This is a genomic window from Amycolatopsis saalfeldensis, assembly GCF_900110575.1.
GTDB lineage: Bacteria > Actinomycetota > Actinomycetes > Mycobacteriales > Pseudonocardiaceae > Amycolatopsis > Amycolatopsis saalfeldensis.
In genome coordinates, this window is the sequence record NZ_FOEF01000004.1 from 1 (window position 1) to 55,908 (window position 55,908).

Annotated in this window: 51 protein-coding genes and 1 pseudogene (1 of these 52 only partly in view); 36 read left to right on the plus strand and 16 right to left on the minus strand. The window is 71.3% G+C overall.

Features of this window, described 5'->3' with window-relative positions; all coding sequences use genetic code 11:
• From BMY97_RS10760 to BMY97_RS10770, 3 genes and pseudogenes are all read left to right on the plus strand, one after another.
• Positions 1 to 355, plus strand: a pseudogene (locus BMY97_RS10760) (SDR family NAD(P)-dependent oxidoreductase); the annotation flags it as partial.
• The gene (locus BMY97_RS10765; protein WP_218156760.1) at positions 352 to 990 is read left to right on the plus strand and encodes a hemerythrin domain-containing protein; all 639 of its coding nucleotides are present in this window, start codon (positions 352 to 354) and stop codon (positions 988 to 990) included. The pseudogene BMY97_RS10760 and the gene BMY97_RS10765, both read left to right, overlap by 4 nt.
• Positions 991 to 1,161: 171 nt before the next feature.
• Positions 1,162 to 1,986: a MarR family winged helix-turn-helix transcriptional regulator gene (locus BMY97_RS10770; protein ID WP_177231277.1), complete on the plus strand. Its 825-nt coding sequence runs from the start codon at positions 1,162 to 1,164 to the stop codon at positions 1,984 to 1,986.
• A gap of 656 nt (positions 1,987 to 2,642) precedes the next feature.
• Here the strand turns inward: BMY97_RS10770 and BMY97_RS49090 are convergent.
• A complete protein-coding gene (locus tag BMY97_RS49090) occupies positions 2,643 to 3,782 on the minus strand; it encodes a glycosyltransferase (protein WP_091616362.1) in 1,140 nt (379 codons plus the stop codon).
• A gap of 25 nt (positions 3,783 to 3,807) precedes the next feature.
• Positions 3,808 to 4,743: a LysR family transcriptional regulator gene (locus BMY97_RS10780; RefSeq protein ID WP_091616364.1), complete on the minus strand. Its 936-nt coding sequence runs from the start codon at positions 4,741 to 4,743 to the stop codon at positions 3,808 to 3,810.
• Between the two features lie 95 nt (positions 4,744 to 4,838).
• Here BMY97_RS10780 and BMY97_RS10785 point away from each other — a divergent pair, with 95 nt between their 5' ends.
• From BMY97_RS10785 to BMY97_RS10825, 9 genes are all read left to right on the plus strand, one after another.
• Positions 4,839 to 5,999, plus strand: coding sequence for an acyl-CoA dehydrogenase family protein (locus BMY97_RS10785; RefSeq protein WP_091616368.1), 1,161 nt, complete (start codon positions 4,839 to 4,841; stop codon positions 5,997 to 5,999).
• Complete coding sequence (locus tag BMY97_RS10790) at positions 5,999 to 7,135, plus strand: CaiB/BaiF CoA transferase family protein (RefSeq protein WP_091616371.1); 1,137 nt, start codon at positions 5,999 to 6,001, stop codon at positions 7,133 to 7,135. Before BMY97_RS10785 ends, BMY97_RS10790 begins: the two co-directional genes overlap by 1 nt.
• On the plus strand, positions 7,132 to 7,935 hold the full coding sequence (locus BMY97_RS10795) for an HTD2 family dehydratase (RefSeq protein WP_091616373.1): 804 nt from the start codon (positions 7,132 to 7,134) through the stop codon (positions 7,933 to 7,935). Before BMY97_RS10790 ends, BMY97_RS10795 begins: the two co-directional genes overlap by 4 nt.
• Positions 7,932 to 8,723 (plus strand): HpcH/HpaI aldolase/citrate lyase family protein, encoded by a 792-nt coding sequence (locus BMY97_RS10800; RefSeq protein ID WP_091616376.1) that lies wholly within the window; start codon positions 7,932 to 7,934, stop codon positions 8,721 to 8,723. The genes BMY97_RS10795 and BMY97_RS10800 overlap by 4 nt, the downstream gene beginning before the upstream one ends.
• A 215-nt stretch (positions 8,724 to 8,938) precedes the next feature.
• Complete coding sequence (locus BMY97_RS10805; RefSeq protein ID WP_245787262.1) at positions 8,939 to 10,051, plus strand: NAD(P)-dependent alcohol dehydrogenase; 1,113 nt, start codon at positions 8,939 to 8,941, stop codon at positions 10,049 to 10,051.
• Between the two features lie 36 nt (positions 10,052 to 10,087).
• Positions 10,088 to 11,158 carry an MBL fold metallo-hydrolase gene (locus BMY97_RS10810; RefSeq protein ID WP_091616378.1) on the plus strand — a complete coding sequence of 357 codons (1,071 nt, stop codon included), beginning with the start codon at positions 10,088 to 10,090 and terminating at the stop codon, positions 11,156 to 11,158.
• Between the two features lie 18 nt (positions 11,159 to 11,176).
• A complete protein-coding gene (locus BMY97_RS10815) occupies positions 11,177 to 11,788 on the plus strand; it encodes a nuclear transport factor 2 family protein (RefSeq protein ID WP_091616381.1) in 612 nt (203 codons plus the stop codon).
• Positions 11,779 to 12,777, plus strand: coding sequence for a quinone oxidoreductase family protein (locus BMY97_RS10820; RefSeq protein ID WP_091616384.1), 999 nt, complete (start codon positions 11,779 to 11,781; stop codon positions 12,775 to 12,777). The genes BMY97_RS10815 and BMY97_RS10820 overlap by 10 nt, the downstream gene beginning before the upstream one ends.
• A gap of 12 nt (positions 12,778 to 12,789) precedes the next feature.
• Entirely contained in the window at positions 12,790 to 14,265 is a 1,476-nt protein-coding gene (locus BMY97_RS10825) for an aldehyde dehydrogenase family protein (protein ID WP_091616387.1), read from the plus strand.
• A gap of 23 nt (positions 14,266 to 14,288) precedes the next feature.
• Here the strand turns inward: BMY97_RS10825 and BMY97_RS10830 are convergent, their stop codons facing one another.
• The 4 genes from BMY97_RS10830 to BMY97_RS10845 are packed head-to-tail and all read right to left on the minus strand — an operon-like array spanning position 14,289 to position 18,485.
• Positions 14,289 to 15,200, minus strand: coding sequence for a LysR family transcriptional regulator (locus BMY97_RS10830; protein ID WP_091616390.1), 912 nt, complete (start codon positions 15,198 to 15,200; stop codon positions 14,289 to 14,291).
• 22 nt (positions 15,201 to 15,222) lie between these two features.
• On the minus strand, positions 15,223 to 16,107 hold the full coding sequence (locus tag BMY97_RS10835; protein ID WP_091616392.1) for an NAD(P)-dependent oxidoreductase: 885 nt from the start codon (positions 16,105 to 16,107) through the stop codon (positions 15,223 to 15,225).
• 9 nt (positions 16,108 to 16,116) lie between these two features.
• Positions 16,117 to 17,442: a M24 family metallopeptidase gene (locus BMY97_RS10840; RefSeq protein ID WP_218156761.1), complete on the minus strand. Its 1,326-nt coding sequence runs from the start codon at positions 17,440 to 17,442 to the stop codon at positions 16,117 to 16,119.
• 11 nt (positions 17,443 to 17,453) lie between these two features.
• Positions 17,454 to 18,485: a transketolase family protein gene (locus BMY97_RS10845; protein ID WP_091616395.1), complete on the minus strand. Its 1,032-nt coding sequence runs from the start codon at positions 18,483 to 18,485 to the stop codon at positions 17,454 to 17,456.
• Between the two features lie 209 nt (positions 18,486 to 18,694).
• On the opposite strand from BMY97_RS10845, the gene BMY97_RS10850 reads away from it, so the two are divergent.
• From BMY97_RS10850 to BMY97_RS10875, 6 genes are read left to right on the plus strand one after another with little or no spacing between them, the layout of a single operon-like run.
• Positions 18,695 to 19,537, plus strand: a complete 843-nt coding sequence (locus tag BMY97_RS10850; RefSeq protein ID WP_091616398.1) for a 1-deoxy-D-xylulose-5-phosphate synthase N-terminal domain-containing protein — start codon at positions 18,695 to 18,697, stop codon at positions 19,535 to 19,537.
• A 12-nt stretch (positions 19,538 to 19,549) separates the two neighbouring features.
• Positions 19,550 to 20,980: an aldehyde dehydrogenase family protein gene (locus tag BMY97_RS10855; RefSeq protein ID WP_091616400.1), complete on the plus strand. Its 1,431-nt coding sequence runs from the start codon at positions 19,550 to 19,552 to the stop codon at positions 20,978 to 20,980.
• 7 nt (positions 20,981 to 20,987) lie between these two features.
• Positions 20,988 to 21,830 carry an LLM class flavin-dependent oxidoreductase gene (locus BMY97_RS10860; RefSeq protein WP_091616403.1) on the plus strand — a complete coding sequence of 281 codons (843 nt, stop codon included), beginning with the start codon at positions 20,988 to 20,990 and terminating at the stop codon, positions 21,828 to 21,830.
• Positions 21,831 to 21,886: 56 nt separating this feature from the next.
• On the plus strand, positions 21,887 to 22,870 hold the full coding sequence (locus BMY97_RS10865) for a cupin domain-containing protein (protein ID WP_091616406.1): 984 nt from the start codon (positions 21,887 to 21,889) through the stop codon (positions 22,868 to 22,870).
• Positions 22,863 to 23,153 carry a Dabb family protein gene (locus tag BMY97_RS10870; protein ID WP_091616408.1) on the plus strand — a complete coding sequence of 97 codons (291 nt, stop codon included), beginning with the start codon at positions 22,863 to 22,865 and terminating at the stop codon, positions 23,151 to 23,153. Before BMY97_RS10865 ends, BMY97_RS10870 begins: the two co-directional genes overlap by 8 nt.
• A gap of 29 nt (positions 23,154 to 23,182) precedes the next feature.
• Positions 23,183 to 23,755, plus strand: coding sequence for an NADPH-dependent FMN reductase (locus tag BMY97_RS10875; RefSeq protein WP_091616411.1), 573 nt, complete (start codon positions 23,183 to 23,185; stop codon positions 23,753 to 23,755).
• Positions 23,756 to 23,761: 6 nt separating this feature from the next.
• Here BMY97_RS10875 and BMY97_RS10880 read toward each other — a convergent pair whose 3' ends face one another.
• Complete coding sequence (locus tag BMY97_RS10880) at positions 23,762 to 25,117, minus strand: pyridoxal phosphate-dependent decarboxylase family protein (protein ID WP_091616414.1); 1,356 nt, start codon at positions 25,115 to 25,117, stop codon at positions 23,762 to 23,764.
• Between the two features lie 217 nt (positions 25,118 to 25,334).
• Between BMY97_RS10880 and BMY97_RS10885 the strand changes: the two genes are divergently transcribed.
• Positions 25,335 to 26,114, plus strand: coding sequence for a FadR/GntR family transcriptional regulator (locus BMY97_RS10885; protein WP_177231278.1), 780 nt, complete (start codon positions 25,335 to 25,337; stop codon positions 26,112 to 26,114).
• Between the two features lie 3 nt (positions 26,115 to 26,117).
• Here the strand turns inward: BMY97_RS10885 and BMY97_RS10890 are convergent, their stop codons facing one another.
• Both BMY97_RS10890 and BMY97_RS10895 read right to left on the minus strand, forming a co-directional pair.
• Complete coding sequence (locus tag BMY97_RS10890; protein WP_091616419.1) at positions 26,118 to 27,116, minus strand: NADP-dependent oxidoreductase; 999 nt, start codon at positions 27,114 to 27,116, stop codon at positions 26,118 to 26,120.
• Positions 27,117 to 27,152: 36 nt separating this feature from the next.
• On the minus strand, positions 27,153 to 28,625 hold the full coding sequence (locus tag BMY97_RS10895; protein ID WP_091616422.1) for a flavin-containing monooxygenase: 1,473 nt from the start codon (positions 28,623 to 28,625) through the stop codon (positions 27,153 to 27,155).
• A 94-nt stretch (positions 28,626 to 28,719) separates the two neighbouring features.
• Between BMY97_RS10895 and BMY97_RS10900 the strand changes: the two genes are divergently transcribed.
• The 7 genes from BMY97_RS10900 to BMY97_RS10930 all read left to right on the plus strand — a co-directional run bounded on the left by BMY97_RS10900 (position 28,720) and on the right by BMY97_RS10930 (position 34,237).
• On the plus strand, positions 28,720 to 29,307 hold the full coding sequence (locus BMY97_RS10900) for a TetR/AcrR family transcriptional regulator (protein WP_091616426.1): 588 nt from the start codon (positions 28,720 to 28,722) through the stop codon (positions 29,305 to 29,307).
• A 100-nt stretch (positions 29,308 to 29,407) separates the two neighbouring features.
• Positions 29,408 to 30,901: an FAD-dependent monooxygenase gene (locus BMY97_RS10905; RefSeq protein ID WP_091616429.1), complete on the plus strand. Its 1,494-nt coding sequence runs from the start codon at positions 29,408 to 29,410 to the stop codon at positions 30,899 to 30,901.
• A complete protein-coding gene (locus BMY97_RS10910; protein WP_091616433.1) occupies positions 30,901 to 32,070 on the plus strand; it encodes an MFS transporter in 1,170 nt (389 codons plus the stop codon). The genes BMY97_RS10905 and BMY97_RS10910 overlap by 1 nt, the downstream gene beginning before the upstream one ends.
• 9 nt (positions 32,071 to 32,079) lie before the next feature.
• Positions 32,080 to 32,592 carry a MarR family winged helix-turn-helix transcriptional regulator gene (locus BMY97_RS10915; RefSeq protein WP_091616436.1) on the plus strand — a complete coding sequence of 171 codons (513 nt, stop codon included), beginning with the start codon at positions 32,080 to 32,082 and terminating at the stop codon, positions 32,590 to 32,592.
• A gap of 91 nt (positions 32,593 to 32,683) precedes the next feature.
• Entirely contained in the window at positions 32,684 to 33,310 is a 627-nt protein-coding gene (locus BMY97_RS10920) for an SDR family NAD(P)-dependent oxidoreductase (RefSeq protein ID WP_091616439.1), read from the plus strand.
• Positions 33,307 to 33,729, plus strand: a complete 423-nt coding sequence (locus BMY97_RS10925) for a nitroreductase family deazaflavin-dependent oxidoreductase (RefSeq protein WP_091616441.1) — start codon at positions 33,307 to 33,309, stop codon at positions 33,727 to 33,729. The genes BMY97_RS10920 and BMY97_RS10925 overlap by 4 nt, the downstream gene beginning before the upstream one ends.
• A gap of 85 nt (positions 33,730 to 33,814) precedes the next feature.
• Positions 33,815 to 34,237: a MarR family winged helix-turn-helix transcriptional regulator gene (locus tag BMY97_RS10930; protein ID WP_091616444.1), complete on the plus strand. Its 423-nt coding sequence runs from the start codon at positions 33,815 to 33,817 to the stop codon at positions 34,235 to 34,237.
• A gap of 279 nt (positions 34,238 to 34,516) precedes the next feature.
• Here the strand turns inward: BMY97_RS10930 and BMY97_RS10935 are convergent, their stop codons facing one another.
• A complete protein-coding gene (locus BMY97_RS10935; RefSeq protein ID WP_091616447.1) occupies positions 34,517 to 35,257 on the minus strand; it encodes a thaumatin family protein in 741 nt (246 codons plus the stop codon).
• A 231-nt stretch (positions 35,258 to 35,488) separates the two neighbouring features.
• Here BMY97_RS10935 and BMY97_RS10940 point away from each other — a divergent pair, with 231 nt between their 5' ends.
• On the plus strand, positions 35,489 to 36,727 hold the full coding sequence (locus BMY97_RS10940; RefSeq protein ID WP_091616449.1) for a helix-turn-helix transcriptional regulator: 1,239 nt from the start codon (positions 35,489 to 35,491) through the stop codon (positions 36,725 to 36,727).
• Positions 36,728 to 37,082: 355 nt separating this feature from the next.
• Complete coding sequence (locus tag BMY97_RS10945) at positions 37,083 to 38,327, plus strand: helix-turn-helix transcriptional regulator (protein ID WP_143086179.1); 1,245 nt, start codon at positions 37,083 to 37,085, stop codon at positions 38,325 to 38,327.
• Between the two features lie 9 nt (positions 38,328 to 38,336).
• Here BMY97_RS10945 and BMY97_RS10950 read toward each other — a convergent pair whose 3' ends face one another.
• Positions 38,337 to 38,729 carry a cysteine/serine endopeptidase inhibitor gene (locus BMY97_RS10950; protein ID WP_091616455.1) on the minus strand — a complete coding sequence of 131 codons (393 nt, stop codon included), beginning with the start codon at positions 38,727 to 38,729 and terminating at the stop codon, positions 38,337 to 38,339.
• A 212-nt stretch (positions 38,730 to 38,941) separates the two neighbouring features.
• Between BMY97_RS10950 and BMY97_RS10955 the strand changes: the two genes are divergently transcribed.
• Positions 38,942 to 39,964, plus strand: a complete 1,023-nt coding sequence (locus BMY97_RS10955) for a methyltransferase (protein ID WP_091616457.1) — start codon at positions 38,942 to 38,944, stop codon at positions 39,962 to 39,964.
• A 40-nt stretch (positions 39,965 to 40,004) separates the two neighbouring features.
• A complete protein-coding gene (locus BMY97_RS10960) occupies positions 40,005 to 40,778 on the plus strand; it encodes a maleylpyruvate isomerase family mycothiol-dependent enzyme (protein WP_091616460.1) in 774 nt (257 codons plus the stop codon).
• A gap of 24 nt (positions 40,779 to 40,802) precedes the next feature.
• Here the strand turns inward: BMY97_RS10960 and BMY97_RS46965 are convergent, their stop codons facing one another.
• Positions 40,803 to 40,922 carry a helix-turn-helix domain-containing protein gene (locus BMY97_RS46965; protein WP_177231279.1) on the minus strand — a complete coding sequence of 40 codons (120 nt, stop codon included), beginning with the start codon at positions 40,920 to 40,922 and terminating at the stop codon, positions 40,803 to 40,805.
• A gap of 238 nt (positions 40,923 to 41,160) precedes the next feature.
• Here BMY97_RS46965 and BMY97_RS10970 point away from each other — a divergent pair, with 238 nt between their 5' ends.
• Positions 41,161 to 42,198 carry a glycosyltransferase gene (locus BMY97_RS10970; RefSeq protein WP_143086180.1) on the plus strand — a complete coding sequence of 346 codons (1,038 nt, stop codon included), beginning with the start codon at positions 41,161 to 41,163 and terminating at the stop codon, positions 42,196 to 42,198.
• A gap of 71 nt (positions 42,199 to 42,269) precedes the next feature.
• On the plus strand, positions 42,270 to 44,162 hold the full coding sequence (locus BMY97_RS10975; RefSeq protein ID WP_091616466.1) for a P-loop NTPase family protein: 1,893 nt from the start codon (positions 42,270 to 42,272) through the stop codon (positions 44,160 to 44,162).
• 4 nt (positions 44,163 to 44,166) lie between these two features.
• On the opposite strand, the gene BMY97_RS10980 is transcribed toward BMY97_RS10975, so the two are convergent.
• Positions 44,167 to 45,432 (minus strand): hypothetical protein, encoded by a 1,266-nt coding sequence (locus tag BMY97_RS10980; RefSeq protein WP_091616469.1) that lies wholly within the window; start codon positions 45,430 to 45,432, stop codon positions 44,167 to 44,169.
• Between the two features lie 561 nt (positions 45,433 to 45,993).
• Positions 45,994 to 47,370: a M4 family metallopeptidase gene (locus BMY97_RS10990; protein WP_091616473.1), complete on the minus strand. Its 1,377-nt coding sequence runs from the start codon at positions 47,368 to 47,370 to the stop codon at positions 45,994 to 45,996.
• A gap of 278 nt (positions 47,371 to 47,648) precedes the next feature.
• Here BMY97_RS10990 and BMY97_RS10995 point away from each other — a divergent pair, with 278 nt between their 5' ends.
• Entirely contained in the window at positions 47,649 to 50,393 is a 2,745-nt protein-coding gene (locus tag BMY97_RS10995) for an RICIN domain-containing protein (RefSeq protein WP_245787263.1), read from the plus strand.
• A gap of 62 nt (positions 50,394 to 50,455) precedes the next feature.
• Complete coding sequence (locus BMY97_RS11000; RefSeq protein WP_091616477.1) at positions 50,456 to 51,913, plus strand: sulfatase family protein; 1,458 nt, start codon at positions 50,456 to 50,458, stop codon at positions 51,911 to 51,913.
• Positions 51,914 to 51,929: 16 nt separating this feature from the next.
• On the opposite strand, the gene BMY97_RS11005 is transcribed toward BMY97_RS11000, so the two are convergent.
• On the minus strand, positions 51,930 to 52,970 hold the full coding sequence (locus tag BMY97_RS11005; protein WP_245787264.1) for an NADP-dependent oxidoreductase: 1,041 nt from the start codon (positions 52,968 to 52,970) through the stop codon (positions 51,930 to 51,932).
• Between the two features lie 110 nt (positions 52,971 to 53,080).
• On the opposite strand from BMY97_RS11005, the gene BMY97_RS11010 reads away from it, so the two are divergent.
• Together BMY97_RS11010 and BMY97_RS11015 are read left to right on the plus strand one after the other, a co-directional pair.
• The gene (locus BMY97_RS11010) at positions 53,081 to 53,635 is read left to right on the plus strand and encodes a TetR/AcrR family transcriptional regulator (RefSeq protein ID WP_091616481.1); all 555 of its coding nucleotides are present in this window, start codon (positions 53,081 to 53,083) and stop codon (positions 53,633 to 53,635) included.
• A 56-nt stretch (positions 53,636 to 53,691) separates the two neighbouring features.
• The gene (locus BMY97_RS11015; RefSeq protein ID WP_091616483.1) at positions 53,692 to 55,260 is read left to right on the plus strand and encodes an AMP-binding protein; all 1,569 of its coding nucleotides are present in this window, start codon (positions 53,692 to 53,694) and stop codon (positions 55,258 to 55,260) included.
• Positions 55,261 to 55,281: 21 nt separating this feature from the next.
• On the opposite strand, the gene BMY97_RS11020 is transcribed toward BMY97_RS11015, so the two are convergent.
• Positions 55,282 to 55,908, minus strand: the 3' portion of a protein-coding gene (locus BMY97_RS11020) for a GlxA family transcriptional regulator (RefSeq protein ID WP_091616485.1). It continues 330 nt past the right edge of the window; the window shows 627 of its 957 coding nt (coding positions 331-957); its start codon lies beyond the right edge, outside the window; its stop codon occupies positions 55,282 to 55,284.

The window sequence follows — 55,908 nt, forward strand, 5'->3', positions numbered from 1 at the left end:
CGGGGCCGGGCGGGCGGATCTGGCCGCGGCGGCGGTGGCGGTGCTGACGCAGGAGGGGCACCTGGGGGCGACCTATGAGCTCGGTGGGGCACCGTTCACGCTGACCGAGCTGGCGGCGACGTTCAGCGAGGTCCTGGGGACCCCGATCGTCTACCGGGATGTGTCGGTCGCCGAGTACACGGCGACGTTGACGGGTGCGGGGGTGCCGCCGGAGATGGCTGCGGCGGTGGCTGATGCCGATGCCGGGCTGGCCCGCGGGGAGTTGTTCACCGCCAGCGAGGACCTGGCGAAACTCCTCGGCCGGCCGGCGACCACAGCACACGACGCCATCCGGAACGCCGCGGAGCCCCGATGAACCACGTCGACACCCATGAAATGGTGCTGATCCACCGCGTCATCCGGCGTGAGTTCGGCCGGCTCCCGCGACTGTTCCGCGCCGCCGCCGGTGACCGGGCGCGAGCCAAGGTCGTCGGCGCGCACGCGCGGGAGATGCTGCAGTTCCTCCACACGCACCACACCGGCGAGGACGAGCTGCTCTTTCCGCTGCTGCGCGAGCGCGCCGAGCTCGACCCGGAGCTGATGAGCCGGATGGACGCGCAGCACGAGCAGATCAACGATGCCGTCACGGCGGTCGGCGCGGAGCTGCCGGCGTGGACCGCGAGCGCGGACGCCGCCGCCGGCGAGCGGATGGCGGCCCTCGTCGACGCGGCGATGCCGGTCCTGATCGAGCACCTGGCCGAGGAGGAGCAGGAGCTGCTCCCGATCGTCTCGGCCACGCTGACCCAGAAGGAATGGGACGCGCTCGGCAAGCACGGCATGAGCGCGATTCCCCTCACCCGGCGGCTGGTGATCCTCGGCCACATCACCGAGGAAGCCGACGACGCGGAACGGCAGCGGTTCCTGCAGGTCGTCCCGGCGCCGGCCCGGTTGGCCTACAAGCTGATCGGCCGTCGCCAGTTCGCCCGCGAAACCACCACGATCCGCGGTTGACCCCCGCCCGCCATCGCCCGGGCCGTTCTTCGGGCGATGGCCGGGCGCGGGTGGCACCCTGAAGCCGCCGGGCGAAAATCGGCCGGGGTTGTCGGATCCGGGCCGCGTCGTTCGTAGCCAAGGTGAGAGGCCGTCCACGAGGGCGCGGCCACGACCACAGGAGGCCGACCGATGTCGCACCCCCAGGCGAAGATCCACCGGATGTCCGAGTTCACCGAGTCGATCGGCACCATCACCTTCTCCGAGATCCCGAACGAGGGGTTCCTGGCCCTCGGCATGCGGAACTACTGGGACGGGTACTTCGCGGGCCGCGCCGCGCCGCTCGGGCTGGCCCCGGCCGAGGTGGTGCACGCGGTCTTCTACAACTTCGCCGACGGCGAGGTGGCGCGCCACATCCCGTGGGTCTGGGGAAAGATCACCCCGGCGGAGGCGATCGCCGTGCGCGAGCGGGGCAGCGCCGCCGCCCTGCGGCAGATGATCGGCGACCTCGCCGGCTCACCCGGCCTGGCCCGGGCCGCCGACCTCGCCACCCGGGCCGCGGTCAGCGCGCCGACCGAGGGCCGGGCGCTGTACGCCGGGCTCCGCACACTGGACGTGCCCGAAGAGCCGGTGGCCCGCCTCTGGCACGCGGCGACCCTGCTGCGCGAGCACCGCGGGGACGGTCACAACATCGCCCTGGCCGCCCACGGCATCGCCGGCACCGAGGCGCACGTCCTGCTCGCGCTCACCCTGGGCATGCGGCCGGAGGAGTTCGGCCGCATCCACCACCTGCCCCGGCCCCAGCTGGCCGCCGTCATCGACGGCCTGCGTGACCGCGGCCTCGTCACCACCGCCGGCGGCTTCACCGACACCGGCCGCAAGACCAGAACCCAAATCGAGTCCCTCACCGACGACCTGGCAGCACCCGCCTACGACGTGCTAACCCCAGCCGAACTCGACGAGCTGATCACAGCCCTCGAACCGATCTGCACCGCGGTGGACACCGCTGGCAACTAAGCGCCCACCTCGGAGCGACGGCCTCCGGTTCTGCCACGGGGCGCTCTTCGGTTTTGGTGAGCGGGGCGGGCGATATCCGGTTGGGCGACCGAGCGGACCACTTCCTGCTCGGCCACCGAGGCGGGCGGCCTCCTCCTCGGCGACAGCGGGTGGCCTCCTGTTTGGTGACCGGGTGCGCGGTCTCCGTTTCGGCGATAGCGGTGGACGGCCTCCTGCCCGGTCACCGGTGCGAGCGATCGCCGGTTCGGCGACCGGGGCGGGTGGCCTTCGGCGCGGTGACCGAGTGGACCACTTCCTGGTCGGTCGCCGAGGTGGGTGGCCTCCAACTCGGCGACCAGGGCGCGTGGTCTTAGGCTCGGTGACCGCGGCGGGTGGCCTTCGGGCCGGTGACCGAGCGGACCACTTCCTGCTCGGTCGCCGAGGTGGGTGGCCTCCAACTCGGTGACGCGGGTGGGAGGTCTCCGGTTCGGTGGCCGGGCGGGAGGTCTCCGGTGTGGTGATCGGGGTGGACGCCCTCCGGCTAGGTGATCGGGGGTGGGGGATCTACCAGCTCGGTGACCGGGCGGCGACTTCGGGCGCGGCGACCGAGCGGGCACCCTCCATCTCGGCCACCGAGGCCCGCGACCTCCAACTCGGCGACCGAGGTGAGCAGGTCGTCACGCAAGCCCACCGGCGCGGTGCAGTCCGGACCCAGCCCAGCCGGTTACCCGGCGCCGTAACTCCTTCCAGGCGGCGTCCGGCGAAGGCAGCTCGGCGATCCGGGCCGCGACTTCGCGTGCGGCGGAGCGGTAGGCCGGGTCGTCGAGCACGGCGCGGAGGGCCTTGCCGAGTTCGGCCGCGGCGTCCTCTGGCGGTACGACGAGCGCGGCACCGGTCGCGGCGGCGCATTCGGCGACCAGCGACTGGTCGTAGACCATGGGCAGGATGACCATCGGCAGGCCGCGGGCGAGCGTGCCGGCGACGGTGCCCGCGCCGCCCGCGGTGATGACCGCGTCGACTTCTTCGAGCAGGTCGGCCAGTGGGGTGAAGCCGACGAAACGGATGTGCGCGGGGGCCGGCACGGCGTCGGTCGTGACCAGGACTTCGGCGTCCACTTCGGACAGTCCGGCCAACAGGCGGTTCAGGTGGACGGCCGGGTCCGCCTCCGTGCCGAGGGTGAGCAGCACCCGGGTCCGGCCGCCGGAGCCGCGGGCGACCGGCTCGCCACCGGGTGGCCGGTAGGGCTGCGGGCGCACCGCGATTTCGTCCTCGGCCGCCACGCCGCTGCCCACCCGCAGCTCCGGTGGCAACGGTTCCAGGCAGGCCACCCGGGGAGCCGGCACCAGCCCCAGCGCCCCGGCCCGGGCGGCCAGTTCGTCCAGCCAGGCCCGGGTGAACTCCGGGGGCATCGACGTCGTGACGTTGTGCCCGGCCCATGGCACGCCCACCGCCACGGCGACCAGCGGGGCGACCACGTCGACGAAGTCCGCGACGATGAGGTCCGGCCGGAACTCCTTCGCCACGGCGAGCACCGCGTCGTAGGACAGGTCGACGCGCGTGCCGCCGAGCAATCCGACCAGCCAGCCGACGTCGGACAGCGAGCTCCGGCCCGGCTCTCCGGAGCGCCGCTCGTGCTCGGCGCGCAGCTGCGCACTGGTCGCCCCGGCCGGGAAGAAATCGAGGTCCCCGACGGCGGCCGCCATCGAATCCGCGGTAGTGACGGCTACTTCGTCGCCGGCGGCGCGGGCGGCCACCGCGAGTGGCAACATCGGCAGCAAGTGCCCGTAGACGGGTATTCCGGTGAAGAGAACACGCATGCCTCGACCCTAGGGGACTCCGGCGTCACTGTTCGTCTTGCAGCACAGCGGATGGCCACCGTCCATTCTGGACGGCCGCGCGGATATGGTCGACCAGCACCCGGCCGACGAGCTCGACCGCGGCCGGCACGCGGCCCGACCTCGGGGTGCCCAGCGCGATCGAACGCCGGACTTCCGGCGCGCACAACGGTGCCGCGCTGAGGGCCTGGCCGTCGAGATCCCCCGCGATGCCGACCGCGGGCAGGATGGTCCAGCCCTGGCCGCTGCGCACGAGCTGCTTCTGCAGGCTCATCGAGTTGGTCTGGATCGCGGTGTCGAGCTCGGCGCCGGCCCGCCGCGCGGCGCCGGTGATCAACGCGTGCAAGCCGTGCCCCGGCGACGGCATGATGATCGGGTGCGCGGCGACTTCGGCGAACCGCACCGGTTCCTTCGGATCGAGGCCGAAGGAGGCCGGGGCGACCGCCCAGAGTTGTTCGCGGACGAGTGGCGTCGCGTTCAGCGAAGGCGATCCCGTCAGGTTGTACAGCAAGCTCAGGTCGAGGTCGCCGTCGTCGAGCCACTGCTGCAGGTGGCCGGAGTAGGCCGTCTGGATCCGCAGCTCGATGCCGGAATGGTCGCGCAGCACCGTGCGGGCCAGTGGCTCCGCCAGCAGTTCCGCCGCGCTTTCGAGCAGCCCGACGGTGACGATCCCGGTGACCGCCCCGGCTGCCGGGGTCAGCTCGGCGCGGGCCCGGTCGAGTTCGGTCAGCGCCCGCCGGGCCCGGTCGGCCAGTGCCGCGCCGGCCTTCGTCGGCCGCATCCCCTGGTGCGTCCGGTCGAACAGCGGCACCCCGAGTTCGTGTTCGAGCGCGCGGATCTGCCGGGTCACCGCCGGCTGGACCAGGTGCAGCAGCTCGGCGGCCCGGGTCACGCTGCCGGTCTCGACGACCGTCACCAGTGCCTTGAGCTGCTTGAGGTCCATCGGTCCCATCCCGCCCGCGCATGGGGGAATCACGGATTGCTATTTCCCTCGCGAGGTCATTCCGGTTCATGATAGCTCGGGAAGGGAGCGTCGTAATGCACGGATTGACCCAGGAGGAGACCGAGATCGTCGCGCTGGTGGGCGAGTTCGTCGACAAGGAGGTCCGGCCGGTCGCGCAGGAGCTGGACCATGCGAACACCTACCCGGAGCAGCTGATCGACCGGATGAAGGCGATGGGCGTGTTCGGCCTGGCGATTCCGGAGCCGTGGGGCCAGGCCCAGGTTTCGGCGCAGTGTTACGCGGCGGTCACCGAGGAACTCGCGCGGGGCTGGATGAGCCTGGCCGGCGCGATGGGCGGCCACACGGTCGTGTCGAAGCTGCTGGTCGCCTTCGGCACGCGGGAACAGCAGGACGCCTACCTGCCGCGGATGGCGACCGGCGAGCTCCGCGCGACGATGGCATTGACCGAACCCGGCGGCGGTTCGGACCTGCAGGCACTGCGCACGACCGCCCGGCGCGACGGCGGCGAGTACGTGGTGAACGGGTCGAAGACCTGGATCACCAACGCCCGCCGTTCCGGGCTGATCGCCTTGCTGTGCAAGACGGACGCCGGTGCGCAGCCGGCCCATCGGGGCATCAGCATCCTGCTGGCCGAACCGGGCCCGGGCTTCCACGTGTCGCGGGACCTGCCGAAGCTCGGCTACAAGGGCGTCGAAAGCTGCGAGCTGGCGTTCGACGGCTTCCGAGTGCCGGCGTCCGCGCTGCTGGGCGGCGCGGAGGGCGAAGGCTTCGCGCAGATGATGCGCGGACTGGAGATCGGCCGGATCCAGGTGGCCGGCCGGGCACTCGGCGTCGGCCGGGCCGCGCTGGAGGATTCGCTGCGGTACGCGCAGGAACGCGAGACTTTCGGCAAGCCGATCTGGTTGCACCAGTCGATCGGCAACTACCTCGCCGACATGGCCACGAAACTGGAGGCCGCCCGGCAGCTCGTGCACTACGCCGCCCGCCGTTACGACTCGGGCGAGCGCGCGGACATGGAGGCCGGGATGGCGAAGCTGTTCGCGTCCGAGACCGCGATGGAGGTCGCGTTGAACGCCATGCGCATCCACGGCGGCTACGGCTACTCGACGGAATTCGACGTCGAGCGGTACTTCCGGGACGCGCCGCTGATGATCGTGGGCGAGGGCACCAACGAGATCCAGCGCACCGTGATCGCGCGGCAGCTGGTCAAGCGGCACAGCCTGCGAGCACGGTGATGCACCACCCGCTGGACGGCATCACGGTCGTCGCCCTCGAACAGGCCGTCGCCGCGCCCTTCGCGACCCGGCAGCTGGCCGACCTCGGCGCCAGGGTGATCAAGGTCGAACGCCCCGGCGCCGGCGACTTCGCCCGGGGCTACGACCGGACCGTGCACGGCCAGTCGAGCTACTTCGTGTGGCTCAACCGGGGCAAGGAGAGCGTCGAACTCGACATCAAGCACGACCGGGTCTTGCTCGACGCGCTGCTGGACCGCGCGGACGTGGTCGTCCAGAACCTCGCGCCCGGCGCCGTCGAACGGCTCGGATTGGACGCCGAGACCTTGCGGGCGGCGCGGCCGGAGCTGGTGCACTGCTCGATCTCGGGTTACGGCACGACCGGGCCGTACCGGTCGAAGAAGGCGTACGACCTGCTCGTGCAATGCGAGACCGGCCTGGTTTCGTCCACTGGCACGCCGGACGCCCCGGCGAAGGCGGGAGTGTCCATTGCGGACATCGCTGCGGGGATGTATGCCTACAGCGGGATTCTCACCGCGTTGTACGACCGCGAGCGCACCGGGCAGGGCGCGAGCCTGCACGTGGCGATGATCGACGCGCTGGGGGAGTGGATGAGCCAGCCGGCCTACTTCTCCCGTGACGGCGGCGAGGGGCCGCGGCGAACCGGCGCGCGGCATCCGTCGATCGCCCCGTACGGTCCACATCGGACACGAGACGGCTCGGTGTTCCTCGGCGTCCAGAACGATCGCGAATGGACGGTGTTGTGCCGGGATATCCTGGGGAAACCGGAATTGGCGGATCGGTTTCGCACCAATGACGATCGCGTCGAGCACGTCGAAGAACTCACGTCGATCATCGAGACGGAGTTCGAGAGGCTCGACACCGCGCACGTGGTCGAGCTGCTGGAACAGGGCGGGATCGCCAACGCCCGGCTGCGCACGCCCGCGGAGTTCACCCGGCATCCCCAGCTGGCGGCGCGGCAGCGGTGGCGCCGCGTCGACATCCCCGGAGGTGCCGTCGACGCCTTGCTCCCGCCGGTCGTCGGCTGGGAGCCGGTGATGGGAGCCGTCCCCGCGCTGGGCGCGCACACCGAGGCGGTCCGGGCGGAGTTCCTGGGGGCAAAGGGAGAACCGGCATGATCGAGCACACCGAACTGATCCAGCCGGAGCCCGCCCGCGCGCTGGGAGCACTGCTGGACGTGCCCGTCCCCGGCCTCGACGAGGGCCTTCCGCTGCTCTGGCACTGGCTCTACCTGCTCGACCGGCCCGCGCAGGCCGACCTCGGGCCGGACGGCCATCCGGTGCGTAACACCGTGCTGGAGCCGCCCGGGCCGGGGCGCCGCCGGATGTGGGCGGGCGGGCGCGTGCGTACCCGGGGCGTCCTGCGCTGCGGTGAATCCGCCACCCGGCGCTCGGCGGTGTTGTCCACTCAGGACAAGCAGGGCCGGTCGGGGCCGCTGACCTTCGTCACGGTGGGGCACCGGATCCGGCAGTCCGGGCGCATTGTCGTCGACGAAGAGCAGGACATCGTGTACCGCCCCGCGGGCGGCTCGGTGACCACGCCGGCGGCCGGCCCGGTGATTCCGCCGGAGACAGGCGAATGGCCGATCGAGGTCACGCCGACCCTGTTGTTCCGGTTCTCCGCCTTGACCTACAACGCCCACCGCATCCACTTCGACCGTGATTACGCGCGGGACGTCGAGGGTTACCCGGGTTTGCTCACCCACGGCCCGCTGCAGGCGATCGCGATGGCCGAGGCGGCCCGTGCCCGCGGCTGCGCGGGCGACCTGGTGTTCGACTACCGCCTCGTCGCGCCGTTGTTCGACCAGCAGGGGATGATCGTGTCGGCGAAAGTGGGGCCGGAGTCGGTCACGACGGCGGTGCGGGACCGTCACGGCCGCCGGACCGCCATCGGGACACTGAGGAGCGAGGCAACGTGAACGTAGCGGCGGCACGGTCGTTCCTGTTCGTCCCGGGCCACCGGCCGGACCGGTTCGCCAAGGCCGAAGCCGCCGGCGCCGACGTGGTCGTGCTGGATCTGGAAGACGCCGTCGGCGCCCAGCTCAAGGCCGTGGCCAGGGAAAACGTGCGTGACTGGCTGGAGGCCGGCCACGAGGCGGTCGTGCGGATCAACGCCGCGGGCACGCCGTGGTTCGGCGAAGACGCCGCGGTGGCCAGTGCGCTGGCCACCGCGGTCATGGTGCCCAAAGCCGAGGATCCCGAGGTGCTCGGGGAGCTGTCCGGCGCCGCAGTCATCCCGCTGCTCGAAACGGCGCTGGGCATCGTCCGGAGCGTGGCCCTGTGTGGTGCGCCGTCGGTGATCCGCCCCGCTTTCGGCAGCGTGGACCTCGCCGCGGAACTGGGCGTGGACCACCGCTCGCAGGAGGCGCTCCGGCACGCGCGGTCCGCGGTGGTCCTGGCCGCCGCGGCCACGGGCCGACCGGGCCCGATCGACGGCGTGACAACCGCGCTCGACGACGAAGGCGCCCTGACGGCGGACGTCGAGGCCGCCATCACATTGGGATTCACCGGAAAGCTGTGCATCCACCCACGTCAGGTCGCCCACGTGAACCGCGGCTGCACCCCGTCCGACGCCGACGTGCGGTGGGCGCGTGACGTCCTGGCCGCTTCCGCAGACGGATCGGTTGCGGTCCTCAATGGACAGATGATCGACCGGCCGGTGCTGTTACGCGCCGAACGGATCCTCGCCCGAGTCGCCACGCACTGATCTTTTCATCAGAGTTATCTGAATTGCTCATGATTGAGCGAACAAGCGCGTGACAACGAGCCTGTCCGCGCTTGTTGTTGGCATCGTCAATCGCAGTAATTGACAGTGATTATGTTGCCGTGTGCCGATTTCTCCGGGTTGTGGGTACAGTCGCCGAGGTCTGGACCGGTGAAATCCGGTCGTTGATCCGGTGACTGGAAGAAGGTGACGAACCGGTGGTCTCCCCGGAGTTGGAATTCGAAGCCGCTGTCGTCGAGGAAAAAGGCGGGCCGTTCCGCATCCGGACGGTCGGTGTATCGGGCCCGCGGCCTGACGAGGTGGTGGTCCGCGTCGTGGCGACAGGTGTCTGCCAGACCGACGCGCACAGCCGGAACCAGGAGTACCCGGTCCCGCTGCCGGTGATCCTGGGGCACGAGGGCGCCGGGATCGTCGAGTCGGTCGGTGCCGCGGTGCGCGATGTCGTGCCCGGCGACCACGTCGGGCTGACGTTCCCCTCGTGCGGCCATTGCCGGTCCTGCCGGGCGGGCGCGCCGGCCAACTGCGAACACGGCTTCGGGCTCTCGTTCGGCGCCGCTCGTCTTGACGGCAGCAACGCCTATGCCGGAAGCGGCGTGCACGGGCATTTCTTCGGCCAGTCCTCGTTCGCGCGGTACGCGATCGCCAACGAGCGCAACACCGTGCGGCTCCCGGACGACCTGCCGCTCACCCTGGCCGGGCCGCTGGGCTGCGGAATGCAGACCGGGGCCGGCGCGGTGATCAACTCGCTGCACGTCGGTGCGGGCGAGTCGATCGCGGTGTTCGGGACCGGCGCGGTCGGCCTGGCCGCGGTGATGGCGGCGAAGGCCGTCGGTGCCACGACGATCGCCGCCGTCGACGTGAACGACGCGCGGCTGGCGCTCGCCGAGGAGCTGGGCGCGACCCACCTGATCAACGGCAAGAAGGAGAACACCGGCGAGCGCCTGCGGAAGATCCGCCCCGGGGGTTTCGGCTACGTCCTCGAGATCACCGCGCTGCCCGCCATGCTGGCCCTCGCGGTCGAGGTGCTCGCCCCGATGGGCGTCGCCGCGCTGATCGGCGGGGCGCCCGCCGGGACCAAGGCGCCGATCGACATGAACAGCCTGCTCAACGGCGGCCGGACGGTGCGCGGTATCGCGCAGGGCGACTCCCGGCCGCAGACCTTCATCCCGGCGCTGGCCGAGCTGTACCGCTCGGGCCGGTTCCCGTTCGACCGGCTGGTGCGCGCCTACGACTTCGCCGAGATCAACCAGGCGTTCGAGGACGCCGCCCGCGGCGACGTCATCAAGCCCGTCCTCGTCATGGGCGAGTGACGATCCGACACTGACCCGACCACCAGGAGGAAAACGATGAACAACCCCGACCGCAAGCCGGAATGGCTGGTGGACGACCTCGGCCCGAAGGGCGCACCCTTCATCAAGCTCACCGACTTCGCGCCGCCGCCGGAGGAGTCCCACGGGAGCCTCTTCCTGCCCGACCGGCTCGAAAAGGGTTACCACGTCGAGGAAATCCGCGACGGCGTGTACTGGGTTTCGGTCGGCTGGTACGACTGCATGTTCGTGGTCACCGGCCGCGGCGTGATCGTGCTGGACGCGCCGCCGGCGATCGGCGAGCGGCTGCTGTCGGCGATCGAGGACGTCACCGACGAGCCGGTCACGCACCTGATCTACAGCCACTGGCACGCCGACCACATCGGCGCGGCCACCATCTTCGGGCCGGGCGTCAAGATCGTCGCGCACGAGCGCACACGCGACCTGCTGGCCCGGTTCCCCGACGAGTACCGGCCGTTGCCGACCGAGACCTTCGCCACCGACGCCACATTGGACGTGAACGGGGTCAAGGTCGAGCTGTCGTACAAGGGGCAGAACCACACCGAGGGCAACATCTTCACCTACCTGCCGAAGCAGAAGGTGCTGGCGGCCATCGACATCGCCAGCCCGGCGTGGGTGACCTTCCGCGACTGCGACTCCTCGGAGAACCTCGCGGCCTGGGAGCAGGCGCACCACCAGATCCTGGAGTACGACTTCGACACCGTCGTCTCCGGGCACGTGTCGCGGATCGGCAACCGCGAGGACGTGGAAGAAGGCATCGAGTACCTCGACGACCTCGTCCGGTTCTCCCGCGAGGCACTGGAAACCATCCCGATGGAGTACTTCCACGCGGGCATGGACGGGCCGTACCGGGCCGCGTTCCGCGCGGTGGAGGAGAACTACTTCGCGGCGCTGGTGAACTACGTGACCAAGAAGACGCTGGACCGCAAGACGTCCAACGGCCTGCGCTGGGAAGAGCGGCTGAACGGCGCCGATGTGCTCACCAAGCACAACGCCTTCTCGATCCTCGAGAAGACCCGGCTGGAGCGCACGCACAATGGCTACCTCCTGCGGGACGGCACGCCTTCCTCGGACAAGTTCTTCATCTGATCGCGAGGAGACGCGCTCATGACATCGGATCAGGAAGAGATCCGCACGCTCGTCGACAACTGGATCCTGTGGCGCGACGCGGGTGACTGGGAACGGTTCCGCACCGTCTGGCATCCGGCGGGCCGGGTGATGGCGACCTGGTTCCAGGGCACCGGCGACGAGTTCATCGAGGTTTCCCGGCAGGGCTGGGAAAAGGGGGTGAGCATCCTGCACTCCCACGGCGGCTCGACCATCGACGTGGCCGGCGACCGGGCCACCGCGCAGACCAAGATGACCATCGCGCAACGGGCCGAAGTGGACGGTGTGGTCAGCGACGTCGTGTGCACCGGCCGGTTCTTCGACTTCCTGGTGAAGCGGGACGGCCGGTGGAGCCTGGTGCTGCGCCAGCCGATCTACGAGCGGGACCGGATCGACCCGGTCGAGCCCGGCGCCGTCGTCCGGCTCGACTCCGGACTGCTGGCCGAGTTCCCTTCGGCCTACCGGCACCTGGCCTATCTCCAGACCCGGATCGGCTACCGGGTGAAGAAGGACATGCCCGGCACCACCGGTCCGCGTACCGAGGCGCTGTACGCACTCGGCCGGGACTGGTTGTCCGGCAAGGCGAGTGAAGGGCTGAAGGAATGGTCCTGAACTGGGAGGGCGGCCCGCTGATGCGGGCGGCCCGGATAGTGAAGCACGGGGCGCCGGACGACCTCGTGGTCGAGGAGGTACCGCGTCCGGCACCGGGCGCCGGCGAAGTCCTGGTGCAGGTGCGGGCGGCGGCGGTGAACCCGGTCGACGTCGCGAACCTGGCCGGGAAGGTGCGGGTGGCGAACGGCCCGGCGGTCGAGCCGCCGCGGACCGCGGGCCGCGACTACGCCGGGATCGTCGTGGCCGGCCCGGAGTCGTTGCTCGGCCTGGAGGTCTGGGGCAGCAGCGGCGGGCTGGGCGTCAGCCGGCCGGGGACTCAGGCCGAGTACGTCGTCGTGCCCGCGGCCACTGTGCGGCGCAAGCCGGAGAACCTGTCGTTCGCCGAGGCGGCGGCGGTCGGAGTGAGCCACTCGGCCGCGTTCCTGAGTCTGGCCCGGCGGGCGGACGTCCAGGCCGGGGAGACCGTGCTGATCACCGGGGCTTCGGGGGCGGTGGGCCGCGCGGCGGCCGACATCGCGCACTGGCGTGGGGCCCGAGTGATCGGCGCCGACCTCCGGCTGGCCGAAGACCTCGCGGTCGACCTGGCGATCGACAGCTCCAAGGTCGACCTCGTGACCGCCGTGCGGGTCGCGACCGACGGCGCGGGAGTGGACGTCGCGCTGGACACCGTCGGCGGAGCGCTCTTCGGCTCAGTGCTCGACACGCTCCGCCACGGCGGCCGGTCGGCGGTGATCGCGAGCCTGGGCGATCCGGTGGCGGAGCTGAACGTGCTGGAGCTCTACCGCAACGAGCGCACCGTCTTCGGCGTCAACACCCTCGAACTCACGCTGGCCGGGGCCGCCGAAGTCCTCGACGTCCTGCGGCGGGGGTTCGAATCGGGCGCCCTGCGCGCGCCTCGCGTCACCACCTACCCGCTCGACGAAGCCGGGGCGGCGTACCAAGCCGTGCTGGCGGGCGCCGCGGGTTCCAAGGTCGTACTCCTGCCCTAGGAACGGAGGAACATGAAGTTGTCTGCTACCAACGGCGGCGGGACGGTCGCCCTGAATTGGATCGACGGGCGCTGGGCGGATTCGCCGGACCACGACGAGAGCGTCGATCCCGCGACAGGTGAGCCGATCGGCACGTTCGCGCGGGCGACCCGGGCGGACGTGGAACGGGCCATCGCCGCGGCGAAACACGCGTTCCGGGCCACCGCCTGGCGGACCGACCGCCGGTTGCGCGCCAAGGTCCTGAACGCCATGGCCGACCGGATCGAAGAACGCCGCGACGAGCTGATCTCCCTGCTGTCACTGGACAACGGGAAGGTCAAGGCGGAGGCCGCGCTCGAAATCGACCTGGTGCCGGGCAAGCTGCGGTTCAACGCGGCCTTGGCGCTCAGCGACTTCGGCCGGGCCGCCGAAGTGCGGCCGGGTAACCTTTCCGTGGTGCTGCGCGAGCCGCTCGGCGTCGCGGGGGTGATCACGCCGTGGAACTCGCCGGTGGTCCTCACCGTCCGGTCGCTGGCGCCGGCGCTGGCCGCCGGCTGCACCGCGGTGGTGAAGCTCCCCGAGCAGACCGCGCAGGTCAACCGGCTGTTCATCGAGGTGCTCACCCAGACCGAGGGGCTGCCGCCGGGCGTGCTCAACATGTTCACGAGTGACCGCGACGCGGCCTCGGCGTTGATCGACTCGCCCGACGTGCCGGCGATCAGCTTCACCGGCAGCACGGCCACCGGCAAGGCCATCTCCGCGACGGGTGCGGCGCACCTGAAGCGGTTCGGGCTCGAACTCGGCGGGAAGACGCCGATGATCGTGTTCGAGTCGGCGGACCTGGCCGGCGCGCTGCCCGTGCTGGAGAAGGCACTGACCACGTTCGCGGGCCAGTTCTGCATGGCCGGCACGCGGTTGCTGGTGCACCGCTCCGTCGCCGGCGAGGTCCGGGCCGGGCTGGAAAAGCGGCTCTCGGCCGTGCGTCCGGGCCCGGCGTCGGACGAGGCCAGCGACATGGGCCCGATGATCGACAAGCCGAACGTGGCCCGGGTCGACGCGATGGTCGAGGCCGCGATCGCGGCCGGCGCCCGCGCGGTGGTGCGCGGTGGCCCGATCACCGAAGGCGCGCTCGCCGCGGGCGCGTTCTACCGGCCCACGCTGCTGGAGGTGGACGACCCCGCGGCGGCCATCGTCCAGGAGGAGGTGTTCGGGCCGGTGCTGACGATGCAGGCCTTCGACACCGAGGCCGAGGCCGTCGCGCTCGCCAACAACAGCAAGTACGGCCTCGCGGCGAGCATCTGGACCCGGGACGTGGACCAGCCGCTGCGCGTGGCCAAGGAACTCGAAGCCGGCACGGTGTGGGTCAACCACTGGGGCGTCACCTTCGACGAGTTCGAGGAAGGCGGCTACAAGGAAAGTGGCCAGGGCCGGTTGAACGGGCTGGCGTCGCTGGAGGATTTCACCGAGTACAAGCACATCGCGCTGCGGCCGGGTTCGGTCGGGCAGTAACGGCGGTGGGTCCGGGCCGGCGGTCACCGCCCGGCCCGGACCACGGCGTTCTCGACCGGGTGCATGGCGCCGACCAGGTCGACGAAGGCCTGGGTCGCCGCCTTCGGGCGCCGGTCCGCGGGCAGGGCCAGCGCGACTTCGAAGATCGGCGCCGGCTCGATGTCGACGACCGCGAGCCGGCCGCGGTTCGGCAGCAGGGAAAGGGGCAGCGCGGCCAGGCCCAGACCGGCCCGGACCAGTTCGGCGAGGGTGGCCAGGTCCGAGACCTCGATGCAGATCCCGCGCTCGAGGCCGGCTTCGGCGAACGTGGTGTCCACAGCGGACCGGGTGCCGAATCCGGCCGGGAAATCGACGAAATCCTCGTTGGCCAGGTCTTGGACCGACACGGTGCGGCGGGCGGCGAGGGGGTGCTCGGGCGGCGTGATCAGCCGGATCGGCTCGGCGGCCAGCGGGGCGAGGTGGAGCCCGGCGTGCGGGCCGCCGGGCAGCGAAGCGACGGCGACGTCGAGATCGCCGGCGCGCAGCGCGTCCGCCAGCGCGACGGATCCCCCCTCGGCCGGGCGCGGGAGGATCTTCACCAGCGGCCGTTCCCGGTGATAGCTGTGCAGGATCCGGGCCATGTCGACCAGTGGTGACGCCTGCATCAAGCCGATCCGCACGGTGCCGCGAAGACCGTGGCCGACCTCGCCGACCACGGCCCTGGCCGCGTCGGCGGCGGCGAGGACCCGGAGCGCCTCGGGCAGCAGGGCACGGCCGGCATCGCTGAGCGTCACTTCGCGCCGGGTGCGGTCGAACAGGCGCGCGCCGAGATCCCGTTCCAGCGCGCGGATCGCGATCGACAGCGCCGACTGGCTCAGGTGCAGCCGCTGGGCGGCCTTGGTGAAGCTGCTGTCCTTGGCCACGGCGACGAAGTAGCCGAGCTGGCGAAGTTCCATGGTTTGTTCTCCGGCGGGCGGTCTACGGCTGGGGGAGCAGGTCGATCCCGTTGCGCCCGGCCAGGTACGCGACCAGCGCGGCGATGTCCTGCTCGCCCCACCCCGCGGCGAGCAGGTCGTGCAGCGTCGCCCGGGTGTGGTCGACCAGGGGAGTGTCGGCGCGGCCCGCGGCGAGGGCATGGCCCAGGTCGAGATCCTTGGCCATCAGCGCCGTGGTGAACGCCGCCGAGAAGTCGAGCGACTTCATCTGCTCGGCCTTGTACCGGATGAACGGGCTGCCGATCGCGCCCGCCCCGACGAACTCCAGCAGGTCGGCCCGGGCGACCCCGATGGCCTCGCCGAGCACGCTCACCTCGGCGACCGCGTGCGCGATCACCGCGACGATCAGGTTGTGCAGGATCTTCACCTGCCGGCTGGTCGCGCCCTCGCCGGCGTAGATCACCTTGCGGGCCAACGACTCCAGCACGGCCTCGGCCCGTTCGTACGCCGCCGGGGCGCCGCTGCACACGATCGCGAGGCCGCCGTCCGGGATGACCGACGGGCCGCCGGCGACCGGTGCGGCCAGCACGTCGCCGCCGGCCGTCCGGGCCGCCGAGGCCACCTCCTCGGTGACCTCGGCGCCGACGGTGGAGCAGTCGACCAGCAGCACCCCGGTGCTCGGCGTGTCGAACAGGCCGCCCGGGCCGAGCGTGATCGCGCGCAGGTCGTCGTCAGTGCCGACCATGCTGAGCACGACGTCGCAGCCGCGCAGGTCCGCGATGGCGGGCGCGAAGCGGGCGCCGGCCTCGACCAGCGAGGTGGCCTTGGCCGGGGTCCGGTTGTGCACGGTCAGGTCCCAGCCGGACCCGAGCAGCCGCTCGGCCATGGGACGGCCCATGTTCCCGAGGCCGATGAAGCCGATCCGCATGACGGACTCCTAACGGGCAGTGGCGGGGAGGTCGATGCCGTTCCAGTAGCGCACTCCGGTGACGAGCAGCTCGTCGGCCGGGAAGCGCGTGATCACGCGGGCGCCGTCCTTTTCGACCACGACCTCCTCCTCGATCCGCGCCGCCGAACTGCCGTCCGGGGTGGGCCAGTAGGTCTCCAGCGCGAAGACCATGCCCTCCTTGACCTCGATCGGGTGCTCGAACGAGTGGTACCGGCTCATCAGCGGCTTCTCCCACACCGACAGGCCGACACCGTGGGCGTACTGCAGGCCGAAAGCCTCCTCCTCGGAGGAGAAACCGATGTCCTGCGCCGAGGGGAACGACGCCACGACGTCCGCGCTCGACGCACCCGGCCGCACCTGGGCGATGGCGCCGTCGATCGCTTCCCGCGCCCGCCGGTAGGCGTCGCGCTGGGCCGAGGTCGCGCTGCCGACGTTCAGCGTCCGGTAGTAGCAGGTGCGGTAGCCCTGGAACGAGTGGACGATGTCGAAGTACGCGGTGTCGCCCGGCCGGATCATCCGGTCGCTGAACACGTGCGGGTGCGGGCTGCAGCGTCCGCCCGAGATCGCGTTGACGGCCTCGACCTCGTCGCTGCCGAGGTCGTACAGCGTCTTGTTGACCAGCGCGACGGTCTCGTTCTCCTTCACCCCGACCTGAAGGAACTGGTACAGCTTTTCGTACGCGGCGTCGACGAGGCCGGCGGCCTGGTCGAGCAGGGCGATCTCGTCGGCGGTCTTGATCTGCCGGGCCCGCATCATCAGGCCCTGCGCGTCGACCACGTGCAGCCCTTCGGCTTCCAGGGCCCGCAGCTGCGGGATCTCGACCACGTCGATGCCCAGCGGCTCACCGGCGAGGCCGTGCTCGCGCAGGACGTCGGCGATCTTGCGCGCGTTGCCCGCCTCGACGCCTACTTCGGTGTCGATCGCCCCGCGCCAGGTCGACAGGCCGGCCCGCCAGCTCTCCTCGGGCAGCCAGGTGAGGTACTGCTGGTGCAGGCGCGCGGCGGAGCCGATGTCCCACAGGATGGGCGCGTGCCCGCGCACCAGCAGGCAGGCGCGGAAGAGCTTGTCCCGGGCCCAGTTGCCGATGTGCGTGCCGGTGACGTAGCGGATGTTGTTCATGTCGTACAACAGGATCGCGCCGAGATCGCCGGTTTCCAGTTCGGCCATCGCGCGGGCGAGCCGCTGCTCGCGCAGCCGGGCGAAGTTGACCCGGTTCTCCCAATCGGTGGACATGAAGGTGCCGGGTGAGGCGACCGGGGTGGTGTCCCGGGCGGCCTCGCTCGGCTGCCAGGGCTGGGCCTTGACGGTGGACATGGAACTCCCTTTCAGACGGGTGAGTAGGAACCGGGGGCGGTCTCGATCTCGGCGACGGCCGGGCGTTCGCCGTCCCGGCCCGCCAGCTCCCAGACCGCGTCGACGATGTGCTGCGCGGTGAGGCCGTATTCGGCGAACAGGAACCGCGCGCTGGCGGCCTGCCCGAACCGGTCCTGGATGCCGACCCGGCGCAGGGGCGGACTGAAGCCTGCCTCGGCAAGGACTTCGGCGACGGCACTGCCAAGACCGCCGACGATGGTGTGGTTCTCGGCCGTCACCACGGATCGGGCCTCGGCCGAGAGCCTGCGCACGGTCGTCGCGTCCAGCGGTTTGATGGTGGTCACGTTGACCACATCGATCACCAGCCCGGCCTCGCGCAGCGCGGTCGCCGCGCGCAGGGCCGAAGCGACGAGCATCCCGGACGCGAAGATGACGGAGTCGACGGTCATGGTCTCCCGCGCGGGATCGGGGTCGATCACCTTCGCGCGGTCGAGGTCGAGCACGTGGCCGTCCTCGAAGATGACCGGGATTTCGCCGCGCTTGAGCCGGAAGTAGACCGGGCCGGGGCGTTCGGCGACCGCCGCGACCGCCTGCGTCACCTCCGTGGCGTCGGCGACGTCGACGACGGTGAAGTTCGGCAGCGCCCGCATCACCGCGACGTCGTCGATGGCCTGGTGGCTTGGCCCGCCCGGCGACGACAGGCCTGGCATCAGGCCGATGAGCTTCACATTCAGGTTCGCGTACGCGATCTGCATGGCGACCTGTTCGAACGGCCGCCGCGTGGCGAACACGCCGAAGGTGTTGACGAAAACTGTGCGCCCCTCGCGGGCCAGGCCGGCGGCGACGCCCATCAGGTTCTGCTCCGCCATGCCGCCGTTGAAGAAGCGGGACGCGAGCCGGGCGTCGTCCCGGAAGAGGTCGGTCTCGGTCTGCCGCGTCAGGTCGGCGCCGAGGCAGATCACCTCCGGGTGCTCGGCCGCGTACCGGACGAGGGCCTGTCCGTACGGCTTGAGGATGGTCCGGTAGGGCGGCTGCAGTGGCATCGTCGATCACTTCCAGCTCGGCTCGGGCTCAGAGGATTGGACTATTGGCTTAGCCAATTCGAACCGAGTGTGATAGCTCGGCCGAGTCGCTGTCAAGTGCTTCGGCGCCGCTTGACAAGGCTTGGCCGCTGTCGGAATATTGGCTAAGCCACTAGTCCACTTGCTGGCGGCTTCGGCCAGATCCGAGAGCGTGAAACTGGTGATCACCCATGACAAACCCAAGCCGGGACGACGATGAGGCGCTGCGTCGTGCCGCCTGGCGCATCCGGCGGCGCGCGGTCGACATGGTCGCGATCGAGGGCTACGGCTACCTCGGCCAGGCGCTGTCGTCCGCCGAGCTGGCCGCGGCGCTGTACCTGACCGCCCTGCGCCCGGGCCACGACCGGCTGGTCGTCTCGCCGGGCCATTACTCCATCGTCCATTTCGCCGCCGGGGTGGAGGTGGGACTGGTCGACCCGGCCGAGCTGGCGACGTACGGACGGGACGGCAGCCGGCTCGAAGCGATCGGCACCGAGCAGACCCCGGGCCTGACCGCGACGTGCGGCTCCCTCGGGCAAGGGCTGTCCGTGGCCGCCGGATTGGCGCTGGCGCAACGGCTCGCTGGGTCGGATCGGCAGGTGTACGTGCTGATGAGCGACGGGGAAATGGAGGAGGGCCAGGTGTGGGAGGCCGCGCTGTTCAGCGCGCACCACGGCCTCGGGAACCTGACCGTGGTGCTGGACCGGAACAACAGCCAGGTCGACGGGCCGACCGAGTCGATCACCACGCTCCACCCGGTCGCCGACAAGTGGCGGTCCTTCGGCTGGGAGGTCGGCGAGGCCGACGGTCACGACGTCGCCGCGATCCGCGATGGCCTCGCGCGCCTGCGCGAGAATCCGCGCCCGAGTGTCCTGATCGGATCGACGTGGACACTGTCCGGTTTGGACTCCGTGCTGCCGGACGAGGCGGACGGCCACTTCCTCAAGCTCGACCCGGACACCGTCGAACAGGCGCGCAAAGTCTGCGCCGAGGGTGAAGCGAATGCCGTGCGGGTGCCCGCGCGGACGTGGTGAGGAGAAGCGTTGATGAGCCTGGAAATCCCGTCCCCGCGCGGACTCCTGATCGACGGTGAGTGGCTCGCCGCCGATCGGATGACCACGCTTTACTCGCCGTACGACGGCGCGGCGATCGCCGAGGTCCCGCAGGCGGGCGCGGCCGAGGTTTCGCGTGCGGTCGCCGCGGCCCGGGATGCCCTGCGGGCGGACCGGTTCGACCGGGCGACGCGGATCGCCGTGCTCGACGCGGCGGTCGAGGGGCTCGGCCGCCGCAAGGAGGAGTTCGCCCGGACGATCGCCGTCGAGTGCGCGAAGCCGATCCGGACCGCGCGCCTCGAGGCGGAGCGGACGATCGACACCTTCTCGTTCGCGGCCGCCGAAGCCCGGACCTACACCGGGGACATGGTCCCGCTGGACGCCGCGGCCTCAGGCCAGGGCAAGGTGGCGTTCACGCTGCGGGTGCCGGTCGGCGTGGTGGCGGCGATCGCACCGTTCAACTTCCCGCTGAACCTGGTCGCGCACAAGGTCGCGCCGGCCATCGCGGTCGGCTGTCCGGTCGTGCTGAAACCGGCGTCGCAGACCCCGTTGTCCTCGCTGCTGCTCGCCGAACTGCTGCTGGACGCGGGGCTTCCACCGGGCTGGCTGAACGTCGTGCCGGGCGGGGGAGCCGAGGTCGGCGATGCCCTGGTCAGGGAGCCGGACGTCGCGTACGTGACGTTCACCGGATCGCCCGGGGTGGGCTGGGGCATCGCCGCCCGGGCACCGAAGAAGAAGGTGCGCCTGGAACTCGGTTCGAACGCGCCGCTGATCGTGGACGCGGACAGCGACTGGGAGACCGCCGCGGTCAAGGCGGCGTCGGCCGGCTTCGTTCAGGCCGGCCAGTCCTGTGTGTCGACACAGCGGATCTACGTGCACGCCGCCGTCGCCGCGCGGTTCCGGGAGGCGCTGGTCGCCGGGGTGGCCGGGCTGAAGGTCGGCGATCCCCTGGCCGAGGACGTCGACGTCTCCGCACTGATCAGTGCCAAGGACGCGCTCCGGGTCGAGTCCTGGATCGGTGAGGCGATCGGCGGCGGCGCCCGGGCCGACATCGGCGGGGAGCGGATCGGCAACGTCGTCACGCCCGCGGTGCTGAGCGACGTCACGGCCACGATGCGGGTGCAGGCCGAGGAGATCTTCGGGCCGGTGGTGACCCTGACCGAGTTCGCCGACTTCGACACCGCGCTCGACCTGGCGAACGACTCGCGCTACGGACTCAACGCCGGCGTGTACACGAACGACATCGGCAAGGCGCTGAAGACGGTCCGGCGGCTGGAGTTCGGCAGCGTGTACGTCAACGACGTGCCCACGGTCCGCGCCGACCAGCAGCCCTACGGCGGGGTGAAGGACTCGGGCAACACCCGCGAGGGCCCGCGGTACGCGATGGCCGAGATGACCGAACCACGTCTGGTGACGCTGCGATGAGCGGGGAGTGGCTGTGGTAGCGATCGACATCGGGGTCGGCCTGCCGGCGGACGTCGAGGGCGTCACCCCGGCCCAGCTGGTGCGCTGGGCGCGGCAGGCCGAAGACCTCGGCGCGAGCACCCTCGCGTGCACGGACCGGGTGCAGTACCCGAGCCTGGAGTCCCTGCTCACGCTGGCCACCGTGGCGTCGGTGACCACTCGCGCGCGGCTGATGACCAGCGTGCTGGTGGCGCCCCTGCGGGCCGGGAATGCCTTGTTCCGCAAGCAGATCGCCACGCTGGACCGGCTCAGCGAGCACCGGCTGGTACTCGGCATCGGCGTCGGCCGCCGTCAGGACGACTATGCCGCGTGCGGGGTCGACTTCTCCCGGCGTGGCCGGATCTTGGACGATCAGCTGGACGCCGGGTTTCCCTCGGTCGCGGGGATGCCCGGGGAGCGCTTGCTTTTCGGCGGCAACAGCCAGGCGACGGTGGGCCGGGTCGTCCGGCACGGCGGCGGCTGGATCGCCGCGGCGGGGCTCGGCGCGTGGGACCGGACGGCCGCCTTGGCCACCGAGGTGCGGGCCGCCTGGGCCGAGGCGCGAAAGCCGGGTGCGCCCCGTCTGGTGGCGATGATCTACGCCGCGGCCGGTCCCCGGGCGCGAGAGGACGCCGACCGGCACCTCCATCGCTACTACAGCTTTCTCGGCGCGGAACGCGCGGCCGAGCTGGCGAGCCACGTCGTCACCGATTCCGGGCGGCTGGTCGAGACCCGGGACCGGATCGCGGAGGCCGGCTTCAGCGAGCTGCTGCTGCTTCCGACCTCGGCCGAGCCGGAGCACCTCGAGGCGCTCAGAGCCGCCGTGGGGTGACCCGTTCCACAAAGGACAGTCTGTAAAGGACCCGGCAAAGAAGAAGGGACTCAGTTGTGACAGCCACGATGCCTTCGCACGGCAACCACATCGTCGAACGAACGCCCGCACACGGCCCGAGCGCGGTGGTCCGCCAGGACTGGACCGCCGCGGTCACCCCGTGGCAGTTCGCCGGCCGGTCCGAGGGATTCGACCGGCTTGAGCTGATCGGAGCCGGTACCGGTTCCGTGCACACCGATCTCGGGATCGGCCGGCTCGAACCCGGGGGACGGGTGCCCGCGCACGTCCGGGCCGGCGAACAGGCGCTGTACGTGCTCGACGGGGAAATGGTGGTGCAGCTGGAGGACCACGCGTACCTCCTGCGGCCGGGTGATTTCGCGTTCATCCCGCAGGGCGCGGTTTTCGCCTGCGCCAACCGGAGCAGCGCGGAGGCACGCTGGCTCGACGTGAGCAGCCCGGTGTCGTTCCAGCCCGAATCCGGCCGGCGCGACACGTTCTTCCCGACCGGCGCGCCTGATGTGATCTCCCGCGCGGCGCCGCCGGATCTCGGCGATCCCACGCTGCGGCTGGTCGGCCACTACGAGGGCACTGATCCCGATCACCTGGCCGAGGCCGTCAAGACGCCGGCTCGTGGTCGCGAGTCCGCCGGAATGTACAGCGCGCTGCTCACCTACAGCGGGATCTCGGTGAAAATGCTGGTGGACCGCAACCGCGGCGCGCACCTGCTGACCCTGTTCATGGTCGACTACGAAGTCGGCGGAGCGGCGCAGAGCCACGATCACCCGTTCGAAGAGGGCTATTTCTTTTTGGCCGGCGAGACGGACTTCGAACTCGGCGGCCAGGTCCACCACTTCCGGCCGGGCGACGCGGCGCTCGCCGGGGTCGGCACGACCCACGCCTGTTACAACACCGAAGGCGGCCGGGTGCGGTGGCTCGAGACGCAGGCGCCGGTGCCGCCGCAGCTGCACAGCTACCGCTGGCCGTCGGACTGGGACCGGTTCGAGGCCGACTACTGCGGAGGAGGCGAGCGACGTGCTTGACCACTACCTCGCCTTCCGGCCGGCCGAAGGGACAGAGGCCGCGCTCGTCGCCGCGTTGGGCGAGTTCGGCGCGGCGATCGTGGAACTCGCCAGCGTCCGGGAAATCACCTGGGGCGAGAACACCAATCCGTCCGGCCGCGAGCGTGGTTACACCGTGGGCTGCTTCGTCCGGATCACCGACGAGAACGCGTTGCGCGGCGAATATTGGCACCACCCCGCACACCGGAAACTGCTCGCCGAGCTCGACCGGCTGAGTACCGACCGGTTCGCCATCGACTACTGAAATTGCTCTTGAGACGAAGGAGATGTGTTGTGCCGACGCTGCAGGTCATCACCGCCAGCACCCGGCCGGGCCGGATCGGGCCGACGGTGGCCGGATGGATCGAGGCGGCCGCGCGGGAACACGGCGGGTTCGAGCACGTCGACCCGGTTGATCTCGCCGAGGTGAACCTGCCGATGATGGACGAGCCGCACCATCCGCGGCTGCGCCAGTACATCCACCGGCACACCCGGGAATGGAGCGCCAGAGTGGACGCGGCGGACGCGTTCGTGTTCGTGATGCCCGAGTACAACTACGGTTTCACCGCGCCGTTGAAAAACGCCATCGACTACCTCCACCAGGAATGGGAGTACAAGCCGGTCGGGCTGGTGAGCTACGGCGGCGTCTCGGCGGGCACCCGGGCCGCGCAGATGATCAAGGAAGTGGTCACCACGCTGAAGATGATGCCGATCCTGGAAGCGGTGTCCATTCCGTTCGTGCACAGCCTGATCGACGAAGAAGACCAGCTGAACGCGAATGACATCATGACCGCCGCGGCGAAGTCGATGTTCGACGAGCTGCGGCGGGCCAGTGATGCGCTCAAGGTCCTGCGCCGGGACCGCTGACGACGCTCAGGCGCCCAGCGCGGTGCAGATGCGATCGACGTCGGCCGCGGTGGTGCGCCAGTTGCTGAAGGCGGCGCGGACGGCTGGTGTGCCGTGATGAACCGTGGGGGTCAGGAAGGCTTCGCCGCTGCGCGCGACCGCGTCGAGGGCTTCCTTGACCCGCTCGGTGGTGGCGTCGGCGGCGAGGGTGAAGCACACGACGTTCAACCGGACCGGCGCCAGTAGCCGCCAGCGGGACCCGCGGTCCAGCCGCGCGCCCATTTCCTTGGCACAAAAGACATTGCGCTCGACGATTTCCCGGTAGCCCGCACGGCCGTACGCCGCCAGCGCGAACCACGCGGCCAGGGCCCGCAGGCGCCGGGAGGTCTCGGGGGTCAGGTGCATGAAGTCGGGGGTGTCGGCGGGTGCGCCGAGATAACTCGACACGTTCTCGAACACCCGCAGCTGCAGATCCGGCCGCCGGGTGAACTGCACGGCCGAGTCGTACGGGACGTTCAGCCACTTGTGCAGGTCCACGCACACCGAATCGGCTTCCGCCCAGCCGTCGAGCAGCGGCGCGAAGTCGGGCGAGACCGCGGCGAAACCGCCGAACGCGGCGTCGACGTGCAGCCAGAACTCGTAGCGGGACTTCAGCGCCGCGATGGCGCGGAGGTCGTCGAAGTCGACGGTGTTCACGGTGCCCGCGTTGGCGACCACAATGGCCGGTCCGGCGGCGAGTTCGCGTTCCAGCGCGGCCACGTCAACCGCCTCGCGGTCCGGCAGGGTCGCTACCGGGACGAGGTTCCGGCGGCCCAGGCCCAGCACCGACATGGCCTTGGCGATGCTGGAGTGCGGCGTTCCGGACAGCACGCGGATCGGCGTGGTCACCCCGTCCTCCGCGACGGAGCCGCCGGACAGCGAGCCGAGCCACTCCCGGCCGGTGGCCAGTCCGACCAGATTGGACATCGTCGCGCCGGTGACGAAGGCCCCGGGCCGGTCCAGCCCGAACAGCGCGCCGAGCCACGAGACGGCCTCTCGCTCCAGCGCGGTGGCGGAGGAACCGACCGCGCCGTGCGCGTTCTGGTCCAGCGCCGCGGTCAGCCAGTCGCCCGCGAGCGCGGCGGGAGTGGTGCCGCCGGTGACGAATCCCAGATACCGCGGTCCGGCGCTGGCGGAAAAGCCCGGCTCCCACCGCGAGGCGAACGTCCGCAGCGCGCCGCGCAGGCCGGTCCCGTCCTCGGGCAGCGCGGCCGGCGGGTGCTCCACCGGCCCGGTGGCGACCGGGCGGGCGTCGAGACCCGTGAGGATCCGCTCGGCGTAGGCACGGGTTTCTTCGAGGAGAGCGGGCAGCTCGGCGAGATCCTCGGCCAGTTTCGGGAACATCGTTGCAGGCTAACGCTTCGGGCGACAGATGCGCCAGACTCGACAGTACCGTTCGGACACCCTGAACTGGCTTAGCCACCAGTCCGAAAGCGGACGAGGGCAGGAGTGGCGCGCCGCTGCGGCCGGACGGGACGGCAGCCGTTACCATGAGCCGGACGGTCGTGGCCGGTGCGACGTGGGCGCCGGTTGCCGAGAGGGCTGCGGGAGCACAGGGACAATGGTTACGCCAGGTGGTCGATCCGGGGATGCGGGCATCGGCGCGTCGTTCCAGGTCGAGTCGTTCTCCCGGATCGCCGACCGGGTCGCCGACCAGATCCGCAACTACATCCTCGACCAGGGCATCGCCGAAGGCGAGCGGCTGCCGAGCGAGCGGCGGCTGGCCGAACTCGTGGGCAGCTCCCGGCTGACCGTCAGCCAGGCGCTGCGCTCGCTGGCGGTGCAGGGCCTCGTGATCATCCGGCCCGGTTCCGGCGCCTACGTGCTGCGTGATCCGTCCACGATGGTCGACGCGAGCATCGACCTGATGCTGCGGCTCGAACCCGAGTCGCTGGGCGAAGCGGCGCAGCTGCGGTTCCTGCTGGAACTGACCGCGGGCCGGCAGGCCATCGCGCGCGGCGCCCGCGAGCTGGAACCGCTCGACCGGGCGCTGGCCGACTTGACCGGGGCACGGGGCAGCGCGTCCGAATGGATCGCCGCGGACACGGTGTTCCACGTCGAGATCGTGCGCCTGGCCGGAAACCGGTTCCTGACGAGCGTCTTCTCCAGCATCCACACCGCTCTGGTCGAGAAGGCCTACGAATCCTGGGTGTCGGCCAAGAAGTCGCCGCGGTGGCTCACCGGGGCGGCGTTCGAGGAGCAGATCGCCTTGCACGAGCCGATGGCCCGGGCGCTCGCGCGGGGCCGGCGCGGCGAGTTCGACCGTGCCTGCGTCGCCCACCAGCGCGCGCTCCTCGAACACCTCAGGCTCGACCTGCCCGGCTGGGACCAGGGTCTCTGACCATCACAGCCGGACGACGACCTTGCCCTTCGCCCGTCCCTGCTCCAGGTACGCGAAGGCGTCGGCGATCTGTTCGAACGGGAAGACCCGGTCCACTATGGCCTTCAGCCGGCCGCTGTCGACGAGGCCCGCCAGCAGTTCGAGGTCTTCCCCGCTGGGGCGCATGAACATGTGGCGATAGCCGACACCCTTTCGCCGGGCCTGCCAGAGGGTTTTGGTGTTCGCGATCCGCAGCAGCGTGGTGGCCAGCGGTCCCGCGTTGTACTCCTTCGCGGTGACCGGCGTGGGGATTCCCGCGATGGAGACTGTCTTGGCGCCGGGCTTGAGGATCGTGAAACTGTCTGCGAGGTCCGGCCCGCCGGTGAGGTCGAACGCCGCGTCGTAGTCGCTCAGGACGTCCTTGAACTTCTGCGTCCGGTAGTCGATCACCGTTTCGGCGCCCAGGGAGCGCACCAGTTCCTCGCCGCGGGTCGACGCGGTGGTGGCCACCTTCGCGCCCAGCCAGCCGGCCAGCTGGATGGCGAGGGTGCCGACCCCGCCGGCGCCGCCGGAGATGAACACCCGATCACCCGGGGAGACCGCCAGCTCGTCGCGCAGGCCTTGCAACGCGGTCAGACCGGCCAGCGGAAGCCCGGCGGCTTCGGGGAAATCCAGGGACTCCGGCATCTTCGCCACGATGCTTTCGTCGACCACCGCGTACTGAGCGAAGGCGCCGAGTTTCGTCTTGTCCACCCGGGCGTACACCCGATCCCCGACGGCGAACCGGGTACTGCCCGCGCCGAGCCCTTCGACGACGCCGGCCAGCTCACTGCCCGCGACCATCGGCAGGTCGAGCCGGGTCAGCAGGCGCAGCTGGCCGGCCCGCACCTTGTAGTCGATCGGGTTCAGCCCGGCCGCGCGGACCCGGATGAGCACCTCGCCGGCGCCGGGGGACGGTTCGGGGACCTCGCCCAGCTCCATGGCATCCGCTTCTCCGTACCGGGTCAACAGATATCCCCGCATGACAAGCACTTCGCTTTCCGTTGGTGTCCGATGTGGTCAGAGTGAGCCGGCGATCCTGCGGTGCCGCAGATGGTGGGCGGGGTCGAAGCGCAGGGTCCGCCGGCGGAACTCGAGGGTGGTGCCCGGCCAGATGTTGGTGTTGACGCCGTTGTCGTTGAGGTACCAGCTCCGGCAGCCGCCGGTGGTCCAGACGCTGCCGGCGCCGAGCGCTTCGACGTGGCTGGTGAAGTCTTCCTGGGCCGCGGCGGTCGGCTCGACGGAAGTGAGCCCGTGGTCGCGGGCGTGGCTCACCGCGGCCGCGAGGTAGTTGGCCTGCGACTCCAGCATGTGGATCACGGAGGTGTGGCCGAGCCCGACGTTCGGCCCGTGCATCAGGTAGCAGTTGGGGAAGCCGGCGACGGCGGTGCCGAGGTACGCGCTGGGCCGGTCGCCCCAGACGTCGGCCATCGTGCGGCCGTCGGCGCCGTGGATCCGGTCGGTCAGGGGCAGCGTGCTGGTGCGGAACCCGGTGCCGAAGATGATCGTGTCGACCGCGTGCCGGGTGCCGGTGCCGTCGATGATGCCGTGCTCGTCGATCTCGCGGATGCCGTCGGTGACCAGCGAGACGTTGGGCTGCGCGAGCGCGGGCAGGTAGTCGTCGGAGATCAGGACGCGCTTGCAGCCGAAGCGGAATCCGGGGAGCAGCCCGGTGCGCAAGGCGGGATCGGGGACCTGCCGCTCGAGGTGCTTGCGGGACGCGCGCTCGGGCAGCTTCATCAGCGCCGGGTGCCGGAAGGCGAACACCGTCCATTCGCGACGGACGTAACGGGAGAATCGGGCCAGCCGCTGCAGGACCGGCGCGACCCGGTACAGGCGACGCCGAAGCTCGCCGGTTTCGCGGTCGTGCCGGGGAACGACCCAGGCCGGGGTTCGCTGGAACACCGTCAGCCGCTCGACTTCGGGCTGGATGGCCGGCACGAACTGCACGGCCGAGGGGCCGGTGCCGACGACCGCGACCCGCTTTCCGGCCAGGTCGTGGCCGTGGTCCCACCGCGCGGAGTGGAAGCTGACCCCGCCGAACCGGTCCAGGCCCGGCAGGTCCGGAACGACCGGGTCCGCGAGCGCGCCCGTCGCGACGACGACGTGGGTGGCGGTTCGTGGCCCTCGGGTGGTGCGGAGTCGCCACAGCTGCTCGGCGGCGTCCCAGTCGAGCCGTTCGACCTCGCAGGCGAAGACCGTCCGGTGGCGGAGCCCGAACTGGTCGGCGACCTTCCTGAGGTAAGCGTGCAGCTCGGGCTGCCTGGCGTAGGTGGTGCGCCAGCCGGGGTTCGGCGCGAACGAGAAGGAGTACAGATCGCTCTGCACGTCGACCGCTGCGCCCGGGTAGTCGTTGTCGCGCCAGACTCCGCCGACGTCGCCGGCCCGCTCCAGGAGGACGAGGTCGTCGAACCCGGCTCGCCGCAGGCGGACCGCGGCCGCGAGCCCGCCGAAGCCGGTTCCGATGATCGCCACGTGGTGGTGCGGGGCCATCGTCCCTCCAGGGTCCTCGGCGGCGGCTAGGATGTGTACAGCGCTCACATTAGACGGCGATGTGAGCACCGTCAACATTGCGCGGGAGTGATCCATGGCCAAGGCCGCTGACCGGTACCACCACGGCGACCTGCGCGCCGCCTGCCTGCGCGCGGCGCGAGAGCTGCTCGAGGAGGACGGCAGCGCGGCGTTGTCACTGCGGGCGGTGGCGCGGCGGGCCGGCGTTTCCGCGACGGCGCCCTACCGTCACTTCGCCGATCGGGATGCCCTGGTCTCCGCGGTCGCGGCGGAGGGTTACGGCGAGCTCGGCGCGAAGCTGAACGAGGCGCATCCGGAGCCCTCGACGGCCGATGATCTGGCCGCGGTCGCCGTCGCGTACGTCCGGTTCGCCCTCGATCATCCGGCGCTGTTCCGGGTGATGTTCGTGGAGCCCTGTGATCCGGGCAGTCCTGAGCGCGTCGCCGCGACCGCCGCCATCTCCGGTTACGTCAGCGGCATCGTCGAGCGGGCGTTTCCCGGTGCCGAGCCGGAAGCGCTCTCGACCGCCGTGTGGGCACTGGTGCACGGCCTGGCCTTCCTTCACCTCGACGGCAAGCTCGACGCATCCGATGCCGACGCCGTGGCGGCCCGGGTCCACGCCGCGGTCCGGGCGCTGCACGTCGCGTCCTCCCTGGGGGAGTAAGTCAGGCCGGGATTCTCTTGCGGGCCAACCCCTTGCCACATTTGCCAACATTCATTATCTTCATGTTCAGAGAAAGCTACGGGCGAGGGGAGTTCGGAAGATGGACGTCATCGTGGTCGGCGGCGGTCCCGTCGGGTTGATGGCCGCCGCGCTGCTGGACGCGGCCGGTGTGCGCGTGGAGGTGTACGAGCGCAACAGCGGGCCCAGTCGTCAGTCCCGGGGGTCGACCATGCACCCGCGCACGCTCGAGGTGCTCACGATGCTCGAGGGCGCCGATGGCCGCCGGATCAGCGACGTGCTGGTGGCGGAGGGAAGGCAGGTGCCGGACGCGCACTTCGCGACGCTGCCGGACCGGCTCGACTACCGCGGTCTCGACTCGGCGTTCCCGTTCGTGCTGCACATCCCGCAATGGCGTACCGAACGGATTCTCGCCGACGCCTTGCGCGCCAGGTCGGTTCCGGTGCACTACGGCGCCGAAGTGGCCGAGGTGACGCAGTCGGCGGACGAGGTGCGGGTCCGCGTCGGGGAGGCTTGGCACTCCGCGCGGTTCCTGATCGGCGCGGACGGCGCGCACAGCCTGGTGCGCCGGGCGGCCGGCATCGATTTCCCCGGCACCGAGCCGGATCAGGTCGGCTTCGGCGCCGACGTGCGGCTGGCGGAGCCCGTCGAGCGTGCCCAGTACTATTGGAACCTGGCGGGTCACGTCAGCGTGGTCCCGCTGACGGAGACCACGACGCGGGTGTTCGGCCTCAAGGCCGGCGACGTCGGACTGTCCTCAGTGGAGGTTCGGCGCCGCCAGGCCGAACCGTTCACCCTCCCGGAGCTGCTCGATTCGCTCACCGCCATCTGCGGCCGGGACTTCGGCGCGCACAGCCCTTCGTGGCTGTCCAGGTCGAGCAACGCCGGCCGGCACGCCGCGACGTACCGCGCCGGCCGCGTCATGCTCGCCGGCGACGCGGCGCACGTGCACCTGCCCGCCGGTGGCCAGGGCCTCAACGTGGGACTGCAGGACGCCACCAACCTCGCCTGGAAGCTGGCCGCCGAGGTGCGGGGCTGGGCGCCGAAGGAGATGACCGACGGGGAGGCCGGGTACGACGCCGAGCGGCGCCCGGTCGCGGAGCAGCTCGTCGCCAACACCCGGGCGCAGGACGCGCTGATGCACACGTTCAGCCCGGCCGGCGGCGCCCTGCGCGAAATGTTCAGCGGCTTCATCGCCCAGGGCGGCGAGGTAAACCGGCGGCTGGCCGGTGTCCTTTCCGGACTGGCGGTGGCCTACCCGAGCCCGGACGGGGCCCATCCGCTGATCGGCACGCGCGCGCCGGATCTGCCGCTGGCGCACGGCACCCTCCTGCGGGTCTTGCGCCCGGATCGGTTCCTGCTCCTCGACTTCACCACGGACGGCTCGCTCGCGGGGCTGACTGCCGCGCACGTCGAGGTCCATGCCGCGCCGCTTCCCGACGGGCCCGGACGCGAAGCGTGGCACGACGTGCGTGTGGCGCTGATCCGGCCGGACGGGTACATCGCGTACGCCGCGCCTTCACCGGCCGGGCTTTTCGACGCGATCGCCGCGTGGACCACTCCGGACCACTCGTAATGCCACCGGCTCTGTTCGCCTTGGCCCTCGGCGCTTTCGGCATCGGCGCGACCGAGTTCGCCATGATGGGCGTGCTGCCCGCGGTCGCCGACGGAATGCACGTTTCGATTCCGCAGGCCGGTTACCTGATCACCGGGTACGCGCTCGGCGTGGTGATCGGCGCGCCACTGCTGACGGCGGTGTCGGGACGGTTCCGCCGCAAGCACTTGCTGCTCGGCATGATGGTGATCTTCACCGTCGGCAATTTCGCCGCGGCGGCCGCCACCGGCTACGGCTGGCTGATGGCCGCCCGGGTGCTGACCGCGCTGCCGCACGGCGCGTTCTTCGGCGTCGGCTCGGTGGTCGCGACCGGGCTGGCCGGCAAAGGACGCGAGGCGCGGGCGATCTCGCTGATGTTCACCGGCCTGACCGTGGCGAACATCGTCGGCGTGCCCGCGGCCACGGCGCTCGGCAACGCGGTCAGCTGGCGGCTCGCGTTCGCGCTGATCGGGGTGCTCGGCCTGCTCGCCGTGCTGGGCATCGTGCTGCTGGTGCCGTCCGACCCCGTCCACTCGCCGGTCCGGCTGCGCGCGGAGCTGCGGGCCTTCACCCGGCCGGCCGTGCTGCTCACACTGGCCGTCGGGACCTTCGGCTTCGCGGGGGTGTTCGCCACGTACTCCTACATCACCCCGACGCTCACTTCGCTGGCCGGCGCCGGGCCGATCGGCCTGGCCGTGGCGCTGGCGCTGTTCGGCCTGGGCTCGTCCGCCGGCAACCTGGCCGGCGGACGGCTGGCCGACCGCGCGCTGCTCCCCGCGACGTACGTGGCGCTGGGTGCTCTCGCGGTGGCGCTGGCCTTGTTCGCCCTGGCGGTCCACAACGAGGTCACGGCACTGGTGACGGTCGGGGTGATCGGGCTGGCTTCGGGGCTGGTGATCCCCCCGGTGCAGCTGCGCATCATCCGCGCGGCCGGGGAGGCGCCGACCCTGGCGGCCGCGTCGGTGCAGTCCGGGTTCAACATCGCCAACGCGGGTGGCGCCGCGCTCGGCGGCGCCCTGATCGGCGCCGGTTTCGGCTACACCGCGCCGAGCCTGGCCGGCGCGGCGCTGGCGCTGACCGGGCTCGTGCTCGCCGGGGTTTCGAGCCGCTGGGAACGTGTGAACGCCAAGACGGCCGGCGTTCGCGGTTAGGATGGGACGATGGCGACGCGCCCGGGGCAACAGGACTATGTGGACGGGATGATCGAGGTCATCGCGGACCGGCAGGAGCCGGGCGTCGCTCAGGCGAAGGCGCTCGCGTACCGGGTGCGCCGGCTGGCCCACCGGCTGGAAACCGAGATCAAACGCGACCTGGCGCCGCACGGGATCGAGCTGTGGGAGCTGGAACTGCTCGCCTGCCTCATCCGCACCGAACCGGAGCACCGCCTCAGCGCGGGCGCGCTCATGACCCAGCTGCAGCTCACCTCGGGCGCGGTCACCAACCGGGTCACCAAGATGGAGCGCAACGGCTGGGTCGTCCGGGACTTCGACCCCGGCGACCGCCGCTCGGTCCTGGTCACGCTGACCCCGGCGGGCGAGCAACGGGCGATGGAGGTCTTCGGTGTCAAGAGCGAGACCGAGCAGGCTCTGCTGTCCTCACTGGACTCTTCGGCCCAGCGCCGGCTGAACGACGATCTCCGCACCCTGCTGCTTGCCTTGGAAGGCCCCGGCTGACTCGCCGGGCAGGCTGGCCCCGTCGACGTGCACTGGATTGAAGGCACCTTCATGAGTTATGGTGCCTTCATCGGTGAGCGGAGAGGCGGACATGGCGCAGACATGGTTCATCACGGGCACCTCACGCGGGTTGGGCCGCGCACTGGCCCAAGCCGTACTCGAAGCGGGAGATCGTGTCGTCGCGACGGCGCGCCGTCCCGAGCAGCTCGCGGATTTGGCCGCTTCACATGGCGACCGGCTGCTCGCGCTGGCCCTAGACGTGACTGACCCCGGCGCCGTCCACACCGCGATAGCAACCGCCCTCGCACGCTTCGGCCGGCTCGACGTGGTCGTCAACAACGCCGGCTATGCGAACGTCGCGCCGCACCTGCGGGCCCAGGGCGGCGGCACCGTCGTGCAGTTCTCCTCGGCCCGCGGACGGGTCGGCGGAGTCCCGGGCCTCGCCGCCTACCAGGCGGCCAAGTTCGCCGTCGACGGGTTCAGCCGGGCGCTCGCGGCGGAAACCGCGCCGTTCGGCGTGCGAGTCCTCACCGTCCCGCGGGCTACGAGTCCACGATCGGCGCGATGCTCGAGCGCGACGGCGGTCCCGTCGGTGATCCGGCCTGAGCGGTGGCGATCGTCGCCCAGGCCGTCAAGCGGGGAACCTGGCCCAGCCACCGGCTCCTGGGCGCGCCTTATCCAGCCACTTTCCCACCGGACCGGGAGGTCGAGGAAATGACCGTCGAATTCAGCCCCAGGGAGCACGTGCGGGACCAGGCCAGGAAGATCCTGGAGACCGGGACCACGGCGGGCGTCGAGATACTCGGGTCGCCGATCGTGCTGCTGACGTTGCGGGGCGCGAAGACCGGCAAACTTCGCTATACGCCGGTGATGCGGGTGGAGCACGAGGGCCGGTACGCCGTCATCGCGTCCCAGCAGGGTTCTCCCGGCCATCCGACCTGGTACTACAACATCAAGGCGCACCCTGAGTTCTCGCTGCAGGACGGGACCGTGACCAAGGTCTTCGTCGCGCGCGAAGCCGAGGGCGCCGAGCGGGCCGAGTGGTGGGCGCGCGCGGTGGCGGCGTATCCGTCGTACGCCGAGTACCAGGAGAAGACCGACCGGCAGATCCCGCTGCTGGTGCTCGACCCGAAGTGACGGCCGTCGTACGGAAGGTGCCTTCGCCCTGGAAGGCGCCTGTTACCCTGACGCGGTGGCCGTGAACAGCAAGCCAGGACCGCAGATGTCACCGGAGGTCGAATTCGGCCTGACGCTCAAGCGGGCGCAACACGTGCTGGCCCAGCGCATGGACGAGGCCCTCCGCCCGTTCGACCTCAACCTGGGCCTGTGGGTGGCGCTGCGCGAGCTGGCGCGACAGCCGGGCGCCTCGGCCTCCGAGCTGGCCAGAATCACCCTGCACACCCCACAAACCCTCAGCGGCCTGCTGCAGCGGCTCCAGGATCGGGGCCTCGTCGAACGCACCACCGGCCGTGGCAGCATCGTGGACAACCACGTGACCCCCGCGGGCCGCCGCACGCTCGCCGCGGCCACGCCAAAAGCCGAAGCCGTCATCGACCAGGCGCTGGCGGCCTTCACCCCGGCCCGGCGCGCGAAATTCCAGGAACTGCTGGCCGAGTTCGCGGACTCGCTCACCGGCAGTGCGTAGCGAATCAGACGTCCGGGTGCAGTGCCGCGCATCGGGGGCAGGTGCGGAGTTCGGCGTTCGCGGCGAAGCGTGTGCGGGCATCGAGCCGGTTGGACGCGTTTCCCGCTGGTGCCGTCGCCGTCGCACACGGTCGAACGCGCCACCGGCCCGGACGCGGCGGTCGCCGCCGGTGCGCCCGCGGCCAGCGCGGCGGCGAGGACCGTCGCGGCCCCGGCCGTCAGCATCCGGTTCTTCCTGATCATGGCCTACCGCCTCCTCGTGCTTCCTCCGCGGGCCGGGTCAGGCGCCGTGGTGGAAGGTGACGGTGAAGCCGCTGCAGCCGCGGCACTGCCGGACGGTCTGGTTGCCGCCCTCGGTGTCCTGTTCGGACCACGCGTACGCCTTCGGGCAGTGGCTGGAAATCGCGTCGCTGTAAGGGGTTTTGGCGTCGCGGTTCGGGTTGGTGCACAGGACCGGCTTGCCGTTGCCGTCCGTGGTCAGGTTCTCCGGCGGGCAGTACTGGAGCAGCGGGTCCGAGCAGCCGACGGGCTCGCATTCGGCGCTCGGCGAGCGGGCGCCGCTGCCCGCGGGATCGATCGTGATGGGCAGGGACACCGCGTTCACGTAGCTCACGTCGTACCAGGGGGCCAGCTGGTCCTGCGGGTCGAAGTTGAACTCGGCCAGGCTCGCCGGCTGCTCCCCGGTAGCGCACCCGCCGGCGTCCGGCCCGCAGTCGCCGATCGCGCAGTGGAACGAGCTGCCGGAATCGCCGGTGCAGCCCTGCCGGCCGAAGAACTTGCCCCGCCAGTGCTGCGCCGACGCCGGCACGGTCACCGTGGCCTGCCGACCGTCCTCGAGGACCGGCAGCCCGCTCAGGTTCTCCGAGCCGTCGGCGTTGACGGTGCTGCCGATCCAGAGCGTTTCGCCGCTCTGGTTGACGAAGGTGACGGTGGGGCCGTCCGCGGCGATCGCCGCCGGGCCTGCGGTCATCAGCGCGGCGGCCACGAGGGCGGCCAGCACCGGGAAGAGGGCTCTGCGCATCGCTGTTCCTCCGTGTCCGGGACCGGGGTACGCACAAAAGTGTCGCCGCGGCGTCGGGATCCGTCTTTACGGTCCGGCCGCACATTTCCGGCGAACCCCGGCGAGACAGACAACCGGTCAGGCACCGCCACGAGTATTGACGAATCCGGCAGCGGTCCCCATTCTCGGAAACGGTGTGGGCGGCGCGGGCTCCGCGGACCTTCTCCCCGTCCCACCGGGGGTGTTTCCGCTGTGTCGTCCCGCCTTTCGCGGCCCGGGAAATCCGGTCCGCCGCCGTCCCCGCCCGGTTCGTGCCCGGCGCGGCGGGCGATCGCGCTCGCCCGCGCGGGCAGGCACCCGGCGTCCGCGGTCCACGAGGCCGAGCTGGCCCTGGCCGATCCCGCCTGCGCCGCGCGCCCCGACTGCGCCCTCGACGCGCTGACCACGCTGGTACTCGCCGGGGAACTGACCACCGCCGACCGCGCGGCCGCCCGGCTCGGCCATCGGGATCACCAGAGCTGTGACCACCCCGACGCCCGCCACGCGTACGGCGAACTCCTCGACCGGGGCACGCTCATCCGTGCCCGCACCGCCCGGTGGCGTGGTGATCCGGACACCGCGGCGGAGCTGTACGAGCAGCTCCGCCGCCGGCCGATCGGGCCGGAGCTGCGGTCGGTGATCGTGGCCGAAACCGTCGAGTTGCTGGTCGGTCGGGGTGAGCCGGCGGAGGCGGGTGCGCTGCTCGGCGGATACGGCAGCGACGTGCGGGGCGGGCCGGAGCTGCGGTGTGCCCGTGGGCTGATGGCGATGGCCGGCGGGAACTTCCGCGCCGCGCTGGCCGATCACCTGGCCGCCGGGCGGCAGTTCACCGCACAGGGCGTGGTCAATCCCGCGGTGTCCCCGTGGCGGCGGCGGGCGGCGTGGTGCGCGCGTGCCATTGGCGACGCCGAGCTGGCGGCGGAGCTGGCCCGCGAGGAGCACGAAGCCGCGTTGGCCTGGGGCGAGCCCAGGGTGGTGGGGGAGGCGCTGGCCGGCGTCGCGCTGCTGGCCGGCGACGGGCACGAGATCGACCTGCTCGGCGAAGCCGCGGAGCTGCTGGACGTCGGCGAAGCGGCGATCGAGGCGGGCGAGGCCCGTTACGAACTCGGCCGGTGGCTGCTGCGTAGCGGGCAGCGCGCCTTCGCCCGCGTGCAGTTCATGAAGGCGGCCGCGGGATTCCACGGCGCCGGGAACCGGCATCGCGCGGCACGGGCCGAGGAGGCGTTGCGCGGGCTCGATCCGCGGCCCGGCCCGGCGCTGACCCCGACCGAGCTGAAGGTCGCCTTTCTCGCCCTGGCCGGCTTCCGCAACCAGGACATCGCGGCCAAGCAGTTCCTCGCCGTGCGCACGGTCGAGTTCCACCTTTCGCAGGTCTACCGCAAGCTCGGCGTGCGGGGCCGCGACGAACTCCGTTTCCACCTGCTCGATCCGGAATGGCAGCCGGCCGGCTGACCGACCATTTCCGTTCCGGCTGGGATAAGCTCCCGGATAACCCCGCATACCCGGATCCGGGAAGAAAACAACCGATTGCCGTGCAATTCTTCTGCCCGGATTACTCTCGGCCGCCCTTCCTGCGAACGAGTGACGTCGATGGTCGGGTCCCGCGAATCGTCCGGAGCGAAGGCACTGGTCACGGCCTTGCGGCGCGCCATCGGCGGGACCGTCGCTGGGCCACTTGGGTGAGCACGTCATTCGCGAGCGCGGTCGCGGATCTGTCCCGGGTGCCGCCGGCCCGGCCGTGAACAGGCACCATCATCGACGGGATGACGGTGAAACCTTGGCCGCCAGTGAGGCAGAGGAGCATCTCTTGTCGTCGACGGGGAGGGAACAGCCATCGGCCGCGGTGTCCGGGCTGCCTTATGCACCGGGTGGCGCCGCCGCCGTGCGGGCCGCGGCGGCGGAGCCGCCCGAACGCGACCATGCGCTGCGCGCGATCGCGATGGCCAACAGCGGTGAGGACCGGGACCAGGTGATCCGCGAGGCGGGTTTCGTGCTGCGCTCGCCGGGCCGGCACGACGTGCTGTCGTTCTGGTACGCCGTGATGGCGCTCGTGCACGCCGGGGAGACCGGCCTCGCCGGGGAGCACTGCGACCGGGTACTGGCCACGCCGGGCCCGGACACCTTGGCGGAGTTCGCTTTCGCGCTGCGGGGCCGGCTGGCCTGGCTGCAGGGCGAGCCCGCCGCGGCGGCGGAAATCCTGGACCAGGCGCTCGAACGCGGTCCCGCACCCCGGCTGCGTGATCTGCTCGTGGCGTGGTCGACGGCCGCGCACACCAGCCGGGGCGACCTCGACGCGGCGTACCGCCGGATGCTCGACCACGTCTGCGGCGAGTCCTTCGCCCACAGCGAGGACAAGGCCGAACTCCTTGCCGCGCTGGGAGATCTGGAGCTGGCGGCGGAACGCCACGACCTCGCCAGGACGGCGTTCCTCGAATGCGGCCGGCTGCTCACCGAGCACGGGGTGCGGAATCCGGCCGTCGTCCCGTGGCGGTCGCGGGCCGCGTTGTGCGCCCACGCGTCCGGACGGCACCGGCTGGCCTCGGTGCTCGCCGAGCGTGAGCTGAGACTGGCCCGACGCTGGCCGGATCCGCGGACGCTCGGCGTGGCGGTCCACGCGCACGCCGTGGTGCGGAGCCGGACCTCCGGCGAGGCTCGCGAAGCCGCGGATCTCCTTGCCGGGGGCGCGGCCACGGAGGACCTGCTTCGCGCGCGTTACGACCTGGCGCACTTCCTCAGCGCCGAGCGGCAGTGCCCGCAGGCGGCCGCGATGCTCGGAGAGGTCCGGGACCTCGCTCGCAAGGCGGGTTACGCGGCCTGGGCCGAACGCGCGGAAACCGCGCTGCACCGGCTGACCCGTCAGGCCGGCGACCGGCTGACCGGGCAGCAGCGCAAGATCGCGGAGCTGGCCCGGTCCGGGCTGAGCAACCGGCGCATCGCCGAGCAGCAGTTCCTCACCGTGCGGACGGTGGAGTTCCACCTCTCGAGCGTCTACCGCAAGCTCGGCGTGGCCGGCCGGCGCGAGCTGGCCACGCTGCCCGTGCCGCTGCCCTGATCGGCGGGACTACCGGATTTCCCAGTCCAGCTGGATGATCCCGAGGTTCGGATCGGCCAGCGACTGGAAGGCGGGCAGGCTGAGGTCGATCTTGGACGGGTCGCAGGTGGGGCATTTGTCCCTGATCGGCACGGTGATCGTCCTGCCGTTGTAGGTGACCCGGATCGACTGCGTGCACAGCGGGTCGTTGTTCGGGTTCGGCGTGGTCCAGAGCGCGGCCGGGGCGGCGACCAGCAGGTCCGTGCTCGCGTTGAGCTGGGTTCCGCAGGCGCCGTAACCCGCTTCGGTGTAGTAGGTGGCGCTGCCGCTGGTGGCGGGGCTCGCGCCGGCGATCCCGCCGGCGGCGAGGGTGAGGGCGGCCGCGGAAGCGACCGCGCCGGCGGCTTTCAGCAGGGTTTTCATGGTGGGGAACCAGCCTTTCGCAGGGGGCGGCTCGGCCTCAGCGTCCGGCGCCGTCCGGCCATGCGCAACGGACGACGGCCCGGGCTGTGGGACGGCCGCAACGGGCCGCGGCAGGCGTTGCGGTCCGGCCACAGGGAGCCCGGTACGGGCCCCGGGCCTGCTCGGGGGCAAGCTGGAAGATCACCGGCCCCGACGAGGAAGGCACCGCCGTCATGTCCGACGAGCCCGAGGTCCGGCCGCCCACTGTGGTGATGGCGCAGCTGCTGGACGGTTTCCTGCTGTCCCAGGCGTTGTTCGTGCTCGCCGAAGCGGGCGTCGCGACGATTCTGGACGAAGAGGGACCCCAGACGATCGCGGCGCTGGCCGAGCGCACCGGATCCGATGCCGACGTGCTCGCCCGGCTGATCCGCTCCGTCGCGCAGCACGGCGTCTTCCGGACCGAAGGGGACAAAGTGGCGGTCACCCCGCTCGGCGCGACGCTGTCGGAGAGCCACCCGCAGTCGATGCACGGCATCGCGGTGGGCGGGATGCACCTGCACTACCGGGCCGTCGCCGAGCTCGGGCACACCTTGCGGACCGGGGAGTCCGCCGCGGTCAAGTACTTCGGGAAGCCGTACTTCGACCAGGTCGCCTCCGACCCGGCCATGGCCGCGCTCTTCGGCCGGGCGATGGCCGTCTTCTCCCGGACGCTGCGGGCGGGGACCTTCGACGGCTACCGGCTTCCGGCCGGCGACGTGATCGCCGACCTCGGCGGCGGCGACGGCACCGTCCTCGCGGAACTGCTGCGCCTGGACGACCGGCCGGGCCGGCGGGGCATCGTCTTCGACCTCCCGGGTGTCGCCGACTCCGCGCACGCGGTGCTCGCCGCCGCCGGACTGGCCGACCGCGTGGAGGTCGTCGCCGGGAACTTCTTCACCGAGGTCCCCGTGGCGGACATCTACGTGCTGAGCTGGGTCCTCCACGATTGGAGCGACGAGCAAGCGCTCCGGATCCTGCGGTCGGTCCGGGCCGCGGCCCCGGCCGGCGCCCGGCTGATCGTCGTCGAGCAGGCCGTGCCCGCGGGCGACGAGCCCCATCCGGCCAAGCACATGGACCTGGTCATGGTGAGCCTGCTCGGCGGGCGGGAACGCACCGAGAGCGAGTACCGGGCGTTGCTCGGCGAGGCGGGTTTCGCGGTCGAACGGGTCGTGGCCACGTCGAGCCCGCTCGTGATCTTCGAGGCGGTCAAGCGATGACACCCGGAACACCCGCGCCCCCTCGGGAGTTGAGCGTGTCATGAGCCAACTCGTGGACCGCACGATCACCGCACTCCGCTCCGAGCACGACGCGCTGGCCGGCCTCGTCGGCAGCCTCACCGACGAACAGCTGGCCGCCACCAGCGGCGCCGCGGAATGGACCGTCGCCCAGGCGCTTTCCCACCTCGGCAGCGGCGCGGAGATCGGCCGCGCGCCGATCGCCCGGGCCATCGGCGCGACGGTGACGGCCGAGGACAACCAGACCATCTGGGCGCGCTGGGACGCGTCGGCGCCGCGCGCGCAGGCCGAGGGCTTCCTGGAGCACAACGCGCGCTGGCTCGAAACGGTCGAGGCGCTCACGCCCGAGCAGCGCTCGTCGCTGACCGTCGACCTCGGCTTCCTGCCGGAGCCGGTCCCCATGCTGACCGCGCTGGCCATGCGGCTCAACGAGGTGGCCAACCACTCGTGGGACGTGCGCGTCGCCTTCGACCCCGACGCCGGTGTGGACGCCGGCTCGGCCGCGGTGCTCGTCGACCTCCTGACCGGGCCGCTGGGCTTCATGGTGGGCTTCTTCGCGAAGCCGGCCGAGCTCGCGAACCCGGTGTCCGTCGCCGTTCCCGGCGCCGGCCTGGTGATCGACGACGCGGCCACCGTGGTGGACCACCTCGACTCGCCCTCCGCGACGTTCAACGGCCCGGCGGAAGCGCTCATCCGCCTGGTCAGCGGCCGCCTCAAGGCCCCGTACGACAAGGGCGTCACCATCGACGGCAACCTGACCCTCGACGACCTGCGCCGGGTCTTCCCCGGCTTCTGACGGGAAGGGGCGCAGTGGCGTGACTCAGACCCGGCCCTGCAACCGGGCGAGTTTGATGCCCAGGTGCAGGGCCAGCCGCTGCTGCCCGTCGGCCAGGTCGACGCCGGCTATCTGCTCGATCCGCCGCACCCGCCGGCCTGTCATGGCGTCCAGCCATCGGCCGGACGCTCGGCACGGCCGGTGTCGTGCACCGCTGTCGTCAGGTCCGGGCAGCGGCGCAGCGCCGGTTCCGTGGTGACCGGCACGCCATGGGCCAACCGGCGAAGCCGCGTCGCCCGACCACCACGGCTCATGGCGTCGTCGAGCCAGGAGGCTGTTGCGGTGCAAGAGGTCCCGGCTCGCCGTTCTCAGCGGCGGGGCGGTGCCGGGTATCGTCGGGTGGATGGGGATCTTGCTCGTGCCGTATCCCGCGCGGGGGCATATCGGGCCGTTTCTCAAGGTGGGGGCCGAGCTGGTTCGCCATCGGGCGGCGGTTCGGATGGTCGTCCCGCCGCGGTATCGGGACGCGGTGCGGGCGGCGGGGGTGGTCCCGGTTGTCGCGGGGTCGGACGCGGGGGCGTACGTCCCGCCGGGGTGGGCGCCCGCGGATCTGGCCGGCCGCCGACGAGCCCGGGTTCGGCGGCGGCGGACCGCGGCCGAGGTGCGTGCGGCCTGCGATCGTGAGATCGCCGAGGAACCGCCGGAGCTGGCGGTCGTCGATCCGCATGCGCGCTGGTTGCGGGGGCTGCCGTTCGGCGGGGAGCCCGCGTGGCTGTGGACGACTTCGCCGGGCTCAACGGCTGGGCGGGGGCCATTGCTGGTCAACGGTCTGCCCGAGTTCCACCGGGGGCACGGCAGATGGCGGGGGCGGATCCGCTTCGCCGGGCCGTTGCACGGGGGACTCCGCTTGCCGGCGCCGGGATTTCCGTACGAACGGCTGACCGGGCACCGGGTTCTGGTGGTCTCCTTCGGCACGGTTTTCGCGCGCCGCGGTGAGGAGCTGCGGATGATCGCCGAGTCGTTCCGGGGCAGTGACTGGACGGTCGTGCTCGCCACCGGGCCGACGCCGGTCGCTTCGCTGGGCCGCTTGCCGGGCAACGTGCTGGCGCTGCCTTCGATCCCGCAGCAGGAGCTGCTGCGACGCGCCGACGTCCTGGTGACCCACGGTGGCATGAACTCGGTCCTGGAGGCGGGCGCGGCGGGGGTGCCGATGCTGATCGCGCCGCGCAGCCGTGAGCAGCGCCGGACGGCGGCGACGCTGATCGCGCTGGGGGCCGGGGTACGGCCGGTTTGCCGGTCGAGCCTGCGGCGGCAGGCCGAGAGCCTGGTCCTCGATCCCCGGCTCGCCGCCGGGGTCGACCGGCTCCGGTCGCTCATCCGGGCCTCACCCTCGGCGGCCGAAGCGGCGGAGCAGGTGCTCGAGCTGGCCGCCGCGCGGTGATGTGCTGATTCCGTCACGGAACGTGTGCCCGACCCGATAGGCTCGACCGCACGCTTCGAGGGAGGACGTGCATGAGCGACCAGTCCGCCGCACCGTGGACGTTGCCGCGGCAGCCGTTGTGCGTGAACCGCGTCGCCGAGATCGGCGAGACGTCGGACGCGCAGGTCCGGGCACTCGCGGACGGGCGGCCCGTGTTGCTCCAGCTCGCCGGCGCCCGCGGGATCGGGAAGACGACGCTGGCGCTTCACCTGGCCTACCGGTTCGCCAGGGATTACCCGGACGGCGGGCTTTTCCTCGACGCCCACGGTTCCGATCCCCGCGGCCTGGTCCCGGCGGCGGACCTGGCGCGCCAGCTGCTCGCCCAGCTCGGGACTCCGTCGGCGGAGATCCCCGGCGCCCCGGAGGACCGGCTCGCCGCGGCCAGGGGCGCGCTCGCCCGCAAGCGGATCCTGCTGGTGATCGACGACGTCAAGATGGTCGAGCAGCTGGACGGATTGCTGGGCGACGTCTCGCAGGCCGCGGTCGTGGTCACGAGCCGGAGCAAGCTCGACGCGCTCACCGTCCGGCATCAGTTCGCCCGGTTCGACCTGCCGGCCTTCGACCTCGGGGCCACCGCGGAGCTGATCGAGGCGCTCGGCGGCGGCTCTCCCGAAGTGCCACCGGAGGTGATCAACGGGTTGTGGCGCAAGTGTTCCGGCCTGCCGCTGGCCCTCGCGGTCGGGGGCGGCCTGATCGTCAGCGGTGAGGACGATCCGCGCGATTTCGTCGAGTCCTTCGTGCTCGCCGATCTGGAGAGCGACGGCGACGTCTCGGTGTCCGCGGTGTTCGACGCCATCTACCTGGACCTCACCGAGGAGGAAAAGCGGGACTACCGGCTGCTGGGCCTGGCGCCGGGGCCGGACTTCGGTTTGCCGCTGGCCGCGGCGGTGCTCGGCGGCGCGGACCGGGAGGTCCGGCGCCGGCTGGCCCGGCTGGTCCGCAAGTACCTGCTCGAGGACCGTGGCGCGGGGCGTTACCGGTTCCACCAGCTGTTCCGCGAACACGCCGAAGGACTGGCCTGGGAGAAGGCCCCGGACGAGGCTCAGGACGCGGTGGAGCGCGCCACTGTCTGGCTGGCCGGACGGGCGGTGGCACTGGATCGCGGTTACGCGGCTCGGCCCGTTCCCGTTGGTGCCGAAGCGCTTTACGCCGCGGCTGAGCCCGCGCCCGGCGGAATGGCGGCCGTGGCGGGCGAGTTCGGCGTCGAATGGGAGAGCCTCGTCGCCGGGGCGCGCGGCTGCGCCGACCTCGGCAAGCCCGAGCTGGCCGCCATCGTCCCGACGGCCCTCTATTCGTTCGCCTACCAGACCCGTCGTTCCGGCGCGTTGATCGACCTTTACCGGCGCGCGCTCGACTTCGCGGCCACCGCGCCGGTCGAATGGCAGCTCAACCGGGACCTGGCCGGCCTGCACGAGCAGCTCGGTGACGGCGAGGAGGTGCTGCGATTCGCCCGGGCCGCGGCGGATTCCGGTTACGGCCCCGGAAAAGCCAGCGCGCTCGAATGGCTGGGCCTGGGCAACGAGCAACTCTCCCGGTTCGCCGAGGCTCGCACCTGTTTACGGGAGGCGCTCGCGGCGGTGCCGCTGATGGCGGACCCGGCCCAGGAAGAACGCGCGGCGGCACTTCTGCGAATGCATTCCGGCCGGGTCGCGTTCAAGGAGGGCCTGCTCGACGAGGCCGTCCCGGAAATCACCCGGGCCGGGGAGTATTTCGCCGGCCAGGACAAGGACACGCCGAATCTCGCCCGATGCGAGAAATTGCTGGGCGATATCGACCGCGGAAAGGGCGATACGCGCGGCGCCGAGGCCCATTGGCGGACCGCGAGCGCGCTCTTTGAACGAGTCGCCATGCCCGACTCCGCCGCGGAAGTGCTCGAGGCGCTGGCGGCTCTCGCCGAAGCAGAAGGCCGGGCCTCCGGGCACTGACCGGTCAGGCCGTGACCGTCACGTCGACCTGGTGATCGCGGCCGTCCAGGCTCAGCACGACGGACGGGGCCAGTTCTTCGCCGTCCAGGCCGGTCGCGCTCCAGGCGTAGGCGACGGACGCGAGGGCTTCGGCGGACACACCGGCGGCGGTGAGCGTGAGGCTCGGCCCGTCGCGCAGGGACAGCGTGACCGAGCCGCCGGCCGGCACCGCGCTGACGACGCAGTTCGGATGCCGGTCGAAGACCTGCCGGTGCCATCGCCCCGGATCGTCACCCGGGTCCTCGGGCCGCGCAGTCACCACGGCGGCCGCGGTGCGCAGGGAACGGATCGGGTAGTCCACCGAACAGCTCAGGTGGACATCGGCCTCGCCGTCTTCGTCCGCGCGCTGGATCTCCGCCGCCCGCCGGGAAAGCTGGACGCGCCGTTCCTCGGCGTCGACCCGATGGGACACGAAATGGGCCTGCACGCCGGACGGCGGCGTGGCGATGCCGCGGGTGGGGATGGGGTGCACGGCTACTTCCGAGCTGGGCTCCGGGAGTTCCAGGAGATCGTAGAAACGCTTGCGCAGCAACGAAAGCGACTCGCCCGGCACCGACGTCGCGAGTTCCCGGACGGCGGGGAACGGGTGGTCCGGGCGTGGCTTCGCGGCCGCGAGGATGTCCGGGCGGTACGGCCCGTGGCGCGGCAGCCGCGGGGCCAGCTCGCCCAGCATCGAAATCGGCGTCGACGGTGGCACGTCGTCGAAGGCGCCGAGCAGGGTCGGCTTTCCCAGCGCGGCCGCGTAACCGGTCACCGAGCCGTGGTCGCCGATCACCAGGTCGCTCGCGACCAGCCCGGCGCGCCACCCTTCGACCTCGTCCAGGATCAGCATTCCCGAACGCAGGCAGTCGGCGTACCACTGGCGCACGGCTGCGGCCCCGTGTCCGTGGGTGGTGTTCGGGTGAAGCACAAGCGCCACCGCGAAGGAGTCAGGCGAAAGCTCCGCCATGACTTCGCGGGGGAGCTGCGGGCGTGCGCCCAGCAGTGAACGCTTCGACCACGTCGAGGTCAGCAGCACCAAGGTGCGGTCACCGACGCCCAGCGCGGCGCGATAACGCTCCCGCAAGGGGACGCTGGCCGCGATGCGATCGAGACAGGGATCGCCCGCGACCACGGCGGACGGCAGCGCGGCCGGTGCTTGCTCGCCGATTTCCCGCACCTGATCCGGGTGGGAGAGAATGAACGCATCGGCCACCGGGCGGCCGTCACGCAGCAGCCATTCCGCCGACAAGCCGAACGGTTTCCGGTTTCCGGTTTCCGGTCTCCGGTCTCCGGTCTCCGGTCTCCGGTCTCCGGTCTCCGGTCTCCGGTCTCCGGTCTCTGCGGAGAATACTTAGTATATCCGATTCCGTGGGAGAGAATGACGCGACGCGCGGTCACCTCCGCCAATTCACCGTGATGACTGGCGCTGATCGCGAGGTCGAACCGGGTTTGTTTCGCCTGTTCCCAGGGAATGGTGATGATGCCCGTCCGGTCGAGTGCTTCGGTCAATCCGTCACGAAACGGGTCCGCGCCGATGTCGGTGCACACGAGCTGGACGCGGGAGTCGTTCTCGAAGGCCGGGATGACGTCGAGCAGCCGGTTCACCGTCGTCACGTTGTGGGCGACCAGCAGGACCGCTCGCTCGGGGGTGACGGTGGTCCAGCGGGATGCGTGCAGCCCGATCGGCACCGATACGTGTGCTTCGCCAGTCACCCTGTGTGTCCATCTGTCCATCGAGTAAGCCGTCCCCGGCGGGCCGCGCTTGATCATAGTCGACCGGGGCGCGGCCGGGGCCGGGCTGTGACCGGGCTCAGCCGCCGTGAGCCGGTGCGGCGGGCTCCACCTTCCAGATCGAGCGGTCGCTCCCGGTGTGCCCGGCCGGGTCGGTCGCGGTCACCGTGATCACGTAGTAGCCGGCGGTCGCCGGGGTCCCGGAGATCAGGCCGGCCGGGCTGATCGCCAGCCCCGGCGGGAGGCCGGCCGCGGTGAAGGTCAACGGGTCGTCCTGCGGGTCGGTGGCCGGGACCTGGACCCGCAGCGGGGTGCCGACCTGGATCAGCGACGGCAGCGGCGCGGTGACCACCGGGTCCTGCGGCACCGGTGGCACGGGCGGGACCGGGTCCGACCCGTCGACCCCGGCGGCCAGCCAGGCGGCTCGGACGGCGGACTGCTCGGTGCTGCCTTCGCCGTAGAGGTCGGCGGCCGCGCGCAGCGTCGCCTGCCGTGCGCCGGAGTAGTTGGTGTTGGACACCATGGCGGTGGTGAGCGCGCGGTACCAGATCCGGCCCGCCTTGTCGTTGCCGATGCCGGTCACCGCCGCCGCGCCGCCGCAGGCCGGGCTGTCGCCCCAGGCGGACTTCCCGCTGCCGACGGCCAGGGTGAAGAAGAACTTGTTGCCGACGCCCGAGCCGAAGTGCTCGTCGAGGTCCTTGAGGCCGGGGGACCAGCAGGACGGCGACTTGCCGTCCTTGGCCGGGTCGTCCATGTAGCGCAACGGTTTCTCGGGCACCTGGACGTCTTCGGACCCGTCGGGGATGACGTAGTCCGCCGGGTCGGCGGGGTTCTGCGCGTAGAACCTGATCAGGACGCCGAAGATGTCGCTGGTCGCCTCGTCGAGGGCGGCCGGCTCACCGCTGTTGGCCAGCTTCGCGGTCGACGCGGTGACAGCGTGGGTGAATTCGTGCCCGACGGTCTGCAGGTCCGTCGCCGGCCGGATCGTGTCGCCGAAGGCGATCTTCAGGCAGGCGCAGGCGCTGCTGAACGACGAGCCGGGAAAGGTGTCCCGGTAGAGGTAGGTGACCATCCCCTTGCCGTCGCCCCGGGCGCCCTCGCGCCCGTGCACGGTCTTGAAGTAGTCCCAGGCCTGGCCGATGCCGTAGTGCACGTCGGCGGCCGTCGTCTCCAGACCGCCGGCTTTGCCGTCGCCCCAAGAGTTTCCGGGCGAGGTGATGGGCTCGCTGGTCTCCCGGGTCGGCGTGCTGGAGGCGGGGTTCTTCGGGAAGAACCGGGTTTCGCTGTCCCCGCGCCGCCCGTCGAGGAGTTCGAACGTGCCGTCGGCCCGCCGGCTCGTGCTCAGCGGCACCGTGCCGGCGTGGTACCCGTGGCCCGTGCCGTCCACAGTCGCCGGCGTCGCGCCCGCCACGATTCCGGCGGCCCCGGCAGCCGCGAGCAGCCTGATCCACACCATGCCATCCCCCTGTTCCTCCCCGAACCCGGCAAATCCTGCCAGAGCGGAAACCGGGCGGGTCAGCCGCCACCGCTAAGACGAACGGCGGTTGTGCACGACCACCGGCACCGGTAATCCTGTTTTTACAACGTTGTAATGACGAGTGGAGGCCGGTACCCGTGCCGCTGAACCGTAGACACTTCGTCACCGGAGCCGTCGCCACTCTGCTGGCCGGAGCGACGGCCGGGCCCGCCGGGGCTGCCGCTCTCCGCCGGACGGTCGCTCCCGCTCGAGGCGGCTTGTACACGCCGAACGCCGCGCCGCTGCAACCCACCGCGTTCCTCAAGCTCCCTCCCGGCGCGGTCACCGCACGCGGCTGGCTCGCCGGGCAACTGCAACTGCAGCTCGACGGGCTCTGCGGGCACTACCCCGAGACGTCGCACTTCCTGGACTTCGACACCAACGGCTGGGTGCACCCCGAACAGGACGGCTGGGAGGAGGTGCCGTATTGGCTGCGCGGCTACCTCGACCTCGCCGCCGTGACCGGGGACGCCACCGCGCTGGACACGGCCCACCGGTGGGTCGACGCGGTGCTCGCCACCCAGCAGGCCGACGGCTTCTTCGGCCCGGCCGGGCTGCGCACCAGGTTCCGGGGCGGCCCGCACTTCTGGCCGTACCTGCCGATGATGCAGGCGTTGCGGTCCTGGGAGGAGTACACCGGCGATGCGCGGATCGTCCCGTTCCTGACCCGGTTCCTCCAGTACATGAACGCGCAGGGCCAGGACGCGTTCGAGGCGGATTGGCTGTACGTGCGCTGGGGTGACGGCCTGGACAGCGTGTTCTGGCTGTTCAACCGCACCGGTGACGCGTTCCTGCTCGACCTCGCCGACAAGATCCACCGTTACGGCGCGGACTGGGTCGGGAATCTGCCGAGCCTGCACAACGTCAACGTGGCCCAGGGTTTCCGTGAGCCGGCGCAGTATTCGCTGCGGTCCGGTGATCCGGCGCTGGTGCAGGCGAGTTATCAGGACTACCGCACGATCATGGGGACGTACGGGCAGTTCGCCGGCGGCGGGTTCGCCGGGGACGAGAACGCGCGGCCGGGGTTCGGTGATCCGCGGCAGGGCTTCGAGACGTGCGGGATCGTCGAGTTCATGGCCAGCCACCAGTTGCTGACGCGGCTGACCGGCGACCCGGTGTGGGCCGACCGGTGCGAGGACCTCGCCTTCAACTCCCTGCCCGCCGCGCTCGATCCCAGCGGGCGCGCGGTGCACTACATCACCAGTGCGAACAGCATCGACCTCGACGACGTGGTCAAGACCGAGGGGCAGTTCCAGAACGGCTTCGCGATGCAGGCCTACCTGCCCGCCGTCGACCAGTACCGCTGCTGCCCGCACAACTACGGCATGGGCTGGCCGTACTTCACCGAGGAACTGTGGCTGGCGACCCCGGACAACGGGCTCGCGGCCGCGATGTACGCGGCCAGCAGCGTCACGGCGAAGGTCGCCGACGGCGCTTCGGTGACCATCACCGAGGACACGGCTTATCCGTTCTCGGAGCAGATCACTCTCACCGTCCGGACGCCGAGGGACCTGGCTTTCCCGCTGTACCTGCGGATTCCGGCCTGGTGCGCGACACCGCAGGTCACCGTGGCGGGCGCGCCGGTCACGGTGCCGGCCGGGCCCGCGTTCGCGAAAGTCGACCGGACCTGGCGTAACGGCGATGTCGTGAAGGTGACCTTGCCGCAGCGGACTTCCGTGCGGACGTGGAGCGCGAACCACGATTCCCTCTCGGTCGATCACGGCCCGCTGACGTACTCGCTGGACATCGGGGAGCGGTACGAATCGCTCGGCGGGAGCGCGCAGTTCCCGGAGTACGCGGTGCACGCGACCACGCCGTGGAACTACGGGCTGGCCGTCGACCCGGGGACCGCCGCCTCGGCGATGACGTTCGCGGCGTCGGGCGGTCCTTTGCCCGCCAACCCGTTCACCCCGGACGCCGTGCCGGTGAAGATCACCGCGCCCGCGCGGAGGATCGCCGAATGGACCGCGGACGACCAGAACGTCGTGACCACGCTGCAGGCGTCGCCGGCGCTCAGCGTGGCGGACGTCGAGCCGGTCACGCTGATCCCGATGGGCGCGGCCCGGCTGCGGATCACGTCGTTCCCGACCGCCTCGCCGGACGGGCACCCCTGGTCGCCGGGTGGCGAGGGGGCGGTGTTCCGGATCGTGAACCGCAATTCCGGCAAGGTGCTGGGCGTGGATCGGATGTCCACTGCGGACAGTGCGCGGGTGGTGCAGTTCGCGGACAACGGGACCGCCGACCACCTCTGGCACCTGGTCGCGAACGGCGACGGCTGGTACCGGATCCGCAACGCCAACTCGGCCAAGGTGCTCGGCGTGGACCAGATGTCCACTTCGGACAGCGCGCAGGTCGTCCAGTTCGCCGACAACGGCACCGCCGACCACCTCTGGCAGCTGATCGACAACGGCGACGGCTGGTGGCGGCTGAAGAACCGCAATTCCGGCAAGGTGCTGGGCGTGGCTCAGATGTCCACTGCGGACAGTGCGCAGGTCGTCCAGTTCGCGGACACCGGCACCGCCGACCACCTCTGGCAGCTGGTGGCGGACGGCCGGGTGCGGATCGAGAACCGGAACTCGGCGAAGGTGCTGGGCGTCGATCAGATGTCGACGGCCGACAGCGCCCGTGTCGTCCAGTTCGCCGACAGCGGCACGGCGGACCACCTGTGGGGCTTCGAACCCACGGCGGACGGCTGGCTGCTGATCCGCAACGTCAACTCGGGCAAGGTGCTGGGCGTGGATCAGATGTCCACGGCGGACAGTGCGCAGGTGGTCCAGTTCTCCGACAACGGAACGGCCGATCACCAGTGGCGCCTGCTCGACGACGGCAGCGGCTGGTTCCGGATCGTGAACCGCAACTCGGGCAAGGTGCTCGGCGTCGACCGGATGTCCACGGCGGACAGTGCGCAGGTGGTCCAGTTCGCCGACAGCGGCACGGCGGACCACCTGTGGCGGCTGCGCTAGTCTTTACCGAGCCCGAACACAACGCTGACCGGGCTCTGTGGTGCCGCCGTTAGCTTGTCGGCATGGCATTTCGCGCCCGTCTCCTCCTGACCGCGGTACTGGCTGTGGCAGTGGCTTCGACCGCCGCTTGCACGACTGACGGCTCGGCGTCCGCCGCGGCCGGAACCGCGGGCAGCAAGCCGAACCTCGTCCTCGTGCTCACCGACGACCTGTCGATGAACCTGCTGCCGTACCTGCCGCACGTGCAGGAGCTGGCGAAGACCGGCACCTCCTTCAGCAACTACACGGTCACCGATTCGCTGTGCTGCCCGTCGCGGTCGTCGCTGTTCACCGGCATGCTGCCGCACGACACCGGGGTGTTCACCAATAGCGGCGCCGATGGTGGCTACGCCGCGTTCCACGGCAAGGGTGACGACAAGTCGACCTACGCGACCTCGTTGCAGCAGGCCGGATACCGCACGGCGATGATGGGCAAGTACCTCAACGGCTACGACCCCAAGTCCGACGGGGTGCCGCCGGGCTGGAGCGAATGGGACGTCGCGGGCAACGGCTACGGCGAGTTCAACTACGACCTCAACGAGAACGGCACGGTCAAGCACTACGGCAAAACGCCCAGCGACTACCTGGTCGACGTGATGGCCGGCAAGGCCGCGCAGTTCGTGACCAGCTCGGCGAGCGCGCACACGCCGTTCGCGATCGAGCTGGCCACCTTCGCGCCGCACGCCCCGTACACCCCGGCGCCGCGCGACGCCGGTGCCTTCCCCGGCCTGACCGCGCCGCGCGGGCCCGCGTTCGACACCCTGCCGTCCTCGCCGCCGCCGTGGCTCGCGTCCCGCACTCCGTTGACGGACAAGGAAAAGGCGAACATCGACAAAGCGTTCCGCAAGCGCGCGCAGGCCGTGCAGTCGGTGGACAAGATGATCGGCACCGTGGAAGCCGCGCTGGACCAGGCCGGCGTGCGCGGGTCCACGGACCTCGTGTTCACCTCGGACAACGGCTACCACATGGGCGAGTACCGGCTCACCCCCGGCAAGCAGACCGCGTTCGACACCGATGTGCACGTGCCGCTGGTGGTCAGCGGGCCCGGGGTCAAGGCCGGCGCGACGGTGGCCCAGCCGGTGGAGAACATCGACCTGCGGCCGACCTTCGAGGCGCTGGCCGGCGCCGGGACGCCCGCGCAGGTGGACGGGGAGAGCCTGGTGCCGCTGCTGAACGGGGCCGCCCCGCCGGCGTGGCGCACGGTCGGGCTGGTCGAGCACCACGGCCCGGACTTCGACGCGGCCGACCCGGACAAGCCGGGGAAGAACAGCGGCAACCCGACCACCTACGAGGCGATCCGCAGCACCACCTACACCTACGTCGAGTACACCGACGGCACCAAGGAGTACTACGACCGCGGCAAGGACCCGCAGGAGCTGCACAACACCGTGGCCCAGCTGGCACCGGACACCGCGAAACACCTGCACGAAACGTTGCAGGCCATGATCTCCTGCCACGGGGCGGCCGCCTGCCGGCACTGAAGCCGGCGGGCCGGCCTCAGCCGAGGGTCAGCACGATCTTGCCCCGGAGGTGGCCCCGGGCCGCTCGCTCGTGGGCCGCCCGGGCGTCCTCGAGCGGGAAGGCGCTGTCGATCGCCACGCGGATCGTGCCGTCCGCCAGCAGACGCCCGAGTTCGGTGAGCTGGGCGCCGCTCGAGCGGACCTGGGCGGCGGTGACCGTGACCCCCAGCCTCGCGTTCTCCTCGTCGTCGAACTCGCCGAAGTACACGGGGTAAAGGGAGCCGCCGCGTTTGACCGCACGCAGGAAGCGCCGGCTGCCGGGGCCGCCAACGGTGTCCAGGACCAGGTCCAGATCACGCACGACCTCTTCGGGCCGATCCTTGGTGTAGTCGATGAATTCGTCGGCGCCGAGTTCGCGCAGGAAGCCCTCGTGGGCGCCGGAGGCCACGGCGATCACCCGGGCGCCCTGCCACTTGGCCAGCTGCAGGGCGAGGTGCCCGACGCCGCCGGCCGCGCCGTTGACCAGGACCGTCGTCCCGCTGCCGAGGGCCATCGGGCGGTGCTGGGCCGCCTGGAACGGTGACGGGTGGTCGTGCCCGAGGTCGATCAGGAACTGCCACGCGGTCAGCCCCGACATGGCCAGCGCGGCGGCGTGCGCGTGGTCGACGGCAGCCGGTTTGCGGGCGAGGTCGGACGCGGGCGCGGTGACGTATTCGGCGTACGCGCCGGCCTGCAGGGCGGTGGGGAAGCGCAGCAGGCCGAACACCTCGTCTCCGGCCGTGAAGCCGTCGACCCCGTCGACCCCGTCGACCCCGTCGACCCCGTCGACACTGGCTTCGACGACGCCGGAGACGTCGGTCCCCGGGATCAGGGGGAGGGCCATCGGGGGCTTCAGCTCGGCGGGCACCTCGGGCATGCCCTCGCGGGCGTACCAGTCCGGCGGGTTGAGGCCGATCGCGTGCACGCGGACGAGCACCTCACCCGGCCCCGGCGCGGGCACCGGCACCTCCTCGTGACGCAGCACTTCGGGGCCGCCGAACTCGTGCAGCCGGATCGCCTTCATGGTCTGTGTCGCCACGATTCTCTCCTGCGTCTCTCGCGGGGTAACCTAACTGAACCAGAGATCCGTTTTTCCGGATCACTGATCCGATAATACGGGTCAGTGATCCGTTTGTCCCAGGAGGGCCGATGCGGGCCGATGCCCAGGCCAATCACGACCGTCTGCTGGAGGTCGCCGGCGCCGTCCTCGCCGAGCAGGGCGCCGAGGCGTCGATGCGCGACATCGCCCGCCAGGCCGGGGTCGGGCTGGCCACGCTGCTGCGCCACTTCCCGACGCGGGAGTCGCTGCTCGAAGCGTTGCTCCGCACGAGCTTCGACGCGCTGACGGCACGGGCCGCCGAGGTCGAGGCCGCCGGCCCGGCCCAGGAGGCGCTGAGGTTGTGGCTGCGCGATTTCGTCGCGTACACCACGAACTACCGCGGGGTGGTGACGTCGATGGTGAAGGCGATCGAGGACCCCGAGTCCGCGCTGCACACCTCCTGCGTCAGCATGCGCGCGGCCGGCACGCGGCTGCTCACCCGAGCGCAGGCCGAGGACGTGGCGCGCGCCGACCTCGACGGCGCCGACCTGTTCGCCCTGGCCTCGTCGCTCGCCTGGCTCGGCGACCAGCCCGGGCTCGCGGCCCGCGCCGGGCATCTCTTCGACGTGGTGGTGAGCGCGATCCTGAAAGACGGGGCGGCGTGACGCCGGAGTGCGGCGGGTGAACCCGGTTATGCTGCGGTCGAAGGGAAGGGGCGGCCATGCCCGGTTCTGAGGTGGTGCGCGAGGAGACCGTCGGCGACCTGCTCCGCGCCGCGGCCGAACAGGCATCGGCGGCGCCCGCGTTGGTGGAGGGGATCGCCGAGGCGGACGCGCGGCGAAGGTGGACGTACGGCGAGCTGCTCGACGAGGCCGAGCGCGCGGCCAAGGCGTTGCTGGGCCGGTTCGCGCCCGGTGAGCGGATTGCCGTGTGGGCCAACAACATTCCGGAATGGATCCTGCTGGAACTGGCCGCGGCCCTCGCCGGCGTCACGCTCGTGACGGTCAACCCGGCGCTGCGCGAACAGGAGCTGCGGCACGTGCTGGGGAACTCCCAGGCCGCCGGGGTGTTCCTGGTGCGCGAATACCGCGGCAGCCGGATGGCCGAACTCGTCGAGCACGTCCGCGCCGATCTCCCGCACCTGCGCGAGGCGGTGCTGTTCGAAGACTGGCGCGCCTTCCGCGACTCCGGCTCGCCCGGCCAGCCGCTGCCCGTGGTCAGCCCGGACGACGCCGCGCAGGTCCAGTACACCTCCGGCACCACCGGCACGCCCAAAGGCGCTGTGCTGCATCACCGGGGTCTCACCAACAACGCGCGCCTGTCCTACGCCGAAAAGCTCGCCATGCGGCCGGGTGAGGCGTTCGTCAACCCGATGCCGTTGTTCCACACCGCCGGCTGCGTGCTGGCGACGCTGGCCCCGATCGCCACGCTGGGCACGCAGGTGCTCCTGCCCTGGTTCGATCCGGCGCTGCACCTGCACGTGATGGAGTCGGAGCGCAGCGCCGTGTTCGGCGGCGTGCCCACGATGATCCTCGCGCTGCTCGGCCACCCGGATTTCGCCGCCACCGACCTGTCTTCGGTCCGCTACGCCCTCTCCGGCGGCGCGCTGGTCCCACCGGATCTGGTCCGTCGCGTCGAGGCCACGCTGGGGGTGCCGATGAGCACCGTCTACGCGCAGACGGAAGCGTCCCCGGGCATCACCATGACCAGCGCGGACGACAGCCCGGAAGACCGCGCCGCCACGGTCGGCCGCCCGCTGCCCGCCTGTGAGGTGGACATCGTCGACCCGTCGACGGAGGCTTCCTGCCCGCCGGGCCGGATCGGTGAGGTGCGCACCCGCGGCTACCACGTGATGACGGGCTACCTCGGCCTGCCCGAGCAGACCGCGTCGGCCATCGACGCCGAGGGCTGGCTGCACACCGGTGACCTCGGCCGCCGCGACGAGCGCGGTTACCTGCGCATCGAGGGGCGGATCAAGGACATGATCATCCGGGGCGGTGAGAACATCTATCCCCAGGAGGTCGAGCACGCGCTGCTCACGCACCCCGCGATCGAGACGGCCGCGGTCGTCGGCGTGCCCGATCCCGAGTGGGGCGAGCAGGTCGCGGCGTTCGTCCGCCTCGTGCCCGGCGCAGCGGCGGACGAGGCCGAGCTGTTCGACCACGTCCGCGGCATCCTGGCGCCGCACAAGACACCGCGAGTGTGGCGGTTCGTCACGGAATTCCCGCTGACCGGCTCCGGCAAGGTCCGCAAGCACGTGCTCCGCGACGAATACCTGGCCGGCGGCTGACCCGTTCGGTGACGGCGAAGCTCAGCCGGCCGCCCGTTCCGGCGCAGTGCGGCGGAAGGCGCGGCGGTAGGCGGTGGGCGTGGTGTCGAGCGCGCGGCGGAAGTGCAGGCGCAGGTTGGTGGCGGTGCCCAGTCCGCAGTCGCGGGCGATCCGGTCGACCGGGTGATCGGTGGTCTCGAGCAGTTCGCGGGCGCGGCCGAGGCGGGCGTTGAGCAGCCACTGCAACGGGGTCGTGCCGGTTTCTTCGGTGAACCGGCGGATGAAGGTGCGCTGCGAGGTTCCCGCGTGACGGGCGAGCACCCGCAGGGCGAGCGGCTCGTCGAGGCGGGCCAGGGCCCAGGCCCGGGTGCCGGACAGGGAGGCTTCCCCGGCGACGGCGACCGGAGCGGGCACGTACTGGGCTTGCCCGCCGTCGCGGTGGGGAGCCGCGACCAGGCCGCGGGCGATCCGGTTGGCCGTCACGGCGCCCAGGTCGCGGCGCACGATGTGCAGGCAGAGGTCGATGCCGCAGCACACCCCGGCCGAGGTGAGCACGTCGCCTTGGTCGACGTAGAGCACGTCGCGGTCGACGCTCACGCGCGCGTAGTCCCGTTCGAGCTCGTCGATGTGCTGCCAGTGGGTGGTGGCGTGCAGGCCGTCCAGCACCCC

What these genes read in the sequence shown, in the direction of transcription:
- BMY97_RS10770 (WP_177231277.1), top strand. Translation starts at nt 1,162, where the DNA reads ATGTCGCACCCCCAGGCGAAGATCCACCGGATGTCCGAGTTCACCGAG.
- BMY97_RS10810 (WP_091616378.1), top strand. Translation starts at nt 10,088, where the DNA reads ATGAACAACCCCGACCGCAAGCCGGAATGGCTGGTGGACGACCTCGGC.
- BMY97_RS46965 (WP_177231279.1), bottom strand. Translation starts at nt 40,922, where the DNA reads ATGACAGGCCGGCGGGTGCGGCGGATCGAGCAGATAGCCGGCGTCGAC.
- BMY97_RS10975 (WP_091616466.1), top strand. Translation starts at nt 42,270, where the DNA reads ATGAGCGACCAGTCCGCCGCACCGTGGACGTTGCCGCGGCAGCCGTTG.
- BMY97_RS10960 (WP_091616460.1), top strand. Translation starts at nt 40,005, where the DNA reads ATGAGCCAACTCGTGGACCGCACGATCACCGCACTCCGCTCCGAGCAC.
- BMY97_RS10795 (WP_091616373.1), top strand. Translation starts at nt 7,132, where the DNA reads ATGATCGAGCACACCGAACTGATCCAGCCGGAGCCCGCCCGCGCGCTG.
- BMY97_RS10820 (WP_091616384.1), top strand. Translation starts at nt 11,779, where the DNA reads ATGGTCCTGAACTGGGAGGGCGGCCCGCTGATGCGGGCGGCCCGGATA.
- BMY97_RS10900 (WP_091616426.1), top strand. Translation starts at nt 28,720, where the DNA reads ATGGCCAAGGCCGCTGACCGGTACCACCACGGCGACCTGCGCGCCGCC.
- BMY97_RS10785 (WP_091616368.1), top strand. Translation starts at nt 4,839, where the DNA reads ATGCACGGATTGACCCAGGAGGAGACCGAGATCGTCGCGCTGGTGGGC.
- BMY97_RS11000 (WP_091616477.1), top strand. Translation starts at nt 50,456, where the DNA reads ATGGCATTTCGCGCCCGTCTCCTCCTGACCGCGGTACTGGCTGTGGCA.
- BMY97_RS11010 (WP_091616481.1), top strand. Translation starts at nt 53,081, where the DNA reads ATGCGGGCCGATGCCCAGGCCAATCACGACCGTCTGCTGGAGGTCGCC.
- BMY97_RS10905 (WP_091616429.1), top strand. Translation starts at nt 29,408, where the DNA reads ATGGACGTCATCGTGGTCGGCGGCGGTCCCGTCGGGTTGATGGCCGCC.
- BMY97_RS10920 (WP_091616439.1), top strand. Translation starts at nt 32,684, where the DNA reads ATGGCGCAGACATGGTTCATCACGGGCACCTCACGCGGGTTGGGCCGC.
- BMY97_RS10850 (WP_091616398.1), top strand. Translation starts at nt 18,695, where the DNA reads ATGACAAACCCAAGCCGGGACGACGATGAGGCGCTGCGTCGTGCCGCC.
- BMY97_RS10790 (WP_091616371.1), top strand. Translation starts at nt 5,999, where the DNA reads ATGCACCACCCGCTGGACGGCATCACGGTCGTCGCCCTCGAACAGGCC.
- BMY97_RS10830 (WP_091616390.1), bottom strand. Translation starts at nt 15,200, where the DNA reads ATGGAACTTCGCCAGCTCGGCTACTTCGTCGCCGTGGCCAAGGACAGC.
- BMY97_RS10925 (WP_091616441.1), top strand. Translation starts at nt 33,307, where the DNA reads ATGACCGTCGAATTCAGCCCCAGGGAGCACGTGCGGGACCAGGCCAGG.
- BMY97_RS10950 (WP_091616455.1), bottom strand. Translation starts at nt 38,729, where the DNA reads ATGAAAACCCTGCTGAAAGCCGCCGGCGCGGTCGCTTCCGCGGCCGCC.
- BMY97_RS10990 (WP_091616473.1), bottom strand. Translation starts at nt 47,370, where the DNA reads ATGGTGTGGATCAGGCTGCTCGCGGCTGCCGGGGCCGCCGGAATCGTG.
- BMY97_RS10880 (WP_091616414.1), bottom strand. Translation starts at nt 25,117, where the DNA reads ATGTTCCCGAAACTGGCCGAGGATCTCGCCGAGCTGCCCGCTCTCCTC.
- BMY97_RS10910 (WP_091616433.1), top strand. Translation starts at nt 30,901, where the DNA reads ATGCCACCGGCTCTGTTCGCCTTGGCCCTCGGCGCTTTCGGCATCGGC.
- BMY97_RS10915 (WP_091616436.1), top strand. Translation starts at nt 32,080, where the DNA reads ATGGCGACGCGCCCGGGGCAACAGGACTATGTGGACGGGATGATCGAG.
- BMY97_RS10845 (WP_091616395.1), bottom strand. Translation starts at nt 18,485, where the DNA reads ATGCCACTGCAGCCGCCCTACCGGACCATCCTCAAGCCGTACGGACAG.
- BMY97_RS10815 (WP_091616381.1), top strand. Translation starts at nt 11,177, where the DNA reads ATGACATCGGATCAGGAAGAGATCCGCACGCTCGTCGACAACTGGATC.
- BMY97_RS10855 (WP_091616400.1), top strand. Translation starts at nt 19,550, where the DNA reads ATGAGCCTGGAAATCCCGTCCCCGCGCGGACTCCTGATCGACGGTGAG.
- BMY97_RS10890 (WP_091616419.1), bottom strand. Translation starts at nt 27,116, where the DNA reads ATGCGGGGATATCTGTTGACCCGGTACGGAGAAGCGGATGCCATGGAG.
- BMY97_RS10835 (WP_091616392.1), bottom strand. Translation starts at nt 16,107, where the DNA reads ATGCGGATCGGCTTCATCGGCCTCGGGAACATGGGCCGTCCCATGGCC.
- BMY97_RS49090 (WP_091616362.1), bottom strand. Translation starts at nt 3,782, where the DNA reads ATGCGTGTTCTCTTCACCGGAATACCCGTCTACGGGCACTTGCTGCCG.
- BMY97_RS10970 (WP_143086180.1), top strand. Translation starts at nt 41,161, where the DNA reads ATGGGGATCTTGCTCGTGCCGTATCCCGCGCGGGGGCATATCGGGCCG.
- BMY97_RS10780 (WP_091616364.1), bottom strand. Translation starts at nt 4,743, where the DNA reads ATGGACCTCAAGCAGCTCAAGGCACTGGTGACGGTCGTCGAGACCGGC.
- BMY97_RS10825 (WP_091616387.1), top strand. Translation starts at nt 12,790, where the DNA reads ATGAAGTTGTCTGCTACCAACGGCGGCGGGACGGTCGCCCTGAATTGG.
- BMY97_RS10955 (WP_091616457.1), top strand. Translation starts at nt 38,942, where the DNA reads ATGTCCGACGAGCCCGAGGTCCGGCCGCCCACTGTGGTGATGGCGCAG.
- BMY97_RS10895 (WP_091616422.1), bottom strand. Translation starts at nt 28,625, where the DNA reads ATGGCCCCGCACCACCACGTGGCGATCATCGGAACCGGCTTCGGCGGG.
- BMY97_RS11015 (WP_091616483.1), top strand. Translation starts at nt 53,692, where the DNA reads ATGCCCGGTTCTGAGGTGGTGCGCGAGGAGACCGTCGGCGACCTGCTC.
- BMY97_RS10840 (WP_218156761.1), bottom strand. Translation starts at nt 17,442, where the DNA reads ATGTCCACCGTCAAGGCCCAGCCCTGGCAGCCGAGCGAGGCCGCCCGG.
- BMY97_RS10935 (WP_091616447.1), bottom strand. Translation starts at nt 35,257, where the DNA reads ATGCGCAGAGCCCTCTTCCCGGTGCTGGCCGCCCTCGTGGCCGCCGCG.
- BMY97_RS10765 (WP_218156760.1), top strand. Translation starts at nt 352, where the DNA reads ATGAACCACGTCGACACCCATGAAATGGTGCTGATCCACCGCGTCATC.
- BMY97_RS10885 (WP_177231278.1), top strand. Translation starts at nt 25,335, where the DNA reads ATGGTTACGCCAGGTGGTCGATCCGGGGATGCGGGCATCGGCGCGTCG.
- BMY97_RS10930 (WP_091616444.1), top strand. Translation starts at nt 33,815, where the DNA reads ATGTCACCGGAGGTCGAATTCGGCCTGACGCTCAAGCGGGCGCAACAC.